Here is a 57,671-nt window from a genome sequence, read left to right on the forward strand (position 1 = left end):
GGTCGCCGACATACAACGTTCATCCATGAACCTGTCGGCATTAGTACGTCCTTGTACAGAATCGCTAGGCTCCTAATTAACGCAAAAAGCCCGAACCGAGGTCGTCGAAAATTGCTCCTCGATAACTGCTCCTGCGTTATTCTACCTGCATACATCCATGTATTTGTGCATTTTCGACATTCACTACATCCCTGTAGCTTTGCGACGTTTAACCATCCATGAAACGTCGCTTTACCGTCCATCCCTGGACATAATCGCTAGGCCGCGTAAATATTAAATATTAGTTGATGTATCATAGATATAGAAGCCTGCTCAGTTGAGCGGGCTTTTTACGTTTGAGGGAAGCTAGCGCAGATGGAGAAAATACTCCCCGCAGCAAATCATTAACCAGTACCGTCATTTCCAGACACTACTGGGGATCTAAAGCAAAAGCAGATCCCCACTTTCGTGAGGATGACGGAACAAAGTGCAAGCTAAAGCTCTAAAGGTGACAAACACAGCTAAAAACGCTGTGTTAGGGTGACAGCCGCAGCAAACAAGCCTGCGTCTGGTGACAAATCGAACTAAAGCTCTCCTAGGGTGACTACCCTTGCCGTCATTCCCAGACACTACTGGGAATCCAAAGCAAAGCAGATCCCCACTTTCGTGAGGATGACGGAACAAAGTGCAAGCTAAAGCTCTAAAGGTGACAAACACAGCTAAAAACGCTGTGTTAGGGTGACAGCCGCAGCAAACAAGCCTGCGTCTGGTGACAAATCGAACTAAAGTTCTCCTAGGGTGACTACCCTTGCCGTCATTCCCAGACACTACTGGGAATCTAAAGCAAAAGCAAATCCCCACTTTCGTGAGGATGACGAAGTTGAGTGTGAAGATGACGAAGTTGTCACCTAAAAACCTGCCGAGATTAAGGTTTTATCCACCCACGCAGTTGTCACCTAAAAACCTGCCGAGACTAAGGTTTTATCCACCTACTCAGTCGTCACCTAAAAACCTGCCGAGACTAGGGTTTTATCCACCTACGCAGTTGTCACCTAAAAACCTGCCGGAACTAAGGTTTTATCCACCCGCGAAGCCTCCACCTTCGAATCGTTTTTGATTCGACTCCACCCTCAAAATGTCTTTTATTTTGACTCCACCTTAAAACGCAGTTAACAACGCGTTTTACTACCTCCCTAAAATCTACCGAACCTATTCACAGAAAGGGAACCGCTCTAGGTCTCCCTTTTAATCGCATTTTCCAGTACACTTAGTTAACATTTGTATCACTTACCCTTCTTATGAGTAATCTTGGCTTAGCGATTGTATTTCTTACCGCTACGGTAATCGCCGTACCTTTTTTCACCCGCTTTAAACTAGGTTCAATTCTCGGCTATCTTGTTGCGGGAATTATCATTGGTCCATCGGTTTTAGGGCTTATCAATGACCCGGATCAAATTCTCCATTTTGCCGAATATGGCGTTGTATTTCTGTTGTTTATCATCGGTCTGGAGTTGGATCCGCAAAAGTTGTGGCGAATGCGCAACGACATTATCTTTATTGGTGGCGGACAGTTATTAATTACGACTTTAGTGATCTTTGGCGCGATTTTCTGGCTTCTTAATGATGGTCTAAAAGTGCCGCTTATCGTTGGTATGGCTTTAGCATTATCTTCAACGGCATTCGCGATTCAGTTAATGACCGAAAGGCGTGTACTTAATACCCCTCTGGGGCAAAAAGGCTTTTCGGTTTTATTAATGCAAGATATCGCGGTTATCCCGATTTTATTACTTGTGGAAGCTTTAGCCGGTCGCTCAAATCCAGATGCTCCAGCCTGGTGGGTATCCATTGCCGCCATTGTTTTCGTATTATTGTCAGGCCGATACTTTGTGAATCCATTTCTTCGAACGATGTCGCGCTATGGTAGCAGTGAGGTAATGACCGCCTCTGCATTATTAATTGTAATGGCGACGGCACTACTGATGCAGATGGTCGGTTTGTCGATGGGAATGGGGGCGTTTACTGCCGGTATTCTACTCGCCAATTCAAGCTTTCGTCACCAAATGGAAGTTGAGATATCACCATTTAAAGGCTTGTTATTGGGGCTATTCTTTATCGCGGTAGGCATGAAACTGGATTTAGGTTTACTACTCAAACAACCGACAACTATCGTTGGTGCAGCTGTGCTATTAATGGCGTTTAAAACATTAATCATTTATAGCTTGCTGCGTGCTAGTGGAGGCTTGAAAAGAGAGAAGTTTAAACTGGCGTTAATGCTATCTCAGGGTGGTGAATTTGCATTTGTCATTATGAGTTTTGCCCTTGGCCAGGGAATTATTTCCAGCGACATGAATAATTTGGTGACGATTGTGGTCAGCCTTTCGATGGCGTTAACCTCGCCATTAGTGCTCCTTGTCGATAAAGTCTTGAAAAGCAGTGGCAAAGATCAAAACTATGATCAGGAATCAGTAAGTCATGAGCCGGAAGTCATAATTGCCGGCTTTGGGCGATTTGGACAAATCACCGGGCGAATATTAACCGCCAACCGAATTCCGTTTACGGCGCTTGATTACAACGCCGAGCATATTGAATTTGTTAAACAGTTCGGGAACAAGGTTTTCTTTGGTGATGCCACAAACTTAAAACTGTTAAAAGCTGCGGGTCTAGAACATGCGAAAATTATGTTCATCGCCGCCGATAGTGATAAACATGGTTTTGCCATCGCGAAAACGGTACGCGAGCATTATCCAAATTTAAAAGTAATCGCCCGGGCGAAAAGCCGCTTAAGTGTTTTTAAATATCGCGAGATGGGCGTCGAAACCACCGTAAGAGAAATGTTTGAAAGTAGTTTGAAGGCGGCGCAAATTGTATTAGAAGAATATGGTATTGATGAAGGGCGAGCGGAGTTTATGGTTAAAGTGTTCCGCCGCCATGATGAAGAAATGTTAGAGCAAGCCTATCAAGCAAATGATAAGTATGATTTCGACGAGCTTCTCAAGGTTAATCGCAAGGGGCGCAAAGAGTTGGAGTCGCTATTTAATAACGACAAACTGGAATAGATGAATGGAAAAAATTCTGGTTAGCAGTTGCTTTCTTGGTAATCGAGTCCGATATGACGGTGAAGCCAAGGCATTAATGCATCCTCAATTGCAAACTTGGAAGCAGCAAGGTCGTCTTATCGTTCTTTGTCCTGAGGTGGCTGGTGGACTTTCAGTACCAAGAGCTCGTGCTGAGCAGCGTGATGGGGGTGTTATCGATGAATATGGTAACGATGTGAGTAAACAATTTTCTCTTGGGGCTCAGCAAGCATTAAGTTTATGTCAACATTATAAAATTAAATTCGCCCTATTAAAGGAGTACTCTCCATCCTGTGGCTCTACGTTAATTTACGATGGCACTTTCTCCGGCAAGAAAGTCGAGGGCAAGGGCGTAACCGCAGCATTGCTGCATCAACACAAGATAAAAGTATTTAGTGAAGAATCAGTGGAACAACTGGTCGCATTAATCAATAAACAAGAAGGCAACAATCAGTGAAGTTAATCAATTCTTTTATGGTATTGGCCATAACGCTCGGGCTTTTTGCTTGTAGTTCATCGACAAGCACATCAACACAAAAGCAATCTGCAAGTGATGCTCAACAATTGGCGCAAATCATTTCGGACGAGCAATCATTTCAGGACCGTCTCAATCCTTTTCGAAAAAACAGCGAAAATTTATACTACGACGTATCACCGCAAGCGCTCGAATCGCAGTATCAACAGCAACTGGCTCTGCGCGATAGATTGAACAATATTGATGTGACAAAACTATCCTCAGATAACCGGATAAATCATACCATTTTGCTTTATAAGCTGAATAACCAGATTGATAATTACCGCTATAAAGAACATTACATGCCTTTGACTGCCGAGGCGGGTTTTCATGCATATTTACCTTATATGGTGGATCGTTCGTCATTTAAAACGGTCGATGATTATGATACTTACCTCGCCAGGTTAAACCAAATACCGGAGTATTTTCAACAACAGGTCGCCTGGATGAAACTGGGTCTGGAAACCGGTCGCACTCAACCTAAGGTAGTATTGACAGGGTTTGAAGATAGTATCAGCGCGTTTATTGTAGAAGATGCGAAAAGCAGCCAGTTCTATCGTCCTTTTAAACAATTTCCTGAACATTTTGATCAGCAAACCCAGCAACGCCTCGCACAACAAGGGCAAAAGGCAGTAATGGAAATCATTAATCCTACCTATCAGGGGTTTTATGATTTTATGGTCCAGGACTATATTCCAAATGCGCGCACGAATATCGCCGCAACGTCTTTACCGGAAGGTAACGCTTTTTATCAAAACCGCATTGAATACTACACTACCTTAGATTTAACCGCAGAAGAAATCCATGAAATTGGACTTCAAGAAGTGGCTCGGATCCGTGCCGAGATGGAACAAATCATCGACTCTGTCGGCTTTCAGGGAACCTTTGCGGAATTTGTCGAGTTTCTACGTACGGATCCGCAGTTTTACGCAAAAACCGCAGAAGAGTTGTTAAAAGAAGCATCGTTTATCGCTAAAAAAATGGATGCACAACTTCCCAAATTATTTAAAACTTTACCTCGAACGCCTTACGGGGTTGTACCAGTACCAGCAAGCATTGCGCCTAAGTATACGACGGGCCGTTATTCCGGTCCGAGTCGTGATGATCAAGCTGGAGAATATTGGGTCAATACTTACGCCCTTGATCGACGCCCATTATATGTTTTAGAAGCTCTAACGCTACATGAAGCGGTTCCGGGCCATCATCTGCAAGGCTCTATTGCCAGAGAAATGAAAGATGTACCTAAATTCAGGCAGCGTACTTATATTTCTGCATTCGGTGAAGGCTGGGGGTTATATAGTGAGTATCTGGGGATAGAAGCGGGCTTTTATCAAGATCCATATTCTGACTTCGGCCGCTTAACTTACGAGATGTGGCGTGCAGCTCGATTGGTGGTAGATACAGGAATGCACAGTATGGATTGGTCTCGAGACAAGGCGATGGACTTCCTCGCAAGTAATACCGCTCTGTCGTTACACAACGTCAGAACCGAGATCGACCGCTATATCTCCTGGCCTGCTCAGGCACTGTCCTACAAGCTAGGTGAAATCAAAATTAAAGCTCTGCGGGCAAAAACGGAGCAGGCTCTGGGAGCGGATTTTGATATTCGTGAATTCCATGATGAGGTATTGAAAAATGGTTCCGTTCCCTTGTCTTTGTTAGAAGAGCTAATCGATGAATACATCAACAGCAAGAAATCTTAATTGTTGCTAATTGATTTTTATCGATTTTTGTATTCATTCATGACGTATTAACGCTCGCCTTTTCACGGGGGGCGTTATTACTATAAGTACAGGCTGATTGCACAATTCACTGTTATTCATAACCAGTCGGTTGCAACTTGTGTGGAGGTTTAAATGAACAAAGAAATCAATGGTGGCTGTTGTTGTGGAAGTGTCACTTTCAAGCTTGAAGATAACTTTGCTAAATTCTTTTTTTGCTATTGTGAACAGTGTCGAAAGTTAACGGGCTCTGCACACGCCGCCAACTTGTTTACTTCACCATCTAACATCGAATGGATAAAAGGCGAGGAAAAAATAAAACGCTATGATCACCCAACTCGCTCATTTGCTAGATCATTCTGCTCTGAGTGTGGCTCTGGCCTGCCATATTTGTCTCAAAGTGGTAAGTTTCTCATTGTCCCCGCAGGTTCTTTGAATGAAGAACCGAGCAAATCATTAGATGCTCAAATCTTCTGTGAAGAGCAAGCACAATGGCACAAGGTTGGTTTAAATGCGGTGAAGTTTGAAGGTTTTCCAAAATAAAAACACCGGGGATACATTCGAACAAATTATGCTCGCGACTATCTGGTACAAATAGTACAAAGGATTTGCTACAAAGAATTTCGTGTTAATGATGAATGCCAGGGAATACGTGCAAAGAGGCTAACACAACAATAATCCAGTTAAGTGAAAATGACGAAACTAACGGATTTATTTTAAATATATGGAATTTTAAACGAAACGTATGCGGGAATTTTTGTCGTAAATCTAATTGACAATACAAGACAATAGCAATTAATAGACAAGATAAAACAGAACGGGTCGATAGACCTAGAGATAAGACAAGGCGCGCAAAGTTACACAATCGATAGACAGGTTACGCTTTATAGGAAAAGCCCCCACTATTTCTTACTCGGCGGTCCCGCTGTCATAAGTTACTAATTTACACCATGAACGTATATAAATTAGTTACCCTTAGACCGGTAACTTTGCGTCCCTAGCTTTCACTAGGTTTGCCTTGGACGAGCTTGTCAGCTCTTGATTGTTATTATATGGATCGAATTCTTTCTGTAAACCCCTTTATGCAAATTAATTTTAACAAATCGCGCCATAATTATATAAGTGCTTGTTTATATTAAATAAAAAACTTTAAAAAAATGTGTGTTTTTTGATCTGTAAGTGAACGATGTTGATGGTTTGTTAAAATATGTAACCCAATTGTATGCATTAGTTCAGGTTTTGTTCGAGTTTTATATGAAATGCGCCAGTTCGAAGTGTTAGAATTTATCAGGTTCGTATAAATCACATTAGGAAGCGTGAATGAGTACAGTGTTAACCGAGTTATTAGGCCTGCTAAGCCTTGAAAAGCTCGATACTAATTTATTTCTAGGGCAAAGCCAGGATTTGGGGTTTAAGGCCGTATTCGGTGGCCAGGTTATTGGTCAGGCGCTATCGGCGGCAAAGCAAACTCTCAGTGACGAACGTAATCTTCACTCATTCCATTGCTATTTTTTACGGCCCGGGGATGCCACTAAACCGATTTCCTATCTGGTGGATATTACCCGTGACGGTAAGAGCTTTAGTACGCGTCGTGTACAGGCGATGCAAAACGGTAAAATCATTTACAATATGATGGCATCGTTTCAAATCGAAGAACAAGGGTTTGAGCATCAGGATATAATGCCTTCTGTCGCGCAACCAGAAGCGCTTAAAAGCCTGCATGAATTGCAGTTGAAGTATAAGCCACATATTCCCGAACATTTGCACAGTACTATTTTTGCAGAGCGCCCTATCGAATTTCGTCCGGTAAAAGAATACGACTGGTTAAATCCTCAAATATCCGAAGCTCGCAATCAGGTTTGGATGCGCGCCAAAGGCGATTTAGGTGATGACCCAAGAATCCATCGATATGTTTTGGGTTATGCATCCGATTATAATTTTCTACCCACTGCAGTGCATCCCCACGGAAAAAATATCTGGTCGAAAGATTTTCAGATAGCCACAATTGATCATGCGATGTGGTTTCACCGCGCTTTTCGATTTGATGACTGGCTGCTCTATGATATTGATAGTCCGTCCGCAAGTGGTGGCAGAGGGCTTGTACGCGGCAAAATATTTGACCGGCAGGGTCGTCTGGTCGCCTCGTCGATTCAGGAAGGGGTCATTCGCCAGTATTAGTACTGGCGGTGAACAGCACTGATGGGCATCAGTGGCGGATGGCGTTTTGCCAATCGTAGCCGGTAGGGTTTTGAAATAGTCGCAATTCAAATAGCGGTGCTATGGCAAATAGATGATCAAAGACATCTGCCTGAATCCCTTCATAATTTATCCAATTGGTATCATTACTGAAAAAATACAGTTCCAGGGATACGCCGGTTTCACTCGGTTTTAATTGCCTGACCATGCAGGTCATCTCAGGGTGTACTTTGGGATGACTCTGTAAGTATGCAGTGATATAGGCTCTAAACGTGCCGATATTGGTTAATTTTCTCAAATTTGGATTGCTGTCTTCCTGGTCAGGCTTTTGCGAATTATACGCCGCAACTTCCTGGTGTTTTTGCTTAAGGTAGGGCTCGAGCAATTCCAGTTTCAACAACTTTTCTAAAAGCTGTGCAGAGCAAAAATGCACACTGTTAAGATCAATCTGAATACAACGCTTGATTCTTCGACCACCAGAAGCTGTCATACCTCGCCAGTTTTTGAAAGACTCGCTAATTAACGCATAGGTTGGAATCGTTGTGACCGTATTGTCCCAGTTTTGCACTTTCACGGTGTTCAAAGCAATTTCCAATACATCGCCATCGGCGCCATATTGCGGCATCTCAATCCAGTCCCCCGGTGCCACCATTTTGTTGGCAGAAATTTGGACACTGGCAACCAGACCTTTAATCGTATCTTGAAAAACCAAAAGAAGGACTGCGGTTAATGCACCTAAACCGCTCAGTAGATAAATCGGTGATTTATCGACAACGGCCGCAATAGCCAAAATAATCGCGACAAGATAAACCGCTAGCTTAAGTACTTGAATGGTGGCATTTAAGGGTAAGTACTTTTCCTTGCTGGATTCTTGAAAGGCAGTATTGGTGACATTTAATAAGGAGCTGATGCTGCGAGCGACCTGAATCGCTAACGCAACTTTGGAAAAAACCTGAATAAAATTCAGTAATAATGGCTGCGTGTTGATAAATATCGGACTTAAGATCAACAAAATAGTGATTGGAACGAGCCAGGCTATACGGCTGAAAACGCTGTGCTGAATCAGTAAATCGTCCCATTTATTGGCAGACTTACTAACCAGTTTATGGACGAAATTAAGCACTTGATGCCTGGCAATATAAAAGCCGACCCAGCATAATGCGATAAGAATAATAATGCCAATACCCAGGGATACCGGGTCAATATAATTGGCAGGTAAGCCTTGTTCAACTAGCCAGTTTTGTACGTCAGTTATCAATTTTTTGCCCTTTCATTCAGCCTAAGTGAATTATCATATTGAATTTCATGTGGTTAAGCAAAGTTGAATGCTCGGCAAGCTAAATTTCGATACCCGCATCTTCAAGTCGTTTTTTCAAAGGTGCTAACTGCGATTCAAAGTGCCGCCACTTCTCTACGGAGTCGCGATACAACCCTTGTCGGACTTGACTTGCACTTGCCGTTGTACTTGCCTGACGGTTGTTTTGAAATTGCAGGCAGCTAGGTTCAAACTGTAAATCTAAATAGCTCAGCATCTCTTGAGTTTGGTGTTGAGGGTCACTGACCAGAGCTTCATAGCGAACCGTGTATAAATCGCTGCCTAAGGTATCCACCCAGTGCTGCATGAGCTGATGGTGGGCAACATAATATTGTCCAAGTTCGTCAAGAGAATAGGAGAAAGGATACCCCTGAGTGAATAAATGCTTATAAATGGCATAGCAGGTATCCATAGGGTTGCGCTGCACTAAAATCATTTTAGCATTCGGTATCGCCCCTTTAATAAGGCCGGCATTAAGAGAGTTTAAAGGTAACTTATCGATAAAATAGGGTTTTTGTTGCCAATACGAGCGCGTCGACTGCAAATAGGCCTGTCCCAGTTTTTCCGGTGCCAACTCACGGGAACTCCTGATGGATTGTAATTGGTCGCTTGGCTTTATATTAAGTTGTTCGGATATCTGTTGCATTAAATGCCAGGAAAAATAATTGAGCTCGCCGGCGCTGGTTACGTCTGAATGATTGCTGATAATACGTTCGACTAAGGTTGAGCCGGTCCGCGGTAAGCCAAAGATAAATATCGGTGTGGCGATTTGGGCCCGATCCTTGTCACTTGCACTTGCACTTTGACGCGACTGCTGTTTTAAACGGTCAAAGTATTGTTGATCAAATGCATTGCGTATCTCGGCTAAAGCGCGAATGTCGTTATTGACATCATAACGTATGCTTTGTCGTCTGCTATCGGCGCCAATTTTCAGCGACTTAAAGCTTGCAGAGTATTCTTGCAAATCTTCAAATTCTTTTGCCAGGCTGTAGCAAACCTGAGATTTTTGTAATGCGTTGAGCGCTTGCGTATTAAGCATGGATTGCAGTTGCTCAGTATGATTATTCTCAAGGGTTTGCTTTCTCAAACTCGAGCGCAATAAGAGGGCTTCGGTATCATTTGGGGATAATGCCAACGCTTCATCTAGGCTCTGTTCTGCTGCGCTGAGATCGCCGAGATAGCGTTGAACGGAGCCCAGATTAAAGTACAGTTGGGCCCTCGATTGCGGATTTTTTTCTGTGTTGAGCATGGCAAGATAACAATTTTGCGCAACATGATAGTCGGATAGTTTATTGCTGACCTCTGCGAGCTCGATAAGCTGATGCATTGTCTGGGGAAGTGTCTTTATGTGACTGAGTTCATTTCTGCCGTCGGTCAAGCGATTTAGTAACCACAACACATGCGCTTTATGAATTCGCCAATCGACCATTTGCGGGGAAATGTTTACGGCTTTTTCAATACAGTGTAATGCCTCACCTGCCTTTTTTAACTGAAACAATAAAAAACTGAACGCATACCAGCCATGGTCATAATCTTCATATTTCTGGGTAAATAATTTGCATTCGTGTAATGCTTTTTGCGCGGCTCGTTGATTAATCAAATGCCAGATATGATCTAACTGTTGCTCTCGTTGCTTGTGTGCAATCACTGTCGCTTGATTGTTAATTACTGTATCGGTAGAGGTCATGGTTTATTCGTTGGGTTTTTAATCTACTTTAACCAAGTTGTTCGCGCTTGGGAATAGCCCAATAAAAAGAGCCAGGCTAAGCTGGCTCTTTTATATTCGGTGTTATCGGCAACTAGAAACGATACGTTGCTGCGACCCCTATGGTACGCGGTAAGCTGATGTAATCCTTAGAAGAGTTTCCATAGAAATTCTCGCTTGGATCCGTACCCATATGTCCTTGAGTAACGGAACCGGTCACCCCTTCTTCATTGCCAATGTTCTTGATGTATAAACTCACATCCCAGTTTTCCGTACTTAAACGTGTACTGGCATTAAACAAGGCAAAGCTGTCGATTTCTGCCTGACGAGGATTTGCATCCGGGCCACTCACGTCTCCATACCAGTTTAAAGAATCCGATTGGTAATACATATTGGCATTGGTAATCCAGTACCAACCATTATCAAGACTGTAGGTGTAATCAAGGCTAAAACTTAGTGTATGTTCAGGTGCCAGAGGTAATTGTGCGCCGTCTTCGGCGGTCACTGACAGAGGATCTTCCACCCAAACCGGAGAAGGCGTTAAGAAATCGCCGGTAAGCTCAGCATTAACATAGGCATAACCAAGTACGTAGCGAAGATCTTCCCCTAGGTAACCCTGTAATTCCAATTCCAGACCGGATGTTTCCGCCGAATCACCATTAGCGACCGTAAAGAAACCCCAGGAAGACGCCGTATTTAGTTGCGGATCCTGCCAGTCCATAAGGAAGAGTGACGCCGTGTATCCGTGATTGTTGTCACCTAAAAACCCTTTTACACCCACTTCATAGTTGGTGGTTGAATCCGAAAAGTATTGTTGCCATTCCGGACGTTCTTCCAGGCTGCCATCGAGTGGCACCGCGTTCGCACCACCGCGACGATAACCCTCAGCAACCGTTGCATACAGCATGGTGTCTTCACCAATATCCCAGGAAACGTTCGCTTTGAACAGGGTGTCGCTGTCATCTTCACCAAAGCTTGGCTCGTCGCCTAGGTATGGCCAAATCGGTAGCGAAAGCGTGGTGTCATTATTCGATTCATTCTCAAACGTACGTAAACCAAAAGTGGCACGGAAATCATCGGTAAAGTGATAGGTCAATTCACCAAATATTGCGGTATCTTTAAAGCTTTCGTCACGTACATAATGGAAATCATTGTCGGTATAGACCATGCCAAAATCGGCCATGATACCCCACCAGTCAAAGGCGGCGTTTGCCCATTGCTGATAACCTGGCATAAAACTATCTTGATAAACTTTACGGTCCTGATCCATATAATACAAACCTACGACCCAGTCCATATTGGCAACGCGCTCATTTGATACCAGACGTAACTCCTGAACAAAGGCTTCTTCTTCATAGCCACGAGTCGCGATAGCAATGGGTCGAGGTGCACCATAGTACAAGCCGGTAAACCATTTTTGTTGTGCATAAAACCCGGAGTTATCACTTAATGCTTCACCATCGTTCTCATACATTGAAGAAGATGACGTTAAGGTAGCAAAGCCCAAATTCCATTCGATTTCCAATGCAGTGAGCGACACATCTCGCTCTGATGGTTCAAGCACAACGGCGCCATTTTCGTATTCGCCATATTCGGTCGCAACACGCTCGCCATCGACTTCTTCAGTCCAGTGAACACCACGAGTCACTTGTCTTCGGCCACCGATTTCATCACTTTGATACTGGTAAGACAGTAAGAAGTTGAGGTTGTCCGTCGCTTCGAAGCCAAGAGCCACGCGACCGTAGTCAATCTCGACCGTATCCGCGTCTTCTTTGCTTGTGAATACCGGGTCACCCGTTGCAATGTCGCCATTGCTTGGTACTGGGGTCATTTGTCCTTCATCACGCGAATAAACACTACCGCTACCATAATCTACGGGTTGCAGCTCATACAAGGTGGTGTAATCGATGACGCCATCATTATCGATTTTTCCGAAATTGCCTCGAAACGCGAATTTATCGCCAAGTGGGATATTAAGTACCACATCACCGGTTAGGTTGTTGCCTTCAGAGCCGTCGGTTTGGCTGTAGGTTAAGTTCACACTGCCGCTGAACTCGTCCGTGTCCGGGCGGTTCATCCGATACTTGACGGTACCCGCCAATGAGCCAGACCCATAAAGAGTCCCTTGTGGGCCCCTAAGTACCTCAACTTGCTCAATGTCTTTGAGAATAAAGTTAGCAAATATCGGTGTTTCATTGACATAGGTTGCGACGGTAGGAACCGCCGAAAGCGGCACATCGCCGTTCGCACCACTATCGACGTTGACACCGCGAATCACGATGGAGTTGACGGTACCTGAATTTCGATAGCCGCGATCAACAACCGTGATACCTGCAACATTACGCATCAACTCGCTGGCATCGACGATTTGATTGTTCTCCAGCTCTTCGCCAGATACTGCGGAAATATTGTATGGAACCTCTTTGATGTTTTGGGCGCGTCGGTTGGCGGTTACTTCAATGACTTCCATACCAGATTGTTGTGCGCTTTCTTCGGCAATTGCGACAGGCGAACCGGCGAGTAAGCCAGCAGAACTCAGTGCAATAGCAACTTGTGAAAGCTTGAAACTCAGGTTTTTATTGTTGATCTTCATGGATTTTTTCTCGCTTGCTTTTTTATTAATGTATTTGTTTAATCTTTTTAGGGTTAGTACCAGAATTAATTTTCTGATGAGTCCAGAATGCGACTTCCTGGTTTTTGCAACGGCCCAAGCTTGCTTAACGCACTGGCGCTCAGTTTTTCGTGGTATTGCGGAAATTCAATTTGCTTATCACGAAAACTTTTTAATGGTTGTCCCAGGCCTTGCCAGCCTTGTTCTCTCACGCGGCGCACGTAGTCAAAGTCGACTTCAAATAAAATTAATTCCTGATTGGTCTCCGCCTGATGAATCACTTCCCCTCCTGGGCCGACTATGATGGATTTACCAACCGCCATTTCACCGGCGCCATTGACATCCACCATATAACATTGATTTGTTGCGGCACTGGCTCGGCAAATGGATAATTCCACGTCGCGATCAATCGTATTGGTCAGGGTTGGGTGAAGAATGACTTCCGCCCCTTGGTAGCAAAGAGCACGAATGGTTTCCGGAAACCACATGTCATAACAAATTGAAATTCCAAAACAACCGACACCGGGAATATTAAACGTAGTGAATTCGTTACCGCTGGAGATGCCGCTTTCATAAGGCAAGAATGGGTAAATTTTCTGGTAACGACAAATGACCTCACCATTTGGATCAATCACTGAGCAAGTGTTATATACCTTGTCATCAATTCGCTGATAGAGTGAGCCGGTCACCAGATAGATGTTATTTTCCAATGCGAGCTGGCAATAGCGCTGCTCGGCGTCACCGGGCATGGTTTGCGCGAAACGAGGCGCGGCTCCAAATGTAGCAAGCTCCGAAAGAACCACCATATCCAGTTGTGCGAAACGTTTTTTCGCTGACACTACCTGCTGATGAATACGGTAGAAGTTATCTTCGTTGTTGACGAGATTAAGTTGTAACCCGGCAATCATAAATGTCGACATGTAGAAGCCTCTCCTTGTCCTACGGGGGAAAATTGGAAATCGCTTCTACGTTAAGAAATTTAGAGAAAAGTGGGTAGAGCCAGTTATTGTTTTTTGGTTAAGCCAAGCACCGGATTCGATGGTGCCAAAGGCGTTTTTTTGGTAAAAAATGCGGAATCGACGAGCTTATTATTCCGTAGCCAGAAAATTTGCTTGCCTTGAACGGCAATATTAAAACCCAGCACTTCGCCATACGACCAGTTCTTCCATTGCCGGTACCAGGTGTTGCCTTCCAACCACCACTGCCCTTCATCGGTTTTTTCATTGTGATGCCCTTCCCAACCGCGCATGCTGCCATCGGCGGAAAGTTTTATGCGATAAGGTTCACCAAAAACGGTTCGACCGATAAATTCGCAGTTGGCGAGAAAGTCAGCTAAACCGTCATGGCTGAGAAATTGCGCTTGTTGTGGCAAAGACTCCACCTCGGTATCATGATTTTTCCAGAAAATTTGTGCCAGTAACTCGACGCCCGAGCGGATTTTATCGACCTCGATACTGCTTACACCCAACCGAAAGTGATGCTCTGGTTTGTTTTCTTTACCGTAATAACGGGTAACGGATTCTATTAGTATTCCTTTCTTTGCGGCTTGCGTAGCAAACTGCTGACTGTTGAGGTGCTTAGGCCCTTTGATCCAGCAAGCACTGCCACCAACACTGTGTGAAGTGACAATTGCCGTTGGTAAGTAATGATTAAGCGCTTCGCGCAGTTCCTGCCAACGCAATTGCAGAGTCTGGTTAATTTTACGCATGACCGTGTCGTAATAGCCTAGGGAGATAAACAATGCCATGGTGCGTTGATTGTTTGCTGGCGGATGCCGAATCGATAATGATCTTAGATTTCTCGCCGCTTTGATAAACTCAGCACTGGCAACCATATAACCGATTCTCAGACCTGGTGCGACAACCTTAGAAAAACTGGAGAGATAGATGACACGGTTTTGTGAGTCCAGACTTTTAATCGCCGGGTGGGGATTGCTGACAAAATTGGCTTCGCACTCATAATCATCTTCAATAATGATGAAGTCATGCTCGTTCGCTTTGGCAATTAATTGTTCTCGCCGTGACTGAGATAAGGTAACAGCAGTCGGTACTTGATGACTTGGGGTCGTGTAGACGGCGTCAATGTGATTATTAATCTCCTCAACCATAATGCCTTTATTATCGACATCAACCAAATCAACCGCCGCGTCTCGATGTTCGGCTAATTTTCTCATCCCCGAATAGCCAGGTTCCTCCATTGCCAAAAGTGTTTGTTCGTTCAGTAATAACTCACTGAGCAAGTACAACCCTTGTTGCGATCCTATGGTGATTAAAATTTCTTCTGGCTGGGCAAAAATACCTCGCCTTGGCAGTACTTTGGTGCGAATTTCTTCAATCAGGAATAAATCGTCTTGGGAACCACTATCACTGGCCCAGGTTCCTATTTCATTGACGTTCATCGTTAACCGGGAGCATTCCCGCCAGGGGTTAACCGGGAACAGGGTTAAATCGAATTGACCGGCGATAAATGGATAGGGGTATTCTTGCCAGTTATCTGGATAGGGAGGGAGAGATTTATTGTTATTCAGGATTTTTATCCGATTCGACCAGTGACACTGTTCGCCGCTCGGTTGAATTTTTTCGGCTTGGTCAAAGCGTGAATCAGGACATTCGTTGACATAAATACCGCTACGCTCTTTCGATATCAAATAGCCTTCATCGGTAAGTTGTTGATAGGCGAAAACAACAGTATTGCGAGCGACATCCAATTGTTCGGCAAGTTTTCGCGACGATGGCATTTTACTGCCTGCGGGAAAATAGCCATGGTTAATCGCTTCGATTAGCTTTTGCTTTATTTGTTGTTGTAAGCTGATATTGGTATCAGCGTCTAGCGCGAAAAGATGCTGTAGCATAACCTAACATATAATTATTGTTTATAAATTAGACTACTCAACATCCGTCACTGATGCAACTTAAGAAAATTCAAGTATTTAACTCTTGCTTGTAACCCCTGTTTTTTATCGGATTTTAGGGGTTTTGTCCAACAAGCGAGATGGCCACCAGGCTGCGATCATCGACAGCACCAAAACCAGCGCAGCGATATTAATCAATACGGTATAGCTAAAGCCGGTAACCATTAAGGCGGCGACCAAAGGTCCGGAGGCAAGTCCCATTTTCGAGGCAAACCCCCCTAACGCCGCCATTTGACCTTGTTGATCAAACTCGGCACACAAACCAAGAATATAGGGGATCACAAAGGCCCAGGCAATGGCGATATTAATGTTGGCGAGCCAAAATGCCCATTCTTGTTCGGCATAATGTAAGCCTAAGGTGCTAATTGCAGTGAAGATGATGCCAATGGTTAAAGGCAAGCCTCTGCCAACGCGGGTCGATAGCCAAACGACTAACAATGAGCCGAGAATACCAAACCAGGCAGACACGCCGATAATGGTCGATATCAGTTCAGTTTCTAACCCCGCGACTTTACCTAACTCAATAATGAAGGCATACAGCCCCATATTTGCCGCCTGAAATAAAAATAGGGCAAGCAACGCAGCTGACAATGGTAATTTACGGATTGATTGTGGCTTTCCTTTTACTGGGTTTGCATTCTTATCGTATTGAGGAATGAAGGGCAGCATGCATAAGGTAATGAGTGAAAATGCAATCAGTGAAGAAAACAGCACCGCGGTGCCAAATTCTGGGACCAGCGGCGGAATAAAAATTACCCCGACCCCACCTAAACCAAACTGTACCAATAACAAAATACCAAACGTTTTATCGGCTTCTTTGGTGCGGGCAATAATAGAGAAGCCAACACCGACCAGTAAGCCGCCGATGGCGCCGTGGAGAAACCTCATTACCATCAGGAGCAGTGGTTCGGCGATGAAAATGGAGATTAAATCTGCAACGATTAGGGCAAAAAGTAGCACTACTGAGGTTTTCCGCCAGGACCAAATTTTGACAATAAATACGGCGGCAAAGGCTCCAAGCGCAGCACCATATACATTAAAAGCAGCAACCAGTCCGGCATCTTCTTTATTAAATCCCAGAGCTTCAATAAGCCCTGAAACTAAAGCGGGCATGATATTGACATAAAATAATCCTGCCGTTGCTAAAAAGGCTAACATGGTGCGCGCCAGCATGCCATTGCGATCGACATTGTTTCCCCAGGATAACCAGGAATTGTTACTCACGTCATTGTCGATTGGCACCGATTGCGATGGCTGCATATTACATCCCTATATAAGTTAGAGTTAGACAGGCTTTTCCCGTTGGATGTTTTCAGATTAACATTATCAAATTCGCTTGTTAGCTCCAGATCTGATTTTTTTTGAGTCCAGTTTTGTTTTGTATTCTGAAAAGCCAGTAAAAACAAGGGATTTACCGTAATTTACACTTGCTTAACAGCAGTGTTTTTTTTATGCTGATTTGGTTGGAATTTTCTACTCGCACAGATATTTATCGCCCCAGCGAGGACTCTCTTCAAATGACTAACTGGTGTGAAGCAATTAAACCTGGGTGGCAAAGTAATGCAGTACAAACGTATCGTAGTAAAAGTAGGCAGCGCACTGGTATCCCCAGACGGGCAAGGCTGTTCAGGAAAACATGTTCTGGCGATTGCCGGATTTATTAGTGCCTGTCATCAACGTGAAATCGAAGTGATTTTAGTCTCCTCTGGCAGTGTTGCTGCTGGTCGAAGTCATATCGCCCATGGTTCGAATAACCCTTCCATCGCCGCAAAACAGGCGATGGCAGCCGTTGGCCAAATGCAAATGATGGCGAACTGGCAACGCTTTTTCGATTTTTCCTGCTCACAACTTTTAATCACTCATGGTGACTTAAAAGATCGCAAGCGCTATCTCAATATTAAAAATACCGTGCGGGTGTTACTGGAAAACCGAGCCTTACCGATTATTAATGAAAACGATACTGTGGCAACTCAGGAATTGAAAGTGGGCGATAACGACAATCTGGCGGCATTGGTTGCCATGGTGGTTGATGCCGATGCTTTGCTAATTTTAAGCGATGTCGATGGCGTTTTTGATAAAGATCCGAGAAAATTTGGTGATGCCAAACTAATACCTGTAATCGATGAAATTACCCAGGAAATTTATGACTTGGCGGGTGGTACGAGTAATCACTTAGCCACGGGAGGCATGGCGACCAAGATCCAGGCTGCGGACAAAGCGTGCCAACAAGGCATTGATACCTATATTGTAAATGGCACTATGCCTTATGGGTTTGAACAGCTGTTAAAAAATGAAAACCCTGGCACCCATTTTATTGCCAAAGGCAACAACCTGACGGCAAAAAAACAGTGGCTGAAAAATACCTTAAAAAGTGCTGGCGCAGTCCATGTCGATAAAGGCGCAGTGAATGCGCTACAACAAAGCGGTGCGTCATTATTGCCTATCGGTGTGAAAGGATTGACCGGCGATTTTGCCAAGGGTGCGGCCATTGACATTATTTACCTGGATGGTGCGTTACCAAAAGTGATTGGTAAAGGCATTTGCCAATATTCCAGTGCGGACTTAGCGCGAATTCAAGGCAAAGGCAGTCAGCATATTGAGGACATTCTGGGGTATTGTCCCAGTCAAGAAGTGATTCATCGAGATGATTTTGTGCTGAGCAAAAAAGCTTGAATGAATCCGAATCAATAAGCAAATGACTCTGCAAATTCATTATGAATGTAACGATCAATTTAACGAACAATGTAACTTTCAATCTAATTTAATGGTCCATGAAGAAACATTATGAGTGACGTATCCCAATTTGATATCGCCAGCCTTGCCAAAAAGGCACGCCAGGCAAGCCCAGTTGTGGCGCAGTTAACCACAACTCAAAAAAATAACATCTTAATGGCTATGGCAGCGAAAGTCCGTGCGGAAAAATCCATGCTTATTGGTGAGAACAGTAAAGATATTGATGCAGGCAAGAGCAAAGGTCTCACTGATGCCATGCTAGACAGGTTGTTATTGACCGATGCTCGTATTGAAGGTATTGCTGGCGCTATCGAAGAAATCGTTGCACTAGCCGATCCCGTTGGCAGTGTTAGTGGTTTGAAAAAGCGTCCCAATGGTATTGAAGTTGGCAAGATGCGTATTCCATTGGGTGTGATTGCGATGATTTATGAAGCGCGTCCAAATGTGACTGCGGAAGCCGCTGCGCTTTGTTTGAAATCAGGCAATGCGGTGATTTTGCGGGGCGGCTCGGAGGCCGTGCATAGTAACCGGGCGATTTCCAATTTGTGGCACCAAGTATTGCAGGATTTTGCCATTCCGACAGAAATCATCACCATAGTGCCAAATACTGATCGCAATGTTATCACTGAGTTACTAACGCTCAATGAGTATATTGATCTGGTGATTCCTCGTGGTGGCGAAGCCCTGATCCGTTATGTCAGCGACAACTCACGAATTCCCGTCATTCAGCATTATAAAGGGGTTTGTCATCTGTATATCGATAATGACGCCGATTTAGGACAAGCCATTGAAATTCTGGTCAATGGTAAGACACAACGTCCAAGTGCCTGCAATGCTATCGAAACGTTATTGGTGCATAGTGATATTGCCGCTACGTTTTTACCGAATGCGGCTCAGGCATTGGCGCCATTTGCGGTGAAAGTTCATAGCTGTGAGCAAAGTTCTCAGTATTTTGATAATGCCGAGCTTGCCACCGAAGATGATTACCATGCTGAGTATCTGGCTCAGGAAGTGGCGGTTCGGGTGGTATCCGATTTTGATAGTGCGATTGCCCATATTCAGCAATACAGCTCCGATCATACTGAGGTCATTGTGACTCAAAACTATCAACGCTCCCGGGAATTTATTCGTCGAATCAATTCCTCAGTGGTAATGGTAAATGCATCCTCGCGATTCTCTGATGGTGGTGAGTTAGGTCTTGGCTCTGAAATCGGTATCTCTACCTCAAAACTTCATGCGTTTGGGCCTATGGGTTTGCAAGCACTTACCACCGAGAAATTCATCGTCTATGGTGACGGCCAGGTACGCAGTTAATACATCAGTATACCAAACAGAAAGTAGCCTCGACTTTTAGCGAGCATGAAGCCAGATTGGTAGATAGTCATAGGGATCTTTTTTACCATCACCACTCATGGTCTGGTTGTAAGAGATCCCGGCCCTATCTAACATCGGTGCCAGTGAGCCATCCTTCACTTTATCGAATATATCGGTGCAGCCACCGACAAATTCGCCATTAACGAATATCTGGGGGAAGGTATTCCAGCCGGTTTTATGACGCAGAGCGATACGCAGTTTGCCACCATGATTTTGCTCAGCAAAGGCGACACTATCGAGATCGACACTCTTAAACTCTATGTCATAGTGCTTCAGGGCATTACGAACCGAATCGCAAAACTCACACCATTGCAGGGCGAACATCACTACCTTTTGCTCAGAATCGTGAATATAGCCGTCGATTTCTTTCACCATTTCAGGCTCTGCTTCCGGCAGAGGCGCTTCAGCAGATGGGCTACCACCCTTGTTATCGAAGCGATAATTGTCGGTCGATGTAGATATCGCTACTTCTTCTTCGTTCATATCTGCATTGACATCAGCAAAGAGTTGGGTCGATAAATAGCGCTCGCCGGTATCCGGCAACATGCAAAGAATGTTACTGCCTTTGGCCACTAGTTTGGCCAGATTCAGAGCTCCTGATAAGGTAGCGCCTCCTGAAATACCGACAAAAATACCCTCTTGTTGCGCCAGTTCTTTGGCACATCGCAGCGAATCTTCGCCATCAATGGGCATGAAATTATCGATGTGCTTTGCTTGTAATGCTTGATTGGCGAGATCGGGGATAAAATCCGGTGACCAGCCCTGCATCATATGAGGTCGGAATTTTGGATGGCTTTCATTGTCTGGCTGGCGGATACCACTGGCGAGAATTTGTGAGTTATCCGGCTCACAAACAATAATGCGGGTATCAGGGTTGGCTTCTTTAAGTTTGCGGGATACGCCATTCAATGTACCGCCGGTGCCAAACCCACTGACCCAGTAATCAAGATTGATATCATTAAAATCTTTGAGGATCTCTTCTGCAGTAGTTCGATAATGCATCTCGGCATTCGCGGGGTTTTCAAATTGTCGCGCCAGAAACCAACCATGTTTTTTGGCAAGTTCGGCGGCTTTATTGACCATGCCAGTGCCCTTTAAATGAGCCGGTGTCAGCACCACTTTGGCGCCAAGAAAACGCATCATTTTACGCCGCTCAACACTAAAATTTTCTGCCATGGTAACCACAAGTGGATAGCCCTTTTGTGCGCAAACCATCGCAAGACCAATCCCGGTATTGCCACTCGTTGCCTCAACTACCGTTTGTCCAGGCTTGAGCAGACCACGATTTTCCGCATCTTCGATAACCCCCAGGGCCAGTCGGTCTTTCACCGAACCCATAGGATTAAAGGATTCCACTTTGACATAAACATTGACGCCAGGAGGGGGCATTTTATTGAGCTTAACAATCGGAGTGTTGCCAACGGTTTGCAGAATATTGTCGTAGATACCGGACATGGTTCTTCCATAAATTGATATTAGTAGCTTATGGAATTAATTGTAGACGGAAAAAAGGGGTTGAATCCTAATTGGATTTAACCCCTATTATTAATAAAAAGACGACAGATGATAGAGCGCCAAAAACGCTCTCGTCCTATTAAAGTGCGATTTTCTTCATATCTTTCATGTAGCCACGTAGGGTTTTGCCTACCTGCTCTACGCTGTGGCTGCGGATAGCTTCGTTCACTTCAATTAAGCGTACATTGTCTACTTGATTCGACTCATTTGCGATACCTTCACCTAATTCCTGTAAAGATAACTTGCTAGCGAAATCTTGTAATAGTGGTACTGCCGCATGAGAGAACAGGTAGTTACCATATTCCGCTGTATCGGAAATAACCACGTTCATCTCGTATAACTTTTTGCGAGCGATACAGTTGGCGATTAACGGCGTTTCATGCAAAGACTCGTAGTAGGCAGACTCTTCGATAATGCCTGCAGCCACCATGGTTTCAAATGCCAGTTCAACACCTGCTTTTACCATGGCAACGAGGAAAATACCTTTGTCATAAAATTCTTGTTCGGTAATTTCAACATCACATTCCGCCGCTTGCTCGAATGACGTTTGTGATGTTTGTTCGCGCCAGGTTAACAGGTTGTCATCGTTGTTCGCCCAATCAATCATCATGGTTTTTGAAAATTCACCTTCGATGATATCGTCCATATGCTTTTCAAATAATGGACGTAGCGTGACTTTTAATTCTTCGGCCATATCGAAGGCGCGAATTTTGGCCGGGTTAGACAATCTGTCCATCATGTTGGTGATACCGCCGTGCTTTAAGCCTTCGGTGACCGTTTCCCAACCATACTGGATCAATTTAGCCGCATAAGCACTGTTCATGCCGTTGGCAACCATTTGCTGGTGACCAAGAATGGCGCCAGTTTGCAACATGCCACAAAGAATGGTTTGCTCACCCATCAAATCGGATTTTACTTCGGCGATAAATGACGATTCCAATACACCGGCTCGATCACCACCGGTCGCACTGGCATAAGCTTTGGCAACCGCATGACCTTGACCTTTAGGGTCGTTTTCTGGATGTACCGCGATAAGTGTTGGTACACCAAAACCACGCTTGTATTCTTCGCGAACTTCCGTTCCCGGACACTTAGGCGCAACCATTACAACCGTGATGTCATCACGCACCTGCATCCCTTCTTCAACGATATTAAAGCCGTGTGAATAAGACAGCGTTGCGCCTTGCTTCATAAGTGGCATGACCGATTCCACTACATTGGTGTGTTGCTTGTCAGGCGTTAGGTTCAATACCATATCCGCTTGCGGGATCAACTCTTCGTAGGTACCAACGGTAAAGCCGTTTTCTGTGGCCCACTGCCATGACTGACGTTTTTCGGCAATTGCCGATTCACGTAACGCATAGGAAATATCCAACCCCGAATCACGCATGTTCAAACCTTGGTTTAGTCCTTGCGCACCACAACCAACAATGACGATTTTCCAGCCTTTGATCGCGTTACAGCCATCGCTGAATTCTTCGCGGTCCATAAAGCGACATTTGCCTAATTGCGTTAATTTGTCACGCAAACTTAAGGTATTAAAATAATTGGCCACGGTGAGACTACTCCTGTGTCTTAAAACGTTATAAAGGGATACAAATATACTTGCTGTGAATCATAGAGGAATAAGCTTGTTGCTTAAAATGATATATTTGCAATAATGTGTTGCATATATTGCAATGCACTTGTGGCAGCGCGAGTCATTATGTCATCAACTCAGTTAAGCCGATAAATACAATGGATATAAAATCACTGAAAGTATTCGCACATTTAGCCGAACACCTGCACTTTTCGCAAACCGCCAGTGCGTTTCATATGAGCCCGTCTACGTTAAGCCGATTGATTCAACGATTAGAAACTGAGGTGGAAAGTCAGTTGTTGTTTCGTGATAATCGCACAGCATCATTAACGCCGGCAGGTGAAGTGTTCCATCAATATTGCAAGGAACAAATCCTTGAGTGGCAAAATTTGCAAGCGCGCATTCAGCAGCAACAGGGTCAGCTGCGTGGCAAACTATCCCTGTATTGTTCCGTTACCGCAGCCTATTCTCATTTGCCTGCGATGTTAGATAAGTTTCGGGAAAAATATCCACAGGTTGAAATCAGTCTGGAAACCGGTAATGCCGCCGATGCGTTTCAAAAAGTCCAAAACAAAGACGTGGATCTCGCCATTGCCGCCAAAGAAGAGAGTCTGCCAGCCAGTTGCTTTTTCCATACGCTGGCCAGCATTCCCGTGGCGATTATTGGCCCAACGATAAATTGCCATGTATCGCAGTTATTAGATCAAGCGGAAATTGACTGGCAAAATTTGCCGGTAATTTTGGCGGATCACGGCCCGGTCCGAAGTCGCTTTGACACCTGGTTCCGCCAACAAACTGGCGACGACTTAACCATTAAACCCAATATATACGCCCGGGTTTCCGGCCATGAAGCCTTGGTATCTATGGTGGCATTAGGCTGCGGTATTGGCATTGCTCCCCAGGTAGTCATTGATAACAGCCCGGTGAAAGACCGGATCCGTACCTTATCTACAGATCACCCGATTTCCCAATTCACCCTTGGCGTATGCGGGTTAAACAATCGCGTCGAGCAACCCTTGCTGCAAGCCTTTTTGAGTTGCCAAGATTAAAGCAAGACGCTGCGGATTGGTGTCTTGTCTTCCTCGCTCGGGTTTAAACCCTCTTATTTAGACACCCATCACTAACATCTCTTAACTGGATGTTTATAAAGACACCCTTCACAAATTTAGTTGTTAATATTGCATCGATAGTGATTTACCAGGAGAACCGAAAAATCGATCCTCCTGCGGATGTTGACGACGAATTCTTGATACGTTGCTGTGGGTGTCTTAATAAAATAATCGAATGATTCTTTGAGTCTCACATGACTTATAGTGTTTATCCAGATGCCAACATATCGCTTATTAAGACACCCATGTTAATGGTTCTTTAACTTTTGCCTGACAGTTGCGAAATAGGAGAATGCATATTTTTGTTCTCCTTCTGTTTTGAGCAACCAAATATTTCTGCGTTGCGATGGGTGTCTTGTTAAGAGTCTTCTTGTTAAGAGCCTTATGAATGTCTGATTGAGAGTCTTCGATTATCGTTTGTACGCTGTTACGTTGATGTAGGTGTTTTGATATGAGTGCGATTGAATCGCAACATGTCACGGTTAATAATCGACCATTAAAAATGGGTGTCTAATTAGTGGCGTGTAATTAAGGGCGTCTTTCTAGAGGATTGAAAGGACGTTAAATTGTTCTAATGGGGTAATACATCAATTGGTTGAATGATTAATTCGGTAATATGTCAATAATGGCGGTGTGAAGTGAAGTGAAGTGCTGGGGTCTCGGCGCAGCTAAGCGGCGAGCAAGCTCTGTGTGTCCAAGCAGGATCAAAGCGGAATTACGAATGTAAACCCAATTTAGCGAGTCGAACTCGCTCAATCGAATGCTGACGCGCGAAGTGGGGGCTTTATTTCAATATTGGACGTTGTGTACCGGATGTAGATATTTAGCAGAATAGTAAGTCTGACGATACAATTCGACATTTTCGACCTGTATCACTTAACATTCAACGTGAGCTTGTCTTATCGCTGCAAATTACTGGCCAAGAAAGTCAGAATTCTATCCATCGCTCGATAAGAAAGAGCTTCAGTAAGATGGTGTTTGTCGATGCTTTTTGCATTTGCTAAATCAGCAATAGTGCGTGCGATTTTCAATAGATTGTGGTGCACTCGGGTCGAAAGTCCGAGTTTTTCCACGGCCAATTCAAAGAACTCTCTATCGTCATCACACAATCCACAATATTGATTTAACTCCGCTGGCGTTAATCTATGATTCGCCTTACCCTGACGACGAATCTGAATTTGCCGACTGGCGATAACTCTGGTGCGTACGGTTTCACTGCATTCTCCAGTTTGCTGGGCTTTATCCTGACGCCAGTAGCCTTTTGGCAATAGTGGCACTTCCAGTTGCATATCAATTCGTTCCAATAACGGACCGGACAAACGGTTCAGATAACGCATCACTTGTTCCGGTGTCGTGCGTTTATCGTTATAAAATCCAGTAGGGGATGGGTTCATTGCCGCGATTAATTGAAACTTGGCTGGATAGCTGGTTTTTTGCTTCACCCGCGAAATGGTAACTTCCCCTGATTCTAGTGGTTCTCGCAACAAATCCAGCACTTTCCTGTCGTATTCGGGCAGTTCATCGAGAAATAGAATGCCGTTGTGGGCCAGGGTGATTTCTCCAGGCTGAGGGTGACTGCCACCGCCAACTAAAGCGGCAGAGGACGCGTTGTGATGGGGCGCACGGAATGGTCTGAGTAACCAGTTATCACTGGTGATCTGTTGCCCACAAATCGATCGAATTGCTGCGGTTTGCAACGCTTCCGTTTGTTCCATATCCGGCAGCAGAGTTGCCAGCCTTGACGCCAACATGGTTTTTCCGGTTCCTGGAGGTCCGATTAACAACAGATTATGGCCACCGGCAGCGGCGATTTCCAAACCGCGTTTGGCACTGTTTTGGCCAATGATGTCGGATAAATCGATTTTATGTTCGGCACCGCTGGCTTGGGGTTTTGTTGTTGCCATTGGCGTTATGGGATTAATCTGTTGCAGGTGTGGAAATAGTTGCTTTAAATGTTTGAGTGGGAAAATCCTTACGCCATCAACCCAAGAGGCTTGAGCACTATTACCTTCCGGCAAAAATAGATCCCGGCCTTGCTGAGAGCAGGCCATGGCCATCGATATTTCCCCGAGTATTGGCCTTAACTCTCCGGATAATGAAAGTTCTCCGGCAAACTCCAACTGCTCGGTAGCAAATGCAGGAAGTTGTTCCGATGCTAATAGGATCCCAATTGCAATCGGCAGATCAAAGCGTCCCCCTTCTTTGGGCAAATCTGCGGGCGCGAGATTGACCGTGATCCGTCGTCCGGGGAAGTCATAACCACAATTGATCAGTGCTGAACGGACTCTGTCTTTGGATTCCTTTACCGTCGTTTCCGGCAAACCGACGATATTAAAGGCTGGCAAGCCATTGGCGATATGAACTTCTACAATGACGGTAGGAGCATCGAGTCCGATCCTCGCTCGAGAGTATATCTTTGCGATTGCCATGAAAATCCTTTATTCAAAATAAAAAACTTTTTTTTCAACCCGTTATAATTGAAAATTTGACCTTAGAACAAAAATTAGAGTAATTATTTTAGATTTATTGCAGAAAACGGTTGTGGGCGGTTAAACCCTGTGTTAAAAATACGTTACAAATTTCAAAGTCGCCTATAATTAATGCTTAGTTAAAGGCTTGACAGTAAGTTTACTATAAGTTTCAACAAGTAGATTTTAGTGATGAACAATTTATTTCTAATTCAAATTAACATACTCGTCGTGGTGATTATTAAATCATTGCGGGATTGTTGTTGAGTTAGAAAAACACTAACACCACCAACCCCCCGCTTCGAAAGAACCGGGGGGTTTTATTTTATTAAGGTGTTAAGAATTAAACGGCTGTTTAAGGTTTCTCCGGAGACTTCAGCGGCAACAAATGGTGAGCGATGACATTGCTCTTAATAACGACCTGCGGCACAAAGCTTGCGGCAAATTAACAAAGGTATCCCATGACAGGTGCAGAATTACTGTTAAAAACATTGGAACAACACGGCGTTGACAGCCTATTCGGTTATCCGGGTGGTGCCATTATGCCTGTTTACGATGCTTTGTATGACAGTCCAATTAAGCACTTTTTATGTCGCCATGAGCAAGGTGCCGGTTTTGCTGCTGTTGGGTATTCTCGTGCCAGTGACAAGCTTGGCGTATGTTTGGCAACTTCGGGGCCCGGCGCGACTAATTTGATTACGGCCATTGCTGATGGGTTTTCTGATTCAGTGCCTATGCTGGCGATCACCGGTCAAGTGGCGAAAAAAGCTATGGGTTCGGATGCGTTCCAGGAAGTCGACATTCTTGGGTTAAGTCTGGCTTGCACCAAACATTGCGAGCAAGTGCAATGTGCCAGTGAAATACCCAAAGCTATCGCTCAAGCAATTCAAATTGCTTATCAAGGCCGACCGGGACCGGTATTAATTGATATTCCTAAAGATGTGCAAATGCAATCATTGGGTGATGATCATGCCCAAGCGTTATTGACGGAATCGCTGCAAAAACAAGATGAGGAACCGGCGATAAATCCGGTCATCTCATTATCGGTTCAACAACAGCTTCAGGCGTTACTGGAAGCGTCACGTGCACCAATTTTCTATGTGGGCGGTGGGGTTGGCATGGCAGATGCGGTCGAGCATTTACGTGATTTGATGGCAACGGTAAAAATCCCGAGCGTGACGACATTAAAAGGTATCGGGGCAATAGAACCCGATGCAGATTACTTCCTGGGTATGTTAGGTATGCATGGTAGTAAACCGGCAAACCTTGCGGTACAGGAATGTGATTTATTGATTGTTTTAGGTGCTCGTTTTGATGACCGGGTAACGGGTAAGTTGGCGGAATTTGCGCCCAATGCGAAAGTGATTCAGCTGGATATCGATGCTTGTGAAGTGAATAAACGTCGTGGCGTTGATGTTGCCGTCGTAGCGGATTTACAACAATCCCTACCTGTATTTAAACAATTAGTCAGTGGCTTGCGTCCACATCTACAAATTGATGCATGGCAGCAGCGTTGTCAGCAATTGCTTACGGATTTTCCATGGCGTTACGACCACCCGGGAGACGGAATATACGCACCGGCGGTATTGGCTGAGCTTGGCAACCGTTTGTCATTGAACAGCGTTACGACCACTGATGTGGGGCAGCATCAGATGTGGGCAGCCCAACATATGACAATGCAATACCCGAGAAATTTTCTCTCCAGTGGCGGTCTTGGCACTATGGGTTTTGGCTTGCCGGCGGCAATCGGTGCACAAATATCGAGACCTAAGGATACAGTTGTTGCGGTTTGTGGTGATGGCTCCCTGATGATGAATATTCAGGAATTATCGACTTTAAAACGTTATCAAATCCCGGTAAAAATCGTGCTTATCGACAACGCAAAATTGGGCATGGTGCGGCAATGGCAAGAGCTGTTTTTCGACCAGCGCTATAGCGAAACCGACTTGAGCGACAACCCGGATTTTGTCGCCTTGGCCAGTGCTTTTGAAATAAAATCGAAACTGATCACAACCAAGCAGCAGGTCAATGCTGCACTAACTGAAATGCTCGCGCATCAGGGCCCTTATCTATTACAGGTACGGATAGATGAAATGGACAATGTCTGGCCCTTAGTACCACCTGAAACAGCCAATGATGGGATGTTGGAGGCAAGTAATAATGGTCAATAACAAACCGTTAATCAAATTTGCGAAACGCCAGGATCTGCATTGGAAATGTCAGGATTATTCAACCCAGGAGTGCTCCATATGACGTTACATCATTTGAAAATTACTGCATCTGATCACCCTGTGGTTCTCGAACGATTGCTGCAGGTTACTCGTTATCGAGGCTATCGTTTATGTGGGTTATCTATGTTGCCCGCAGAACAAAAAAACCTGCTCGACATTCAACTGTCAGTAGAAAGTGACAGATCGGTGGAAAATTTAACAAAGCAATTGTTAAAAATAATCGACATCGAGCAAATAAAAGTCGAAGATCAGGGCTTGCAGACATATCAAGTCAGTTAAGCATACAACTGACTTCTCAATGAATACTTAGGAATAATGAAATGGCAAAAGTTAACGCTGATCAAATTTGGTTTAATGGTGAGTTAATGCCTTGGGAAAACGCCACGGTTCATGTAATGAGCCACGGGTTGCACTACGGTACCTCAGTCTTTGAAGGGATCCGTGCATACAAAACTCATCGTGGTACGTGTATTTTCCGTTTGGAAGAACATGTCGAACGCTTATTTGATTCCGCGAAAATCTATCGTTTGAATATTCCATTTACCCGTGAAGAGGTCATGCAGGCCTGTAAAGATTCGGTCGCACAGAATAATCTCGATTCCGCTTACTTGCGTCCACTTGCCTTTCTTGGTGACGTGGGTATGGGACTTCGCCCACCGGTCGACGCGAACGCGGAATTAATGATTGCCGCATTTTCATGGGAAGCTTACTTAGGTGCCGATGCATTGGAAAACGGTGTTGATGTGGGCGTTTCGTCATGGAATCGCTTGGCGCCAAACACTATGCCTACCGGAGCAAAAGCAGGTGGCAATTACTTGTCATCACAACTGATTTCAAATGAAGCCGCACGTCACGGTTATACCGAAGGTATTGCGTTAGATGTGAATAACTACGTCAGTGAAGGGGCAGGTCAAAATCTGTTTTTGGTCCGTAATGGCATCCTTTATACGCCGCCTTCAACCTGCTCAATTTTGCCAGGTTTGACTCGTGATACCATTATTACTTTGGCCAAACAAATGGGCATGGAAGTACGAGAAGAGTTGATTGCGCGTGAAGCATTGTATCTCGCGGATGAATTCTTTATGTGTGGTACGGCAACGGAAATCGTGCCGGTGAGTACTGTCGATGGTATTAAAGTCGGCACGGGTAGTCGCGGCGAAGTGACTCGTAAGATCCAGGATGCATTCTTTGGAATCTTTACGGGTGAAACAGAAGATAAATGGGGCTGGTTAGCTCCGGTAAAATAACTGACGATATGACATCGTAATTACCATTGCGTTTACCGAACAATGGTAAGTAGATTGGCAACTCTGGCAGGCTCAATGCGCTGTCAGAGACGCCAGTCGAGGCATTAATACATTTTTATATAGTTTTTCTAGCGTTCTATATACGGATAAGCCAACGGTCAAAGCCGCCAGTTAAGGACTGCATTGACAATGGGTTTCACAGCCATTGCACAGTCCCCCCGAATAAAAATATTATGGTTTATTAAGGATGTACTATGCCTAAATTAAGGTCTGCAACTTCAACTCAAGGTCGTAACATGGCAGGTGCCCGCGCTCTATGGCGTGCCACCGGAATGACAGATAGCGACTTTGGAAAGCCGATCATTGCCGTCGTCAATTCTTTTACTCAATTTGTCCCCGGACATGTTCATCTTAAAGACATGGGGCAACTTGTTGCTGGCGCAATTGAAGAAGCGGGTGGTGTTGCCAAAGAATTTAATACCATTGCCGTTGATGACGGTATCGCCATGGGTCACTCCGGCATGCTCTACTCTTTACCATCAAGGGAACTTATTGCCGATTCCGTTGAGTATATGGTCAATGCCCACTGTGTCGATGCCATGGTTTGTATTTCAAACTGTGACAAAATCACCCCAGGCATGTTGATGGCCGCTTTGCGTTTAAACATTCCTGTTGTTTTTGTTTCCGGTGGACCGATGGAGGCAGGGAAAACCAAGCTTTCCGATCAAATCATTAAATTGGACCTGGTTGATGCCATGATTCAGGGCGCCGATCCAAAAGTTTCCGATGAGCAATCCGACCAAATTGAGCGTTCAGCCTGCCCTACCTGTGGTAGTTGTTCGGGGATGTTTACGGCCAACTCTATGAACTGCCTGGCAGAAGCGTTAGGTTTAGCCCAACCCGGTAATGGTTCGATGTTGGCGACCCACGCCGACCGCGAGCAATTATTTCTTAGTGCTGGCACACGTGTGGTGGAACTGGCGCGTCGTTACTATCAAGAAGATGATGCTACTGCGCTGCCTCGCTCGATTGCCACTAAAGCGGCATTCGAAAATGCCATGTGCCTGGATATCGCCATGGGCGGTTCGACCAACACCGTATTGCATTTGTTAGCCGCGGCTCAGGAAGGTGAAATTGATTTTACCATGGCGGATATCGACCGATTATCACGCCGTGTTCCCCACCTTTGTAAAGTCGCGCCATCGACGCAGAAATATCATATGGAAGATGTGCATCGCGCCGGTGGGGTGATGGCGATTCTTGGTGAACTTGCTCGCGCAGACCTGCTGGATGTTTCCGTTCCTAACGTATTGGGGATGTCTCTCGAAGAACAGCTCAAGCAGTACGATATAAAGCAAACCGATGATGAAGCAGTAAAAGAATTCTTCCGTGCCGGACCGGCTGGTATTCGCACCACTAAGGCATTTAGTCAGAGTTGTCGTTACCCTTCGTTGGACGATGATCGTGAACATGGCTGCATTCGTTCAAAAGAAAACGCCTTCTCTCAAGACGGCGGATTGGCAGTGTTGTTCGGTAACGTTGCGAAAAATGGCTGTATTGTTAAAACGGCTGGCGTTGCCGAAGAGAACCTGGTTTTTAAAGGTAAGGCGCGCATTTTTGAATCTCAGGATGCTGCGGTATCTGGGATTTTAGGCGGTAAAGTCGTTGAAGGCGACGTTGTCGTGATTCGTTATGAAGGGCCAAAAGGTGGTCCGGGTATGCAGGAAATGCTATACCCAACGACGTATCTCAAATCCATGGGGCTGGGCACTAAGTGTGCGTTGATCACCGATGGTCGTTTTTCTGGCGGCACTTCCGGTCTGTCGATTGGTCATGTTTCACCAGAGGCGGCATCCGGCGGCGTAATCGCCTTGATTGAAAATGATGATCGAATCGATATTGATATTCCCAATCGTAAAATTGATGTACTGATATCTGATGAGGAATTGGCTCAGCGCAAACAAGCCATGGAAAGTCGCGGTAAAGGCGCCTGGAAGCCGGTAAATCGTCAACGTCCGATCAGTTATGCATTGAAAACTTACGCAATGTTAGCAACCAGTGCTGATAAAGGCGCTATTCGCAATACTGAATTGCTCGACAAATTTCAATCCTAGGGTCTTTGACCTTGAAACATAAAGACACCCTTGAGGTCGCTATGGAAGCTCAGAAAACACCAACATCGACACAGCAAGATCAAGATTTGGCGCTAAGTTACCTGCGCCGGATTATGATGGCGCCTGTGTATGATATTGCCAAAGAAACGGAGTTGAGCTTTTTACCTAAAATATCGACCCAGCTTAATAATGACGTCTATTTAAAACGCGAGGATCAACAACCGGTCCACTCGTTTAAATTGCGCGGCGCCTACAACAAATTGCAAGGGCTGACGCCAGAACAGCGTCAGCATGGTGTGATTGCCGCATCTGCGGGTAATCACGCCCAAGGGTTGGCTTTGGCGGCAAAAAGCTTAGGAGTACAGGCAACGATTGTGATGCCAATCACCACGCCGGAAATCAAAGTGAACAATGTTCGTCATTTTGGTGCCGAGGTGCGGCTTATTGGTAAGAGTTTTAATGAAGCTCAGCAAGCCTGTCTGGAATTTGTTGAACAAGAGCAAAAAACCTTTGTGCCACCCTTTGACGATCCTGATGTGATTGTCGGTCAAGGTACGGTCGGTAAAGAAATCCTTCAGCAGTTGGCTGATGTGGATGCGATCTTTGTCCCCGTTGGCGGTGGTGGTCTGTTGGCAGGCATTGCGGTTTATGTCAAACAAATCGCCCCTCAAGTCAAAGTCATTGGCGTGGAAGCGGAAGATTCTGCCTGTTTAAAGGCGGCGTTTGATGCCGGAAAACCCGTGGATTTGGATAATGTCGGTTTATTCGCTGACGGTGTGGCGGTTAAGCGCATAGGCGAGCAGACGTTTGACTTAATTAATAAATATTGTGATGACGTTATTACAGTAACATCCGATGAAATTTGCGCCGCGATCAAAGAAACTTTTGAACAAACCCGAGTGATTGCAGAGCCTGCAGGCGCACTGTCGTTAGCGGGCATCAATAAATATTGTCAGAATTCTCCGGGGAATGAGAAGTTAGTGGCGATATTGTCCGGCGCCAATATGAATTTTCATAGTTTGCGGTATGTCTCTGAACGCTGCGAGCTGGGTGAGCAAAAAGAAGCGGTTTTCTCGGTGACCATCCCTGAGCAAAAAGGCAGTTTTCGTCGCTTTTGTCAGGCCCTTGGTGGTCGAGTGATCACCGAATTTAATTATCGTTTTTCTGACGCCAATCAAGCGAATATCTTTGTTGGTATCCGTTTGTCTGAAGGTGCGCAAGAGAGACGTGAACTGATCGCAACATTAGAAGCGAATGATTATCAGGTGCAGGATTTAACCGATAACGAGCTGGCGAAACTGCATGTTCGTTACATGATCGGTGGTACAAGCCAAAATACAACTCAAGAGCGACTGTTTAGCTTTGAGTTTCCTGAGTATCCTGGCGCATTGGAGAATTTCCTCAATACCTTAGGGGAGCTTTGGAACATCTCTTTATTTCACTACCGAAATCATGGTTCAGCATTTGGTCAGGTGTTGGCGGGATTTGAAGTTAATGACAATGAACAGCAAGAGTTTTTCGAGCATTTACAAGATCTTGGTTACGAATGGGCGGAAGAAACCGACAATCCAGCGTATCAGGCATTTTTAAATCACCGGTAGACCGGCTCATTGTCACTTTAAATAATTAAGGTAATGATAGGTCCCAAGGGTAAGGCTATTAGCCTTTTCTGAATGGCGATGGCCTGTAAACACAAACGCGGCTTGCTCCGCGCTTTGTCCTTCGACGCAGTTTATCTCGACAGCCAAGAGCAAAGCGTTAGCTTTGCTCTTTAAGTGCGTCTTCCAATTCCGCCAATTTCGCTTCCAACGCTTCAAGCTTGGCTCGTGTTTTCGCCAAAACCTGAGTTTGCACATCAAACTCTTCTCGCGTGACCACATCTAACTGCGCTAACTTACGCTGTAACACTTCTTTGGTTTTTGATTCCAGATCGGTGGCGACATTCTTCACTCCTGGCGGAATGGATTCGGTAATTTGCTTGGCGATTTCTTCAATTTTTTTCGGGTTTATCATAGTGTTCTCGCAACGAAGTGGCACGTTATTTGGCACCTATCCTAGCAGGTAAACCATAAGATTTTAAGTTTATCGGGGGCCGCTATAGTGTTTACGGACATATTTATTGCATCCGACCTTTCGACTCTGCACGTATTTCGGTAAAATTGCCAACATTCAACTCACTCATATCCGTTCAATCATTAATGAAATTAAACCCTGGTCAAAATGAAGCAAAAAACTACGTCAGTGGTCCATGCCTGGTATTAGCGGGCGCGGGCTCTGGAAAAACAGGGGTAATTTGCCAAAAAATTTCCTATTTGATCCAAGAGTGTGGTTACAAAGCTCGTAATATCGCGGCGGTTACTTTTACCAATAAAGCGGCACGGGAAATGAAAGAGCGGGTCAGTAAAATGCTCGGCCGTGATCTTACCCGGGGTCTTGTGGTATCGACGTTTCACTCTCTGGGATTAGATATTGTCAGACGAGAATTGAAAACCTTAGGCTTTAAACCTGGCTTTACTTTATTTGATGATCAGGACTCTCTGGCGCTACTTAAAGAGTTGACGGAAAAGCAGCTCGATGGTGATAAAGAGTTATTGTCACGTTTGCAAAACAGTATTTCGAATTGGAAAAACGAGTTGATGCTGCCGGATGCTGCTATCAAACATGCACAGGGTGAAGAAGCATCATTGTTTGCGCAATTTTATCAACAATATCATCAGCATATGAGGGCATTTAATGCTTTGGATTTTGATGATTTGATCCTCATACCAACCTTGTTATTGCGTAATTTTGAGGAAGTAAGGCTACGCTGGCAAAAGAAAATACAGTACCTTTTGGTCGATGAATATCAAGATACCAATGCCAGTCAATATGAATTGGTAAAACTGCTGGCGGGGGAACGGGCTCGTTTTACTGTGGTTGGTGATGACGACCAGTCAATATACTCCTGGCGTGGTGCCAAGCCGCAAAACCTGGTGTTATTGGGTAAAGATTTTCCTCAGCTTAAACTGATCAAATTGGAACAAAACTATCGTTCTTCCGGACGAATTCTCAAATGTGCCAATATCCTTATCGCCAACAACCCCCATGTTTATGATAAACAACTGTTTTCTGAATTGCAGTATGGCCCTGAGCTAAGAGTGATCCGCACCAAAAGCGAAGATCACGAAGCGGAGCGCATTGCCGGTGAGTTGTTAGGTCATCGTTTTTTAAATAAAAGCAAATTCAAGGATTATGCAATTTTGTATCGGGGCAATCATCAATCGCGGTTGATTGAAAAGGTACTGATGCAAAATCGTATCCCATACAAAATCAGTGGCGGCACCTCATTTTTTTCGCGCTCTGAAATCAAAGACATCATGGCTTACTTACGTTTGTTAGTGAATCCTGATGATGATAATGCGTTTTTACGCGTGGTGAATGTGCCGCGTCGTGAAATCGGCCCGGCGACATTAGAAAAGCTCGGTACCTACGCGAATATGCGTCAAATTAGTATGTTTGCGGCGAGTTTTGAATTGGGACTCGAACAACATCTTACGGGGCGTGGTCTTGCCAATGTGCAACGATTTGCACGAATGATGGTTGAGACCGAAGATAATGCCATGCGCGGTGATACGGCTGCGGTCTTACGAAAATTCATTCAACACATTAATTATGAAGACTGGCTTTACGATACTTCACCAAGTGCCAAAGCGGCGGAAATGCGGATGAAGAATGTGACGCAGTTATTCTCCTGGGTCACAGACATGCTAGAAGGTACGGACATGGATGAACCCATGACCTTACCACAGGTTGTCACGCGTCTGACATTGCGAGATATGATGGAACGCAATGAAGAAGAAGAAGAGTCTGATCAGGTGCAATTGATGACATTACATGCGTCGAAAGGGCTGGAATTTCCCTATGTCTACTTAATTGGCATGGAGGAAGGCATGTTGCCCCATCAAACCAGTATTGATGAGGACAATGTCGAGGAAGAGCGTCGCTTGGCGTATGTTGGCGTAACACGGGCACAGCGAGAACTTATCTTTACCTATGCAAAAGAGCGCCGCCAGTATGGTGAGTTGATCATTACTGAACCATCCCGCTTTTTATATGAAATGCCACAAGACGATCTCGTTTGGGAAACCGGGGGTGAAAAACGTCAATCGGCGGAAGAAAAACAAAAAACCGGCCAAGCTGGAGTGGCGGGGTTGCGAGCGATGCTAGCGGCGAAAAAAACTGACGCTGGCGCTAAATAGCTGGTGAATAACGTTTATATTCCCCCTGCCGTTCAACAAGGCTTCTATATTGCTATCAGTTAGGCACAATCGATGACATCGTCATCGCTGTCGCTATTCACTTCCTTTGGTAGGTCAGCCGCCTGCGGACGTGAAATGAAATACCCCTGAGCATAATCACAGCCCGCTTTTTTCACCAAATCTAATTGAGCCTGAGTCTCTACACCTTCGGCGACCAAGCGGAAGCCAAAGCTATCACCTAACTCATGCAAGCTTTTTGCGAGGGTAAGGTTCTTTTCGTTGTTGTTTAATGATTTGACAAAAGACTGGTGTAATTTAATAAACGCAAATGGATAGTTACTCAGGTAATTCAATGAAGAAATACCGTGGCCATAATCATCCAGTGCCAATTTCACGCCGGCGGTTTTCAGCGTTTTCAATGCTTGCAAAGATTGCTCAGGATTTTGCACAAACGCCCGTTCGTTAAATTCCAGGATCAGACGTTCTGGCGATGGGAAATGTTGATGAATGACTTCAATCAGTTGTTTTACCTGAGTCTTGTGGTGCAATTGTTTTGGTGAGAGATTGACGCTGACAAAGGTATTACTATGACTACCTTCATGATCCCAGCGTTGTAATTGCTCAGCAACACTAGCAAGCACCCAGCATTCAATATCGATAATTAATCCCGATTCTTCCGCAACTTCTAAAAATGCGCCGGGGCTGAGTAATCCCCGTTTCGGATGTTGCCAACGTAATAACGTTTCAAACCCCAAGGTCTGTGGATTTTCCTGATCATGACTTAAATCGGTGATTTTTTGAAAATGTAGGGTAAATTCCTGCTCTCTTAAGGCCTTTCGCAATTCATGTTCAAGATTTAAGTTGGCCATTAACTGTTCGCGCATGGAATCATCAAAGAAGATGAAACGGCCTTTGCCCAACGCCTTCGCCTGATACATGGCGGCATCAGCATCGCGCAAGACTTCCGCGGCATTTTGATAGCGGCGATCGCATACCGTAATGCCGATACTGGCGCTGGAATAAAGCTCCTGGTTATCGATGTCAAAGGGGTTTTCAATGGTTTCGATAATACGTTGGGCGATATCTTCGGCGTCTTCGTGCTGAACCAGGGTATCAAGCAAAATAACGAATTCATCGCCGCCAAGACGAGCCAGAATATCGTTTCCGCGTATGCAGTCGGCGATTCGTTCAGCGATTTCTATGAGCAATAAATCGCCGATATGATGCCCAAGGGTATCGTTAATTACTTTAAATCGGTCAAGGTCAATAAACAGCACAGCAAAACGATGATTCGGATGGCGTTTTACATGTTTTAGGGAGTGCTCCAATCGATCGGAAAACATCGCGCGATTGGGTAATTTGGTTAATGTGTCATGGTGAGCCGCAAAATACAGCTGCTCCTCTATGGCTCGCCGCTCTTCAACTTGCTTACGTAAACGTAGATTCGTTTGTTGCAAATCGGCGGTACGCTCGCCGACAAGCTCATTAATATCCTGAGAATAGCTTTGTAATTGATTTATCGCCTGAAATCGCTGAATACATGCGGAAATCTGCCGAGCGATAAAGCGGATCAGATGTAGCTCTTCGAGCGCGTCCTGGCTATCGTTGATAAAGCCTTTGATTGCGACCAGACCAAAGGCGTTTGTTCCTACCATTAATGGCGCCATTAACCAGACATCAACCAATTTGGTTTTATCATTTCGCACCGGAAATGGACGCTTTACGATTTCATCATCGGTTTCCAGAATAACAACCTGATCATGGTTCAGATAAACAGGTTTGGCGATGGCAGAGATAAAATCGATGATGTCTCTATGGAGTTGTGGTTTGATAGGTGCACAGAATAATTCATTGATGTAATAGGGGTCATTACCTTTGCCATCAAAGCGCTCGATATAAAGGTTTTCTGCAGGAAAGTATTCGCGAATGATTTTTTGCAGGTTACGATACAGACAAACCATATCCGTCTCGGTACTACAAAGTTCCGATAACTTCAACAAGCCGGTTTGCACCTTTTTCGTCTGTTTATACTTTTTCAAAAGCGACCGTAGCTTGGGTACTGTCGGGACGAGATCCTTGGCGGATCTCGCCTTGCCCTGTTGTTTTCCTTTCGAATCCATGAAAGGTACCTTAAAAAAATCACGTTAGATCAAATAGTTTAACAGAGTTTTTCGGCATTGCTATAGGTTTGTGTCGGTTTTTTATACACTCAATAAGCGCGGAAATTATACTAAAGCTGTCGTAGTTAGGGGCAAGGATCGTTTTGAGGATCATAACCTGCATTCGCATGGCTTAAATGTGCATTACCAAAAGGACAAAGGAGACGATAGCGTTCGATGTGGATTCGCGGCTAGACAGAATAGAATATTTTACAGATCGTCCGCATGACGGCTGATGCAAAGTCGTGTCAGCAGCAACATAAAGGAGTGTTGTCATTTGAATCCAGGATCAAAAAAGCCAGAGTCGACTCTGGCTTTTTTATTCTTAAATCCGGATTCAGGATTTAGATATCGGCGATGCCCAATTTGAGTTTGCCTAATGCATTTTTCTCTAATTGACGCACACGTTCTGCGGAAATCTGATAAGTCTGAGCCAAATCTTGCAATGTGGCTTTATCTTCGTCCAACCAACGGGCTTTGATAATGTGCTGGCTCCGCTCGTCAAGAGTCGAGAGTGCTTGCACTAGCTGGCCGTTTACATGGTTGTCCCAGTTTTCAGATTCAACCTGAGTTGAAAGTTCCGAAGATTTATCTTCGAGAAACTGTGCGGGTGCAAACTGTGCTGCACTGCCACTGTCGTCATCAGAATCTGTGATATCGAACGCCTGATCGCTATTGGCCATGCGCGATTCCATCTCCAGAACGTCTTTGGTGCTGACGCCTAGTGTTTCTGCAACCGTATCGACTTCTTCTTGATTAAACCAACCAAGACGTTTTTTATTCTTGCGAAGGTTGAAGAACAGTTTACGTTGCGCTTTTGTCGTCGCGATTTTTACAATACGCCAGTTACGCAGCACAAACTCATGAATTTCAGCTTTGATCCAATGAACCGCAAAAGATACCAGACGTACACCGACCTCAGGGTTAAAGCGTTTTACTGCTTTCATCAAGCCTACGTTACCTTCCTGAATCAGATCTGCTTGCGGCAGACCATAACCAGAGTAACCTTTGGCAATATGGATCACGAAACGTAAGTGAGACATGATCAAATCCTGAGCCGCGGTTAAATCATTATCATGATAAAGGCGCGACGCCAGTTCTTGCTCACGTTCGGCACTGAGCATAGGAATACTGTATGCGGACTGCACATAGGCTTCTATGCTTCCGCTTTGGGGAACTGTCAATGCCATTGATTGCATAGTATTACTCATTCAATACCTCGTTATTACTTGGATCTGGGATACTAGCACAGCTTTTTCAAGATCGCTAACCCAATAAGTGGGATAAATTGTTTCAAAATGAAAAGGTTTGCGAACCGATAATTAACTGGTTGATTAGTATAGCTTATATAAGATTGGAGAAAGGTTTTTTCAAGGGGTGTATAACTTCTCACCCAACCTTTGACCACTTAATCAGCGTTTGGTTCAATACTCCGGATATGCTTTCTCACAGAAATATAACTACCTAACAGCCCTAAAAATACCGCGATGGACAGCAAAACCCCGAGTTCCTGAAGATTCAAACCTTGCATGCTGAACTGATTCTCATAGAGTTCTGCCAAAGAGCTAATCGCTAAACCTAAATAACGCCCTAAAACACTGACTGTGGCACTTGCCAACAGACCCCCAAGGACACCATACCAAAAACCAGTAAACAAATACGGGCGTTGGATAAAACCGTCGGTAGCGCCGACAAGTTTCATTACGGCAATTGCGTCTTTTTGGTTCAATATGGCAAGACGAATGGTATTGCCGATGATTAACACGACGGAAAAGCTCAGTAAGGCGGCCAATGCAAAGACAATGTCTTTGATCAGTACCATAATCGCCTCTAAGCGGGTTAACCATTCAACGTCAAGCTTGCCTTGTTCGACTTCGCGCTCCCCTTGAATCTTTTCCAGCAATGCTTTTGCTGCCATTGGTTGGGAATGGCGTTGAGTTGGTGTAACAAGCAAGGTGATGGGTAATGGATTGGTATCGAGATAAGACAGCGCATTACCAAACCCAGATAATTTTTTGAATTGGTCCATTGCATCATCCGCTGAGATATAGCGAACCTGTTGAACCTGAGGATACAGCTTAATACGTTGCACCAAATTCTGCGCGCTGGCTTCAGTAACCGACATTTTCAGGAACACGGAAATTTCTGCCGCGGTTTGCCATTGAGCGCTTACGCGTTCGGCATTTTTACTGAATAAGTGCAAGGTTGCCGGTAGCGCCAAACTGATCCCCAACACTAAAATGGTCATTAACGATGCCATTGGCGTGCGCCACAAATCGTGAAACGAAGCGATAAGTTGTTGGCCTTGGTGAATTGGCGATAATAATCGAGCAATCAATGAAGGTGATGTTTTTTGGGTATTATTTTTCATTCATTCGCCTCCGTAACCGCTAAACCGTCGGTGATCATCTTGCCTTGTGTCAGGGTGAGGTTACGGTATTTCATGCGGGCAATCAGGCCAAGGTCGTGGGTGGCAATAAGCACACAAACACCGACCGCATTAAAATCTTCAAACAATTGAATGATATCAAGCGATAACTTGGGATCGAGATTACCCGTAGGTTCATCGGCAAGAATGATAGGTGGCTTATTGACGATGGCACGAGCAATACCTACTCGTTGTTGTTCGCCACCAGAGAGCATATACGGGTAACATTTTAACTTGCTGGAAAGTCCGACTTTATCTAAGGCGGCTTCCACCCGTTTGCGAATTTGGCGCGGAGTTAAGCCTTCAATGACGAGTGGCAATGCGACATTATCAAAAACCGTACGATCCATTAACAGGTTATGATTTTGGAAAATCATCCCGATATTGCGACGAATATAAGGCACTTGCGAGTAGCTGACTTTACTCAGGTCGCTATTGTTAATGATAACCTGCCCGGAAGTTGGCTTTTCCATCAGGGTGATGAGTTTTAGCAGCGTACTTTTACCCGCACCGGAGTGGCCAGTAAGAAACGCCATTTCTCCAGCTTGCAGGGAAAAATTGATATTTTTCAGGGCGTGGAAGCCACCTGGGTAAGTCTTATTAACGTTTTTAAAATCTATCATCGACGATTATTGTTTTTGTTGTCGGACTACTGAATATTGTCAGGGCCTGTTTATCTTTCAGTATTAATATTTGTGCTCTGAATGAACAAAACTTAATCTCGAAAGTCTGATAGACCCTAGACTAGCACGCTCGCTATTTTTCGAACAGTGCCTCAATAAAGTCTTTGGCATTAAATTGCCGCAGATCATCGATACCTTCGCCGACACCAAGGTACTTGATAGGGATTTTAAATTTATCGGCCACGGCAAAGATAACTCCACCTTTGGCGGTACCATCGAGTTTAGTTACGGCAAGTGACGTCAATCCGACAGCTTCATCAAATAACTGTGTTTGGCTCAATGCGTTCTGTCCGGTCCCCGCATCGATGGTTAACATAATTTCATGGGGAGCGTCGGCATCAATTTTCTTCATGACTCGCACGACTTTTTTCAGCTCTTCCATCAGATGAGCTTTGTTTTGCAAGCGACCCGCCGTATCGGCAATCAGGATATCGACTTTTTTGCTTTTCGCTGAATTAATCGCATCGAAGATAACCGAAGCACTATCGGCACCTGTGTGCTGGGCAACAACAGGAATGTCATTTCGCTCGCCCCAGACTTGCAATTGTTCCACGGCAGCGGCTCGGAATGTATCGCCTGCGGCGAGCATTACCGATTTACCTTCGGCCTGAAATTGCTTGGCAAGTTTACCTATTGTGGTGGTTTTCCCTACCCCATTAACGCCAACCATAAGGATCACTTTCGGTCCATCAATGGTTTTTTCTTGCGGGGTGTCTATACCAGCAAGAATCTGTTCCAATTCACGTTTTAACAACTCATATAAGGCTTCAGCATCTTTTAGCTGACTACGATTGGCCGCTTGGGTTAGTGAATCAATAATCTTGGTAGTGGTTTCGACACCCACATCCGCTAATAACAATTGCGTTTCTAACTCTTCGAATAACTCATCATCGATTTTCTTGTCACGGAACAGATCAAATAAGCCACTGCCAATGTTTTGCCGGGTTTTCGTCAGGCCGGATTTCAGGCGCTGGAAAAAACCAGGCTTGTGTGATTCACTCGTATCGGGCTGAGCGTCCGGTTGAGCGGCGCTTTGTATCGCATCGTTCGGCGTCGCATCGATGTCGGATGTATCTGCGGATACAGAGCCTTCAGCAGATAGAGAGCCTTCAGCAGATAGAGAGCTTTCAGCAGATAAAGAGCCTTCCTCAAATGAAGAATCTTGCGGGATTGATTTTTCGTCAGCATGAATTGACAACGTCTGCTCTGCATCGAGGTCCACGTCAGGGCCCTGAACGTCAGAAGTTTCTGTTTGAGCACCTGTCGCGGCAGAATTTTCTATTTCTGCAGGCTCATCTGTTACAACGTCATCAACACTTTCGGTTTCTGACGCAACATCTTGCTGCGTTGTATCAACCGATTCGTTTGCTTGCTCGTCTGGTGATTGCGTCGTCTCGTCGGACTTTTTAAACCAGGAAAATAATCCTTTCTTTTTAGCCATAATAATTAAGTTACACTTGATGATCTTCAATTAGATGGATGCAGGCATTGGTAAAGTGGCAAATCAAGGATAAAATTGGTGACCAATAAGGAACATTATATCCAGGAAAACCTGAGCCTGAAATTAAGGTCAGTATAGTAGCACCTCCGAGCATGTTTAAAAACCAGAGGAGGATAATAATCGCTCAGAAACGGTGGTTATGTCGCGATTTTTGGCTTTCTGGGGTTTTGACGCAAAAGATTAAGATTTAAAGGTTTAGACAAATATGGCATCAATAAAGCCGGCACGAAAAAATAGCAAGCAATCTGGAAAATCGACGGGGAAAAATGCTCAATCAGCAAGGGCAGGACAAGTCAGGATTATTGCGGGCAAATATCGAGGGCGGAAATTACCAGTGCTCGATGCGCAGGGATTGAGACCGACGACCGATAGAGTAAAAGAAACGGTGTTTAATTGGTTGATGCCTTATGTTGCAGAATCTGTTTGTCTGGACAGTTGCGCTGGCTCCGGCAGTCTCGGATTTGAAGCCTTATCCCGGGGCGCGAAACAGGTTGTTTTTGTTGAGCTGGAAAAATTAGCTGCGAAAAATATCAAAGAAAATATTCAACGATTACAGGACAACCAAAGTGAGGTTCTGTGTCAGAGTATATTTGCCTTTAACCCAACAAAACTATTTGATTTGGTGTTTATCGACCCACCATTTAATCAAGGATTAGCGAGTCAAATTGCCGACCATCTGGAACAGCAAAATTTACTCGCCGATGATGCGATCCTTTATGTGGAAACCGAACAACAGTTTGATACGGACAAGTTACCGAAAAATTGGCAACTACTGAAGGAAAAGTCTGCAGGGCAGGTGGTCTCTCGCTTGTATCAGCGCCAGCCAGACTAATCAGCTGTATTGGATCCTAAAACCGATTTTCACGGTCACCTGATAATGGGCGACCTTGCCATCGACAATGTGGCCCCGAGTTTCTATCACTTCAAACCAATTCAAATTGCGAATTGTTTTTGCTGCTTCATCGAGGGCATTTTGAATCGCCTCTTCGATACTATTTGGCGAGGAGCCAACCAATTCGACTTTCTTGTAGGTGTGATGTGAGGTCATAGGGCACCATTTAACAATCGGGATGTTGTTGCAAGTATAGACGTTGCAAGCCGTGCTGTTAGTGGAAAAGGAAGTGCCTAAACCGCCTGATGCTAAGAGATAGGAGGATCGGGTTAAAAAATCCGATTTAAAACTTGGGCGGTCAGTCGACGCTAACCGTCATTGTTCGCTTTATATGACGTAACGGTTAGCGAAAACTTAAATCTGAATGTCTTTTTTAAGACATAAGTTGTACTGGTTAGATTTCAATCCCTAAATTAGACATACCTTCACTCAGGGCCATGGATTTGAGTTGTTGACAGGTTTCTTTACTTTCTTTGGCGTTGAGCGCGAATTCTAGTAGCTCCTGCTGAGTTTCCATTTCCCATTGCATTAACGGATGAGCATCGACATCGGCTTGCTGAATAACGATTTCAGCCTCAGTATCTTGATTTTCCTCAGACTGCTCCTGTGCCAGCATTAGCTCCAGATAATAACTGACGCTGCCAGTAGACAATAACGCCACATTATTGAGAGTCTGTTCGTCTTTATCCTGCATGCCCTGCAATAGTGAGCCTAGCGCCATACACGTATCGAGTGCTGGGTAGACACCAAAAAAATCAAAATCTTCGACGTTTGGGATCACTTCTTCCAGTTTTTCCAGCTGCACGGCAAAATTCAGTTTAAATTGTGGTTGCGCCAGACGTTGCCAAACCAAATCCAATTGATTGCGAAGTAACTTGGTATCACCAAATTCAGATGCCTCACTAAACATTTGATAGTTGGGGAGCATACGTTCGATAAGAGCGGCACTGTAGGCGGTTAATTGCCACAGGGTTAATTGCGTTAATTTTTCAGGGTTTGGCACAGCAAGAGTCCGTTAACTTATTTGTTGGATATTATAACTTACCAAATCGCAATTAATAATAAGAAACTGGATCACTGAAAATAAAAAGAGCCAATTTAAAAGCATGTCAATGTGTATTTTTCTTTCAGATATTATGATTTAATGTCAGAGTTTTTTAATCTTTCTATATAAATCATGATTTTACATGACATCAATCGTCAATTAAGGATGAAGTATGATTCGCCGATTAGCCCTAGTTTGGGCGCTTTTCTTAATAGTGTCACCTTATCTATACGCTGTTCCAGTTTATGAAATACACGAAACTATTCACCCAATCAGTAAAAGCTTAGACAAAAGTTTTTACCATCAAGATAGTGAAACTTTATATCAAATTGAATCACTATCAGACGGAAATATTAAAGCCCAAGTATATAGCCTCAAGAATGGGGAAGAGTACGTACTTAAACAGGTATTAACTAAAAACCTGTTAATGGAGCAATCTCGCTATACATCACTTGGATTTGTACGAGTGTTTTTAATTGCAGATGCATTATATGTCATAGGAAAAGATTCCTATATGGTCTTTGCCGTTGAAGACGAAGGCTATTTAACCCATAAGACTACAAAGTCATTTGAAACTAAACCTTTTTGGAAAAATTGGGTAACCCTCAAGGAAAATGAAATCCTTTCACTAGATTCTGGTAGTGCACAACAACTTTGGCGATTTAACAATAACAGCTATGAATTTGAGCTGGTCGCCAATTTAGAAGGCAGGTTAGAAGGGCGCGATGAAGATTTAACTTTTGTATATGACGTAGATGATCAGCAGATCATAAATGTATCTAGTTTCGGTATAGCAATTTCTTATCAGTTAGATTTTGAGTTAAATACAATATCTGTCAATTACAAAGCAGAAAACGACCATCGATTTTCCGGTATTTTGGATTTTCAAACTTACCATTCCGATTTAAACGTTTTTTTCCGGAAAGATAGAAATGAAGCGACTTTCTTTCGCTTGGATGCACATGGAGAGTTGTCGATATTGGCTCAGCATGCCACTGAAGACGCCGACATTGAGTTTAATAGTGAGTTAAGCAGCTATATTGAGAAGGTTGATGGAGAAATTAGTAAAGTTAATATCGATTGGGCGACAAATTCTATTGTAAAAAACACTCTCAATTTCAATAATAATGAATTCTACTTATCAAAGTCCCAACCGTCTGTAATTTCGAAACCTATACTCGTTAATATTATAACTGAGAGCATGATTTCGATTATTCGTGAAGATCCTATTCATCGACATATGATTGCTATGATTGATAAGCCTTATAATGTATCTGAATATGCTTTGAACTTCGCTGAATTTGACAGGTTACCTGCTAACCTTTCCTTAAAAGATTTCGATCATAAAACTTCTCAATTATTGCTTGGCACGACGCGAACTGTTAATGGTGAGGCACAATATAGGGCTCCGAGATATGAAGATAGTATCTATCTTTGGGAGTACGATAGCAATTCAGAATCGTGGAAGTTCATTGATCAGTTTACCTTCAATTACGCGCCAATTTCAGGAACATTTCATTCTTATACCTATGCGGGCCGGATAAAAAATAACTTTTATTTTGTGTCATACAAATCAATGGAATCAACGATAGAGCTTGTTCAGGTTTCTTTGGAAAATGGTGCTTTTGTGCAACATCCAGGAAAGCCGATTAGCTCATTAAACGGAACCCGAAGTATGGCACAAAGTGTGATATTGTCGGACAATCATCTCGCATTGTTATTCTCATCACAGTTGCACCCCGAGATCAGTACTTGCACTATCGAAGACAATGGAACAATCAATGGCTGTCAAAGCAAAAACCTATTGGAAAAATTTGATTTTCAGCACCTAGCAGAGGGCTACAGGTTTTTTAAACTCGACAACCTAGGAAGTTTTCTATTTGCGGATACTGGAATTCATCTGTATTCAGAACCTGTCGGGAATTTTTTACTTAGTTTTAATGAACAAAAGCGAGAATTTGAGTTAGATCAGGTTTTTGATACTCGTGCGGTGTCTTCGCTCTCCTACAATCGAGTAGATAGTGTCGAATTTGCCTATGCGACTAAAACTAAAGATGATTTATATATTGCACATGACGATATTTACCATTATTCGTGGAATGATAATACGAGTCTATGGGAAAGTAGTGGGTTGGTTTTCGATAAATCTTTCTCGAGATTGCTAAAGTCTTCTCAATGGGATTACTCTTCTACAGAAAATGATGATTATCTATTACTTAGGTCTGGTGAGCGGGTTTATATAAATCATAACAATAAAAGATGGGTTCCATTTTTGCGCTCAGAGTTACCCAATAAGTATACGTCTGGTGAACAATATTTTTATCACCAAAGTGAGTCTTTAGGGTTTTATGTTACTTCTTATGGTGAATTTACTGCATTTGATATCAGCGGGTCATTCCCGAGTATTAATGCAAGTGGAACTCAACTTTTTAGGGCGGGCCCTGTAAACGTTTTACAAGATGAGCAATTTAAGTTCGATCTTTCTCATGACTTTATTAACCCTTCCAATTTACATTTTGAAGGTTTGCCAAATGGGTTTTCGTTTGACGGGACAAAAATTACAGGGCAGTTAACAAACGAACACATATTCCCTTATCCAGACTCTGCGACTCAGATTGCTTCCATTAACATATACTTTACATCTGATAGCCAAGATGATGGTGAACATAAAATCACGATCATACCCATTAACGTGAATGACACACCTGAACTTTATCAAACAATCGATACTATTTATCTATCAAACGGAGATAGTTTTACTCTTGATTTGCCTGAATATATTCGAGACCCTGATAGAGATGTAATATCTTACAGCTACCAAGGTCTTCCTACAGGTCTAAATGGAGATGGACAGGGATATATTTCGGGAACCATAGAAGAGTTTGGAGATTTCAACCTGACGGTGGTGGCTACCGATCCTAGCGGAGCCTCTTTGGAAGTTGAGATTCTAATGGTAAGTAACAAAAAGGGCAAAGAGAATACAGCCGATTCGAGCGGTAGCTTCAATGTGTATTTGATAGCCTTACTGGGGTTTTTGGTTTGTCGAAGAAATGGCTATTTATGCCGGCTTCGCGTTAACAGCTAAAACAGTGGATTAATTTATGAATTACTGGTTATTTAAAACCGAACCGGATGAATTCAGCATCGATGACTTAGCTAAGGTTGGCCCTGAAGGCGAGTGCTGGGAAGGTATTCGCAACTATCAAGCGCGAAACTTTATGCGAGATAAGGTACGTGTCGGCGACAAAGTCTTTATTTATCACTCCAGTTGCAAAGATGTCGGCATTGCCGGCATTGGTGAAATCGTTAAAGCGGCGTTTCCTGATCCGTTCCAGTTTAATCCCACCAGCAAGTATTTTGATGAAAAATCGACACAGGAAAATCCGCGCTGGGTGGCGGTTCAGGTGGCCTTTATCGAAAAATTCGACAAGCTTATTCCGTTATCCTTATTGAAACAACAGCCGCCACTTGAAGATATGGTGCTGGTAAATCGCGGCCGGTTATCGATTCAACCCGTTGAAGAAAAGCATTGGCAATTTATACTGGCACTTAAAGGGCAACAGTTATCATAAAGCAGGGATCACGAAACAGGGATCCAAGGCACCCAGTTTAATGATACTAGAAGCCCGGCCACAAGACTCGGCTTATGACTCGATGCCAGTCATAGGCATTTAATTGGCTGGACAGGCATCACTGATATTATTAAATACATCATTAATGGTGTTTAAAAAGCCCACACCGCCACCATCGGTTAATTGCGCAATGATCACGTCTGGTAGAATTATCGTTGTGTGACCGCCATAGCCTGACATAACCGGGATCTGAGTTAAATCGCCACAAGCACGTATCGCAGACGCCGCGCCAGCATGAAATCGCCAAAAGCCATTGTCGTAATGAAAATGCGTTAACTGGGCATAAAGACCGTGTTGTGATCCGCTTAGTACCTCTTTGACCATTGCAGGGTCGAGGAGCTTGCCATTGATGGCGTCATCTCTTAGGTATTTGGCAAATCTGAGGACATCATTCAGGGTCACGGACAACCCATATCCACCCCAGGCATCTTGAGTGTCACTGGTGCGCTGAATACCACGAGCGTAATGACTCAAACCTATCGCATCAAAGATAGGCACAATAACATCGTCAAAGGCCTCAGCGCCGGAGCCAAGTTTCATGTTGGCGAATGCTGCAGCGGCACAGCCAACCAATTCCGTATCTGTGGTGTGATAAACATGATAGGTGCCAGGAGCGACTTTCTTAGGCCAACCGGTGCAGGCAAATTCGGCTCTGGCACGGCGTGTTGTCGGGTTAAAAAATCCAGTGACAATGGCTGTGCTGTCTTCATCCGCGCCATAGTTTGCCGATGCGTAATTACCCGTTGCCATATCAAGCGCATGTTCCACAGTAACACCATCCCAGCGACTGTCATTGGCACACTCAGGGACTAAGTCTTTAATCAACTCCTGCTTAAATCCTGGATACCGATGCTCGAGAGCGGCAACAATCATAAAGGCATACATGGATTTGGTGAATGAGTACACCCCAATGGTTTTATCCTTACAATATGGGTGAGTGCCATAACGTGTGGTGCAGCCCTCGGTGTAGCTTGTGCCTTTCACTAAAATACCGTAACCATTCATATCGTCGGCATCTATGGCATACCCGTAATTGCGCAGATCCACGCGGGGGAATTCAATGGTTAAATCTGCCAATGGCTTGGCTGGCAGCCAATGGCTTTCTTCAATGTTACGATCACGGATCACCGTGGCGGCATTGGAAATTGCATGTGGCGTATACGTTGCGTTTAAATTGCCATAAAACTCAAACCCATAAAAGATACAGGTTTCTGCCACATTCTGGACATGCACCTTTGATATAGAACCGTCATTTTTAAACAAAAACGTGGCAAGGCCATTGTGTTCACAATTCGCATTGTTCTGTTTAATGGTGTAGGGGAACGCTGCCCGGGAATAACCATTGTCATCTGCTTCATCCCAAACCGCGCCAACGCCGGCGCTAACCGACCAGGCACCACTGCCAACAAAACCATGGCCCCGGTCAGTTGGAATTAACCGATTACCATCCTGAATAAACTCATAATCAAATGGCGGCCAGATTGCATAATCAATTGGTAAATCGTCTGTTTTTCCATAATTTTGGGAAAAAACAGGCGAGCCGCTAATACGCAAACTCCCCGAAAAACGGTTACCCGGCTGCAATGAATTTTTCTGAGCAAATGCCTGAGTTGAAAACGTTTGTGAGGCGTTGCCCATTAAATGTTCATAGGTAGCTTGTTGTCGATACGTACCTTGAGCACTGTGACTACTGAGATCCGCCATCGAGCAGGAAAAAATCAAGGTGGCCGTCAACATAATCAATATACGTTTTAGCTTTTTTGTAGGTGTCAATTTTAATCCTCTAACACATTGAAACTACAGTAAACATGCTGGCATTTATGCAATAAATTTGGGGCTAACATAGTGAAACCACCCCATATCAATATTCATTATCCTAAGGGTAGGGATACTAGAGGAATGACAAAAGAGCCAGTTGGCAAACTTTGTTAGTGCCAGAATGTTGCCGCAGGTTAGGAAAGGTAATTGCGCCTGGTGGCCAAAAAGTACATGCGCCACCAGATTTAACCGTGTTTTGATTACAGGATGTTGTTATAAGGGGACAGGTACCAGGCGAAAATTGCCACATTGGCAATAACCGTTAGCCAGTACACTACCCGAAATGAAGGTTTTTTGGTTTTGTGTCTTAAAATCTGTTGGGCAAATGCGGCGCCCGGCCATCCCCCGATCGTGGACAGTAAGTGTAACGAGCTTTCCTGGGTTCTTTTACCGCCGCGCTGAGAAGAATGCTTGTCAGTGGCATACGCGAGATAAGTAAACAAACTTACCCCTAAGTACCCCAAAAATAATTCTCTGGGAATAAAACCAGGCACATAAGCCAGTATCAGTATCATCATGAATATACTGGCGGGAAACAGTCGAATTAACGTTCCTTGGCGCATACGAATTACCTCTTCTGAAGTCCGAATGAATTAAGCTATTAATTTTCGAGTGACAGTTGGGGGAAGTTTAGCTCGACGCTGTGACTTGTTCTGACTCTGTATTTTCTTGAAATACCTGCCGATGAGCGCGGTTCATGATCTTGTCGGCTTGTTGTTTAGTAAAAATACCCAATTCAATACCCGCTTGCATGTAGCCTTCAAGACGATACTTCTGGCGGTCGGTATCCTTATTGAGTTTGGCTAATTCAAACATTTCCAGCAGCTGTTGATTGCAGGAGATAAGGTATCGATCTTTTTCCATGAACCGGCATTCCTTGAGATATATTTACGTAACTTCAATTACAAGATAACCAAAAATTTCGCCCTTGGATAGTGTTAATAACATGTTATTTCTAAATTAAAATATTGAAAACGTATTGACATTGATTGATTGCTCAAAAAATGTAATGTCAGCTCCTGACAGCGAAATCTACAATCTTGACTACACTTGTGAACACATTTGTTGAAGAGGTAGGGAACAATGATGAAGTTTTATTATTATCCCGTTTCAACGTATTCCCAAAAGGTTCTTCTGGCCTTATATGAAAAACAAGTCAGTTTCGAACCGTACTTGGTAAATATCCTCGATCAACAGGAAGTCGAGGAGTTTCGCCGTATTTACCCATTGGGTAAAATTCCGCTATTGATTGTCGATAATCAGCACCTGATCCCAGAGTCGAGCATTATTATTGAATACCTCGACCATCATTTTGATTCCGGCACGCGATTATTTCCTGCAGGCAATTACGATGAGATTCGGCAAATGCATTTTCTCGATCGTGTCGCCGATTTGTATTTAAACAATTCAATCGTCACCCTAATGTTTGCGAAAAACCGTCGGACGGCAGAGGTTGACGAGGCGAAACGTTGCCTACTCTATTGCTATGAGCAGTTAAATAGGCGTCTCCAAGGAAATAGCTGGATCATGGGGGAGAGGTTTACATACGTAGACTGTGCCATTATCCCACCGCTACTTTATGCTGAGCGGCATATGCCCTTTCAAGAATATGGTAATTTATTAGCTTACTTCCAACGGGCTCAGGCACGAGCGTCTTATCAAAAAGTTCTGGCAGACGCTTTGCCTTTGTTGACAGCAATGGGCGTATAGGTGTGGGCAACTACCCTTTTAACTTACGTTTTCTAATAACGTCAAGCATTAGACTAACCAGAGTGATCAAGCTATGGCTCGATGACAGACTGCCAGGGGAAAACAACTCTTTGGCCTGTTGTCCATCGGCCTGAATCTCGGAAACTGCCATATCTCTTGCCTGTTGCAAAATTTGCTGCTCTTTGGAAGGGGGCTTTTTGCGACCAAGCCAAAGCATCAATAGGGTGAGAAATAGGTTTACAGCGCCTAGAATAAACGCCGCTTGCCAAGATCCGAATGTGGTCGCAAGTAAATGATAACAGCCGATATTTAAAAAGATAAAGGTTAAAAGCAGCAGAAATAATGCGATACAGATAAAAACTAAGCGACCGAGCAGTTGTTGAAGTGACAACTCAAGCAATCCGGATTGCGCTTTGTAGAGTAATTTAAATTTTAGTTTGTGGGCGCTAAGCATAATTTACCTTATTAACCGGCCGAGTAAAAAGCCCAAAGCAAAGGCTCCGAGTACGCTGGCTCCCTGGTGTTCGCTCAACTCATGTTTTAAATCTTCCATTAACTGCTCTAATTGTTGCTGTTCATTTAAGGCGCCAATTGCGGGCCCAGTTGCGTGATTTGTTGAGGGTTCGGTCAAAGGTTCTGCAGTTTTGCTGGCGACCGTTGCAGTGTTTTGGGATGGCTCAAGCTTGGCAGAGCAGACGTCATCGCCTTGCTCCGTTGCGCTTGATGTTGTTTCAATATTGTCACGCTCAAGCTTGGCAAGTTGCTGTTGCAAACGTTTTATTTCTGCCAACGTCTGACTTGCCTTATCTGATTCAACCATAATCTGATCCGGCGCTTTAATTCACAGGTTTTTCGATAGACTGCGCCAGTTTCTTAGTCGCCATCGAGGTGAAAATAATGGAAAAACCAGAGAAAAGCAGGCGCACGCCGACTAAAATTCCCACCGCCCAGGCGCCGGAAACCGGCCAGCTTTTCCAAATCATCCAAGCCAGAACCAGAGTGACCACGCCGCTAAACAACATCCAACCCCAGCCTTGCTGTGGTTTATATTGGAATGCGATAATGATGGTGAAAATCCCTTCGATAATAAAATAGACAAGAAGCACGATCGTTAAGGTGATTAATCCCATGGCCGGCATAATCATCATAAATAATCCACCGAGAACTGAGATCCCTCCGAACAGGAACTTAAGCAAGCCACTACCAAAACTTTGTGCTTTTAAAGCGAATACAATTTGTACGATGCCCGCAAATAACAGGATAAGACCTACCATCACAGCGATACTCATGCCAGCGATCATCGGAGCGACCATGGCTAAGATGCCAAGGATGACAATTAGTATGCCAAAGGCCATGCCAATGCGTGATGTGTCTTGAATTGCATCGGATTCGATACTCATATTGGTTCTCCAGTGGGGTATATGAGTAATAATTGTAGTTCAATCAAATGACTAGGGTTTAAAATGAAAAAAAAGGCAGAAACGAAGTGTTTCTGCCTTGATCATAACCGTATACTTTTCTGATGCTAGCCTAATGGAATTGCAACGCCATTAATTAACGCCTGGCCATCACTAAAAGAAAACTTAAAGGTCAGTTGTTCAGCATCCTGGACAACCATTCCTTGTTGCTTTAACGCATCAATATTTTCCTGCATGCCCAGTTTTTCAAAAAATGCTGATGGTGCAGAGCCTTTCGCATCCGCTTGTAAGGCAAACATCATACTCATCGGGTTTGCCGCATCGAATTTTTGCGGGTCGATCGTGATTAGCAAATCGGAAACAATATCGCCTTCGCTCGTAGTAACCCCTAAATTATCGATGGCGATGCGCGGGTTATCCGCCAGAAGTTTCGGCAATTGTTGTTGGATTTCCATCATCAGCATTTGCTGCTGTTGCGGATCATCACTTTGAACATTTACCAACAATTTCTGTAACTCACTGAGCACATTTACATTCAGTTTATCCATGCTCATTGAGTAGTTAAAATCGGAAAACTCCTGCATCGCAATGCTCAGGCTTTTCGCTTTCACCGTTACAGTTGCGGCTAACAAATTTTCTTCAACGTATGAATCGCTGACCAGGGAAATATCTTGAATATTCATGCTGGCATCGGGAGTTTCACCATTAACGCGGATATGTGAGATTGAAAAATTTCCGGTGCCAACACCCAATGAGGTTGGAGAGAATACATCCCCGAGGATATAGGTTTGATCGACATCGAGTTTGGTTGCGCCAATGACGAACACCTCAACTCCGCTTTCAATGATTTTCATGCCCTGCCACTGACCGGTTCCAGTGACTTTACCTTCCGGAGTAATCGTCGAATGAAGTTCACCCGCAAGTAACTCCAGATTCGAATCTTGCAATTCCAAGGTGGTGGGTTTGATCGTGATCGTTGAATAAGTACTACCACCAAACGATGTTCTGGCAAAACTCGTCAGGCTATCGCTAGCGATGTCATCAATATTTATTATCTCTTGTTTAAAATCGGTTGGTAAACCCACAATCATTTGTGAATCGGCTAAACCAAATCCAAGGCCATCCGCTGTCCACAATATTGGGCCATGCTGTACTTGATGTTCCGATTCAAACGTTAATGTTTCTATCACTCCTGCTTCAACTTCAACCGGCATGGTAAAGGCTATGTGGGCGGTAGAATTTAAATAGCCACGATCATAACGGGTAATCTCTATATCGAACGCTGGGTTGGAGGATACCTTTGCATAGGAGTCTTTGATGTGCTCTTCGGCTTTAAAACCGATCAGGTACGGGCTTGCTAATGCAACGCCAAGCGCAACGGCGAGGATGACTTTTTTCATTGTTTTTCCTTGGATATATTCCATCGTGTTTTTGTTTTTTTAAAGCGGCTAAGTCTATCACAACTGCACAAATTAAATTCATTCAGCCAATAAATATTGCTTATATTCGGGCACACCAAAATAGCGGATACTTTTCTTATGGATGATTTTTTTGGCGATTAGCTTTTCGTCGCAATAAATCTTTACAACCTGCTTATCGCCGTTGCGATCTGTATCGTAAGCGTGATTCGGGTTGAGGCGCAAATTGTCAAATTCGCTGCGCATAATTAATTTCATAAAGCTCCCTGAACGATCATAGACGCTTTTAAGAATATCGAGAATTGACGCTGCAGTGCAACTCAAAATACAACTTAACGCACAAGTTAAAACCCAACGCAAAGTTCATCTGAAACCGTTAGCGAAACAGCATCTGTTTTCCCCTACGTTTACAGTAGGTTTTTCATTCGTTAAAGTGAGTGTCTGATATTTAACAAAATAATTCGTGTTTTAGGGGTGTTGCGAGTTACGCGCTGCCCGCAAAGTGACGGTTTATTGTTTCAATTTCACCACAAGGAATTCCAACCATGGGTAATTCGAACAGGATTAAAGCCTGGATATCTCGAAGTGTTTTAATGCTCTCGCTTAGTATCCTCGCGCTTTCTTCTGCGAATGCGGAAAAACAAGACTCTAAGGCAAATGTGCTGACTTTAAGTGATGTATTTGATATCGAATATGTTGGTGCGATGGCGGTCCACCCAAAAAATGATTATGTCGTCTACGAGCGTCGCGCTTTGGATATTATGGCGGATAGCACTCGCATTAATTTGTGGCAGCTAAATAGTGATGGCAGTAATCATCGTCCAATTTTGTCGGGAAAGACGAATTATCGGTTACCGGTATTTTCCCCTGATGGCAGTCGCTTGGCCTATGTTTCAAGTTCTGAAGGCGACAATCAGCTGTATATGCGCTGGTTAGATACCGGGCAGACCGCTCGCATTAGTAATTTGGCGCATTCGCCATCAAGCATCAGCTTTTCCCCGGATGGTAAATGGCTGGCGTTCGTAATGTTTACCCCAGGAAAACCGTCCAGTTTAGCGATCGATATGCCGAAAAAGCCTAAGGGCGCAAAATGGGCGGGTAATGCGACATATATCGACAATCTTGCGTATCGCAGCGATGGCGCCGGTTTTTTACCAGCAGGTTACAGCCAGATTTATGTCGTTCCGAGTGAAGGTGGTAGTGCCAGACAAATTACCCAAGGGGATTATCATCATGATGGTCAGCTATCGTGGAGCCAAGATAGCCAACATATTATCTTTAGCTCGGACAGGCACCCAGACTGGCAGCGTCGGCCATTAGAATCTGATATCTATCAGGTCAATGTCAAAACCGGTGATATTCGTGCCTTATTAGAGCGAGCAGGCCCAGAGTTCGCGCCTGTAGTGAGCCCTGACGGCGACAAAATTGCCTTCTTACAAGTCGATGATCGCAAGCTGGCAAGCCAAAATGCCCAGATTTATGTAATGAACTCTGATGGTAGCCAGGTAAAAGGTCTGGCAACGAAACAGGATCGTCCTATCAGTAATATTCAATGGGATAATGCCGGAAAGGGTGTCTATTTTAGCTATGATGACCATGGCAAAAAGAAGCTGGCTTATGTCGATCTTAATGGCAAAATTAACCGCTTGAACGCCAGCTTGGGTGGCCAATCATTAGGTAGGCCTTATACCTCCGGCAGCTATATCGTCGGCAATAAAGGGGAAATTTTCTATACCCAGGCCAATAGTCAGCGACCGGCAGAACTCGCATTGCTAGCCAGCAATGGTGAGACAAAACGGTTAACCCGTTTGAATCAAGATGTACTGGGCCCTAAAGATTTAGCAAAAGTCCGTTCATTGACGGTGAAATCGTCTGTGGACAAACGATCCATTGAAGCCTGGTTGGCCTTACCTCCTAATTTTGATCCAGAAAAGAAATATCCATTAATATTGGAAATTCATGGCGGACCGCACGCAGCTTATGGCCCGCAGTTTAGTCTCGAAGTGCAACTGATGGCGGCGAAAGGTTATGTGGTTGTTTGGGCAAACCCGCGCGGCAGTACGTCCTACGGCGAGGAATTTGCGAACTTGATCCATCATAATTATCCGTCCGAGGACTATAACGATCTAATCGATGTTGTTGATGGCGTGATTGAAGAAGGTTATGTCGACGAAGAGCAACTATTCGTGACGGGGGGCAGTGGTGGTGGAACCCTTACCGCCTGGATTATTGGTAAAACCGACCGATTTAAAGCGGCGGTAGTGGCAAAACCTGTCATTAACTGGTTAAGCTTTAGTTTAACCGCCGATGGTTATGCCTATTTCACTCAATAT

At 44.3% G+C, this 57,671-nt stretch carries 44 protein-coding genes and 1 riboswitch (1 of these 45 running past the window's edge); of the genes, 19 read left to right on the forward strand and 25 right to left on the reverse strand.

Annotation, left to right across the window (positions count from 1 at the left end):
• Window positions 1-1,277 precede the first annotated feature (1,277 nt).
• The 5 genes from FE810_RS10675 to tesB all read left to right on the forward strand — a co-directional run bounded on the left by FE810_RS10675 (window position 1,278) and on the right by tesB (window position 7,466).
• Window positions 1,278-3,035 carry a monovalent cation:proton antiporter-2 (CPA2) family protein gene (locus FE810_RS10675; protein ID WP_138320051.1) on the forward strand — a complete coding sequence of 586 codons (1,758 nt, stop codon included), beginning with the start codon at window positions 1,278-1,280 and terminating at the stop codon, window positions 3,033-3,035.
• A 4-nt stretch (window positions 3,036-3,039) separates the two neighbouring features.
• The gene (locus FE810_RS10680; protein ID WP_138320052.1) at window positions 3,040-3,510 is read left to right on the forward strand and encodes a 2-thiouracil desulfurase family protein; all 471 of its coding nucleotides are present in this window, start codon (window positions 3,040-3,042) and stop codon (window positions 3,508-3,510) included.
• Window positions 3,511-3,527: 17 nt separating this feature from the next.
• Window positions 3,528-5,270 (forward strand): DUF885 domain-containing protein, encoded by a 1,743-nt coding sequence (locus FE810_RS10685; RefSeq protein ID WP_138320203.1) that lies wholly within the window; start codon window positions 3,528-3,530, stop codon window positions 5,268-5,270.
• A 153-nt stretch (window positions 5,271-5,423) separates the two neighbouring features.
• Entirely contained in the window at window positions 5,424-5,831 is a 408-nt protein-coding gene (locus tag FE810_RS10690; RefSeq protein WP_138320053.1) for a GFA family protein, read from the forward strand.
• A gap of 369 nt (window positions 5,832-6,200) precedes the next feature.
• Window positions 6,201-6,316: riboswitch (cyclic di-GMP riboswitch) on the reverse strand.
• A gap of 292 nt (window positions 6,317-6,608) precedes the next feature.
• Window positions 6,609-7,466: an acyl-CoA thioesterase II gene (tesB, locus tag FE810_RS10695; protein ID WP_138320054.1), complete on the forward strand. Its 858-nt coding sequence runs from the start codon at window positions 6,609-6,611 to the stop codon at window positions 7,464-7,466.
• 28 nt (window positions 7,467-7,494) lie between these two features.
• Here tesB and FE810_RS10700 read toward each other — a convergent pair whose 3' ends face one another.
• The 6 genes from FE810_RS10700 to FE810_RS10725 form a co-directional block, all read right to left on the reverse strand.
• Window positions 7,495-8,742 carry a mechanosensitive ion channel family protein gene (locus FE810_RS10700; RefSeq protein WP_246037023.1) on the reverse strand — a complete coding sequence of 416 codons (1,248 nt, stop codon included), beginning with the start codon at window positions 8,740-8,742 and terminating at the stop codon, window positions 7,495-7,497.
• A gap of 79 nt (window positions 8,743-8,821) precedes the next feature.
• Complete coding sequence (locus FE810_RS10705) at window positions 8,822-10,486, reverse strand: tetratricopeptide repeat-containing sulfotransferase family protein (protein WP_138320055.1); 1,665 nt, start codon at window positions 10,484-10,486, stop codon at window positions 8,822-8,824.
• 112 nt (window positions 10,487-10,598) lie between these two features.
• Window positions 10,599-13,097 carry a TonB-dependent receptor gene (locus tag FE810_RS10710; protein ID WP_138320056.1) on the reverse strand — a complete coding sequence of 833 codons (2,499 nt, stop codon included), beginning with the start codon at window positions 13,095-13,097 and terminating at the stop codon, window positions 10,599-10,601.
• A gap of 65 nt (window positions 13,098-13,162) precedes the next feature.
• The gene (locus FE810_RS10715) at window positions 13,163-14,035 is read right to left on the reverse strand and encodes a carbon-nitrogen hydrolase family protein (protein ID WP_138320057.1); all 873 of its coding nucleotides are present in this window, start codon (window positions 14,033-14,035) and stop codon (window positions 13,163-13,165) included.
• A gap of 83 nt (window positions 14,036-14,118) precedes the next feature.
• Window positions 14,119-15,966 (reverse strand): MocR-like pyridoxine biosynthesis transcription factor PdxR, encoded by a 1,848-nt coding sequence (gene pdxR / locus FE810_RS10720; protein ID WP_138320058.1) that lies wholly within the window; start codon window positions 15,964-15,966, stop codon window positions 14,119-14,121.
• Window positions 15,967-16,071: 105 nt separating this feature from the next.
• Entirely contained in the window at window positions 16,072-17,286 is a 1,215-nt protein-coding gene (locus tag FE810_RS10725) for an MFS transporter (protein WP_212744499.1), read from the reverse strand.
• 300 nt (window positions 17,287-17,586) lie between these two features.
• Here FE810_RS10725 and proB point away from each other — a divergent pair, with 300 nt between their 5' ends.
• Both proB and FE810_RS10735 read left to right on the forward strand, forming a co-directional pair.
• On the forward strand, window positions 17,587-18,699 hold the full coding sequence (proB, locus tag FE810_RS10730; protein ID WP_138320059.1) for a glutamate 5-kinase: 1,113 nt from the start codon (window positions 17,587-17,589) through the stop codon (window positions 18,697-18,699).
• 111 nt (window positions 18,700-18,810) lie between these two features.
• Window positions 18,811-20,073 carry a glutamate-5-semialdehyde dehydrogenase gene (locus FE810_RS10735; RefSeq protein ID WP_138320060.1) on the forward strand — a complete coding sequence of 421 codons (1,263 nt, stop codon included), beginning with the start codon at window positions 18,811-18,813 and terminating at the stop codon, window positions 20,071-20,073.
• A gap of 36 nt (window positions 20,074-20,109) precedes the next feature.
• Here the strand turns inward: FE810_RS10735 and cysK are convergent, their stop codons facing one another.
• On the reverse strand, window positions 20,110-21,588 hold the full coding sequence (gene cysK / locus FE810_RS10740) for a cysteine synthase A (protein ID WP_138320061.1): 1,479 nt from the start codon (window positions 21,586-21,588) through the stop codon (window positions 20,110-20,112).
• Between the two features lie 139 nt (window positions 21,589-21,727).
• The gene (ilvC, locus tag FE810_RS10745) at window positions 21,728-23,203 is read right to left on the reverse strand and encodes a ketol-acid reductoisomerase (RefSeq protein ID WP_138320062.1); all 1,476 of its coding nucleotides are present in this window, start codon (window positions 23,201-23,203) and stop codon (window positions 21,728-21,730) included.
• A 182-nt stretch (window positions 23,204-23,385) separates the two neighbouring features.
• On the opposite strand from ilvC, the gene ilvY reads away from it, so the two are divergent.
• The gene (gene ilvY, locus FE810_RS10750) at window positions 23,386-24,276 is read left to right on the forward strand and encodes an HTH-type transcriptional activator IlvY (RefSeq protein ID WP_138320063.1); all 891 of its coding nucleotides are present in this window, start codon (window positions 23,386-23,388) and stop codon (window positions 24,274-24,276) included.
• Between the two features lie 959 nt (window positions 24,277-25,235).
• On the opposite strand, the gene FE810_RS10755 is transcribed toward ilvY, so the two are convergent.
• Window positions 25,236-26,765: a YifB family Mg chelatase-like AAA ATPase gene (locus FE810_RS10755; protein WP_138320064.1), complete on the reverse strand. Its 1,530-nt coding sequence runs from the start codon at window positions 26,763-26,765 to the stop codon at window positions 25,236-25,238.
• A gap of 500 nt (window positions 26,766-27,265) precedes the next feature.
• Between FE810_RS10755 and ilvG the strand changes: the two genes are divergently transcribed.
• From ilvG to ilvA, 5 genes are all read left to right on the forward strand, one after another.
• Entirely contained in the window at window positions 27,266-28,975 is a 1,710-nt protein-coding gene (ilvG, locus tag FE810_RS10760) for an acetolactate synthase 2 catalytic subunit (RefSeq protein ID WP_138320065.1), read from the forward strand.
• 78 nt (window positions 28,976-29,053) lie between these two features.
• Window positions 29,054-29,314 carry an acetolactate synthase 2 small subunit gene (gene ilvM / locus FE810_RS10765; RefSeq protein WP_138320066.1) on the forward strand — a complete coding sequence of 87 codons (261 nt, stop codon included), beginning with the start codon at window positions 29,054-29,056 and terminating at the stop codon, window positions 29,312-29,314.
• A 41-nt stretch (window positions 29,315-29,355) separates the two neighbouring features.
• A complete protein-coding gene (locus FE810_RS10770; RefSeq protein ID WP_138320067.1) occupies window positions 29,356-30,282 on the forward strand; it encodes a branched-chain amino acid transaminase in 927 nt (308 codons plus the stop codon).
• Between the two features lie 254 nt (window positions 30,283-30,536).
• Window positions 30,537-32,396 carry a dihydroxy-acid dehydratase gene (ilvD, locus tag FE810_RS10775; protein WP_138320068.1) on the forward strand — a complete coding sequence of 620 codons (1,860 nt, stop codon included), beginning with the start codon at window positions 30,537-30,539 and terminating at the stop codon, window positions 32,394-32,396.
• 41 nt (window positions 32,397-32,437) lie between these two features.
• Window positions 32,438-33,997 carry a threonine ammonia-lyase, biosynthetic gene (gene ilvA / locus FE810_RS10780; RefSeq protein ID WP_138320206.1) on the forward strand — a complete coding sequence of 520 codons (1,560 nt, stop codon included), beginning with the start codon at window positions 32,438-32,440 and terminating at the stop codon, window positions 33,995-33,997.
• Between the two features lie 157 nt (window positions 33,998-34,154).
• Here the strand turns inward: ilvA and ubiK are convergent, their stop codons facing one another.
• Window positions 34,155-34,409 (reverse strand): ubiquinone biosynthesis accessory factor UbiK, encoded by a 255-nt coding sequence (gene ubiK / locus FE810_RS10785; protein ID WP_138320069.1) that lies wholly within the window; start codon window positions 34,407-34,409, stop codon window positions 34,155-34,157.
• Between the two features lie 185 nt (window positions 34,410-34,594).
• On the opposite strand from ubiK, the gene rep reads away from it, so the two are divergent.
• On the forward strand, window positions 34,595-36,634 hold the full coding sequence (gene rep, locus FE810_RS10790; RefSeq protein ID WP_138320070.1) for a DNA helicase Rep: 2,040 nt from the start codon (window positions 34,595-34,597) through the stop codon (window positions 36,632-36,634).
• 59 nt (window positions 36,635-36,693) lie between these two features.
• Here the strand turns inward: rep and FE810_RS10795 are convergent, their stop codons facing one another.
• The 5 genes from FE810_RS10795 to ftsY form a co-directional block, all read right to left on the reverse strand.
• Complete coding sequence (locus FE810_RS10795) at window positions 36,694-38,754, reverse strand: putative bifunctional diguanylate cyclase/phosphodiesterase (protein WP_138320071.1); 2,061 nt, start codon at window positions 38,752-38,754, stop codon at window positions 36,694-36,696.
• Window positions 38,755-39,137: 383 nt separating this feature from the next.
• A complete protein-coding gene (gene rpoH / locus FE810_RS10800) occupies window positions 39,138-40,004 on the reverse strand; it encodes an RNA polymerase sigma factor RpoH (protein ID WP_138320072.1) in 867 nt (288 codons plus the stop codon).
• 197 nt (window positions 40,005-40,201) lie between these two features.
• On the reverse strand, window positions 40,202-41,164 hold the full coding sequence (gene ftsX, locus FE810_RS10805) for a permease-like cell division protein FtsX (protein ID WP_138320073.1): 963 nt from the start codon (window positions 41,162-41,164) through the stop codon (window positions 40,202-40,204).
• Complete coding sequence (gene ftsE / locus FE810_RS10810; RefSeq protein WP_138320074.1) at window positions 41,161-41,844, reverse strand: cell division ATP-binding protein FtsE; 684 nt, start codon at window positions 41,842-41,844, stop codon at window positions 41,161-41,163. The genes ftsX and ftsE overlap by 4 nt, the downstream gene beginning before the upstream one ends.
• Before the next feature lie 133 nt (window positions 41,845-41,977).
• Entirely contained in the window at window positions 41,978-43,345 is a 1,368-nt protein-coding gene (ftsY, locus tag FE810_RS10815; RefSeq protein ID WP_138320075.1) for a signal recognition particle-docking protein FtsY, read from the reverse strand.
• A 265-nt stretch (window positions 43,346-43,610) separates the two neighbouring features.
• Here ftsY and rsmD point away from each other — a divergent pair, with 265 nt between their 5' ends.
• Window positions 43,611-44,237 carry a 16S rRNA (guanine(966)-N(2))-methyltransferase RsmD gene (rsmD, locus tag FE810_RS10820; protein WP_138320076.1) on the forward strand — a complete coding sequence of 209 codons (627 nt, stop codon included), beginning with the start codon at window positions 43,611-43,613 and terminating at the stop codon, window positions 44,235-44,237.
• Here the strand turns inward: rsmD and FE810_RS10825 are convergent, their stop codons facing one another.
• Together FE810_RS10825 and FE810_RS10830 are read right to left on the reverse strand one after the other, a co-directional pair.
• The gene (locus tag FE810_RS10825) at window positions 44,238-44,453 is read right to left on the reverse strand and encodes a dodecin (protein ID WP_138320077.1); all 216 of its coding nucleotides are present in this window, start codon (window positions 44,451-44,453) and stop codon (window positions 44,238-44,240) included.
• Between the two features lie 238 nt (window positions 44,454-44,691).
• On the reverse strand, window positions 44,692-45,300 hold the full coding sequence (locus tag FE810_RS10830) for a YjaG family protein (RefSeq protein WP_138320078.1): 609 nt from the start codon (window positions 45,298-45,300) through the stop codon (window positions 44,692-44,694).
• A gap of 214 nt (window positions 45,301-45,514) precedes the next feature.
• Between FE810_RS10830 and FE810_RS10835 the strand changes: the two genes are divergently transcribed.
• Complete coding sequence (locus FE810_RS10835) at window positions 45,515-48,427, forward strand: putative Ig domain-containing protein (protein ID WP_138320079.1); 2,913 nt, start codon at window positions 45,515-45,517, stop codon at window positions 48,425-48,427.
• A gap of 16 nt (window positions 48,428-48,443) precedes the next feature.
• Window positions 48,444-48,914 (forward strand): EVE domain-containing protein, encoded by a 471-nt coding sequence (locus FE810_RS10840; RefSeq protein WP_138320080.1) that lies wholly within the window; start codon window positions 48,444-48,446, stop codon window positions 48,912-48,914.
• 99 nt (window positions 48,915-49,013) lie between these two features.
• Here FE810_RS10840 and FE810_RS10845 read toward each other — a convergent pair whose 3' ends face one another.
• From FE810_RS10845 to FE810_RS10855, 3 genes are all read right to left on the reverse strand, one after another.
• The gene (locus tag FE810_RS10845; RefSeq protein ID WP_138320081.1) at window positions 49,014-50,747 is read right to left on the reverse strand and encodes a serine hydrolase; all 1,734 of its coding nucleotides are present in this window, start codon (window positions 50,745-50,747) and stop codon (window positions 49,014-49,016) included.
• A 245-nt stretch (window positions 50,748-50,992) separates the two neighbouring features.
• Window positions 50,993-51,355 (reverse strand): DUF1294 domain-containing protein, encoded by a 363-nt coding sequence (locus FE810_RS10850; RefSeq protein ID WP_138320082.1) that lies wholly within the window; start codon window positions 51,353-51,355, stop codon window positions 50,993-50,995.
• Between the two features lie 67 nt (window positions 51,356-51,422).
• A complete protein-coding gene (locus FE810_RS10855; protein WP_138320083.1) occupies window positions 51,423-51,656 on the reverse strand; it encodes a hypothetical protein in 234 nt (77 codons plus the stop codon).
• A gap of 219 nt (window positions 51,657-51,875) precedes the next feature.
• Between FE810_RS10855 and FE810_RS10860 the strand changes: the two genes are divergently transcribed.
• Window positions 51,876-52,502 (forward strand): glutathione S-transferase family protein, encoded by a 627-nt coding sequence (locus FE810_RS10860; protein WP_138320084.1) that lies wholly within the window; start codon window positions 51,876-51,878, stop codon window positions 52,500-52,502.
• 10 nt (window positions 52,503-52,512) lie between these two features.
• Here FE810_RS10860 and FE810_RS10865 read toward each other — a convergent pair whose 3' ends face one another.
• From FE810_RS10865 to FE810_RS10885, 5 genes are all read right to left on the reverse strand, one after another.
• Window positions 52,513-52,956 (reverse strand): phage holin family protein, encoded by a 444-nt coding sequence (locus FE810_RS10865; protein ID WP_138320085.1) that lies wholly within the window; start codon window positions 52,954-52,956, stop codon window positions 52,513-52,515.
• A 3-nt stretch (window positions 52,957-52,959) separates the two neighbouring features.
• Window positions 52,960-53,322 carry a hypothetical protein gene (locus tag FE810_RS10870; protein ID WP_138320086.1) on the reverse strand — a complete coding sequence of 121 codons (363 nt, stop codon included), beginning with the start codon at window positions 53,320-53,322 and terminating at the stop codon, window positions 52,960-52,962.
• Between the two features lie 16 nt (window positions 53,323-53,338).
• Complete coding sequence (locus tag FE810_RS10875; RefSeq protein WP_138320087.1) at window positions 53,339-53,902, reverse strand: HdeD family acid-resistance protein; 564 nt, start codon at window positions 53,900-53,902, stop codon at window positions 53,339-53,341.
• 125 nt (window positions 53,903-54,027) lie between these two features.
• A complete protein-coding gene (locus FE810_RS10880) occupies window positions 54,028-55,320 on the reverse strand; it encodes a YdgA family protein (RefSeq protein ID WP_171022339.1) in 1,293 nt (430 codons plus the stop codon).
• Between the two features lie 78 nt (window positions 55,321-55,398).
• The gene (locus FE810_RS10885) at window positions 55,399-55,596 is read right to left on the reverse strand and encodes a hypothetical protein (protein WP_138320089.1); all 198 of its coding nucleotides are present in this window, start codon (window positions 55,594-55,596) and stop codon (window positions 55,399-55,401) included.
• A gap of 287 nt (window positions 55,597-55,883) precedes the next feature.
• Here FE810_RS10885 and FE810_RS10890 point away from each other — a divergent pair, with 287 nt between their 5' ends.
• Window positions 55,884-57,671 carry the 5' portion of a S9 family peptidase gene (locus FE810_RS10890; protein ID WP_246037024.1) on the forward strand. The gene runs 297 nt beyond the window's last position, so only the first 1,788 of its 2,085 coding nucleotides appear in the window; the start codon lies at window positions 55,884-55,886; its stop codon lies off the right edge, out of view.

The sequence above is a fragment of the Thalassotalea litorea genome (assembly GCF_005843925.1).
Lineage (GTDB): Bacteria > Pseudomonadota > Gammaproteobacteria > Enterobacterales > Alteromonadaceae > Thalassotalea_A > Thalassotalea_A litorea_A.

Coding starts and splice junctions, on each gene's coding strand:
- FE810_RS10675 (WP_138320051.1), top strand. CDS start 1,278: ATGAGTAATCTTGGCTTAGCGATTGTATTTCTTACCGCTACGGTAATC.
- FE810_RS10680 (WP_138320052.1), top strand. CDS start 3,040: ATGGAAAAAATTCTGGTTAGCAGTTGCTTTCTTGGTAATCGAGTCCGA.
- FE810_RS10685 (WP_138320203.1), top strand. CDS start 3,528: ATGGTATTGGCCATAACGCTCGGGCTTTTTGCTTGTAGTTCATCGACA.
- FE810_RS10690 (WP_138320053.1), top strand. CDS start 5,424: ATGAACAAAGAAATCAATGGTGGCTGTTGTTGTGGAAGTGTCACTTTC.
- tesB (WP_138320054.1), top strand. CDS start 6,609: ATGAGTACAGTGTTAACCGAGTTATTAGGCCTGCTAAGCCTTGAAAAG.
- FE810_RS10705 (WP_138320055.1), bottom strand. CDS start 10,486: ATGACCTCTACCGATACAGTAATTAACAATCAAGCGACAGTGATTGCA.
- FE810_RS10710 (WP_138320056.1), bottom strand. CDS start 13,097: ATGAAGATCAACAATAAAAACCTGAGTTTCAAGCTTTCACAAGTTGCT.
- FE810_RS10715 (WP_138320057.1), bottom strand. CDS start 14,035: ATGTCGACATTTATGATTGCCGGGTTACAACTTAATCTCGTCAACAAC.
- pdxR (WP_138320058.1), bottom strand. CDS start 15,966: ATGCTACAGCATCTTTTCGCGCTAGACGCTGATACCAATATCAGCTTA.
- FE810_RS10725 (WP_212744499.1), bottom strand. CDS start 17,286: ATGCAGCCATCGCAATCGGTGCCAATCGACAATGACGTGAGTAACAAT.
- proB (WP_138320059.1), top strand. CDS start 17,587: ATGCAGTACAAACGTATCGTAGTAAAAGTAGGCAGCGCACTGGTATCC.
- FE810_RS10735 (WP_138320060.1), top strand. CDS start 18,811: ATGAGTGACGTATCCCAATTTGATATCGCCAGCCTTGCCAAAAAGGCA.
- cysK (WP_138320061.1), bottom strand. CDS start 21,588: ATGTCCGGTATCTACGACAATATTCTGCAAACCGTTGGCAACACTCCG.
- ilvY (WP_138320063.1), top strand. CDS start 23,386: ATGGATATAAAATCACTGAAAGTATTCGCACATTTAGCCGAACACCTG.
- FE810_RS10755 (WP_138320064.1), bottom strand. CDS start 26,765: ATGGCAATCGCAAAGATATACTCTCGAGCGAGGATCGGACTCGATGCT.
- ilvG (WP_138320065.1), top strand. CDS start 27,266: ATGACAGGTGCAGAATTACTGTTAAAAACATTGGAACAACACGGCGTT.
- ilvM (WP_138320066.1), top strand. CDS start 29,054: ATGACGTTACATCATTTGAAAATTACTGCATCTGATCACCCTGTGGTT.
- FE810_RS10770 (WP_138320067.1), top strand. CDS start 29,356: ATGGCAAAAGTTAACGCTGATCAAATTTGGTTTAATGGTGAGTTAATG.
- ilvD (WP_138320068.1), top strand. CDS start 30,537: ATGCCTAAATTAAGGTCTGCAACTTCAACTCAAGGTCGTAACATGGCA.
- ilvA (WP_138320206.1), top strand. CDS start 32,438: ATGGAAGCTCAGAAAACACCAACATCGACACAGCAAGATCAAGATTTG.
- ubiK (WP_138320069.1), bottom strand. CDS start 34,409: ATGATAAACCCGAAAAAAATTGAAGAAATCGCCAAGCAAATTACCGAA.
- rep (WP_138320070.1), top strand. CDS start 34,595: ATGAAATTAAACCCTGGTCAAAATGAAGCAAAAAACTACGTCAGTGGT.
- FE810_RS10795 (WP_138320071.1), bottom strand. CDS start 38,754: ATGGATTCGAAAGGAAAACAACAGGGCAAGGCGAGATCCGCCAAGGAT.
- rpoH (WP_138320072.1), bottom strand. CDS start 40,004: ATGAGTAATACTATGCAATCAATGGCATTGACAGTTCCCCAAAGCGGA.
- ftsX (WP_138320073.1), bottom strand. CDS start 41,164: ATGAAAAATAATACCCAAAAAACATCACCTTCATTGATTGCTCGATTA.
- ftsE (WP_138320074.1), bottom strand. CDS start 41,844: ATGATAGATTTTAAAAACGTTAATAAGACTTACCCAGGTGGCTTCCAC.
- ftsY (WP_138320075.1), bottom strand. CDS start 43,345: ATGGCTAAAAAGAAAGGATTATTTTCCTGGTTTAAAAAGTCCGACGAG.
- rsmD (WP_138320076.1), top strand. CDS start 43,611: ATGGCATCAATAAAGCCGGCACGAAAAAATAGCAAGCAATCTGGAAAA.
- FE810_RS10825 (WP_138320077.1), bottom strand. CDS start 44,453: ATGACCTCACATCACACCTACAAGAAAGTCGAATTGGTTGGCTCCTCG.
- FE810_RS10835 (WP_138320079.1), top strand. CDS start 45,515: ATGATTCGCCGATTAGCCCTAGTTTGGGCGCTTTTCTTAATAGTGTCA.
- FE810_RS10840 (WP_138320080.1), top strand. CDS start 48,444: ATGAATTACTGGTTATTTAAAACCGAACCGGATGAATTCAGCATCGAT.
- FE810_RS10850 (WP_138320082.1), bottom strand. CDS start 51,355: ATGCGCCAAGGAACGTTAATTCGACTGTTTCCCGCCAGTATATTCATG.
- FE810_RS10855 (WP_138320083.1), bottom strand. CDS start 51,656: ATGGAAAAAGATCGATACCTTATCTCCTGCAATCAACAGCTGCTGGAA.
- FE810_RS10860 (WP_138320084.1), top strand. CDS start 51,876: ATGATGAAGTTTTATTATTATCCCGTTTCAACGTATTCCCAAAAGGTT.
- FE810_RS10865 (WP_138320085.1), bottom strand. CDS start 52,956: ATGCTTAGCGCCCACAAACTAAAATTTAAATTACTCTACAAAGCGCAA.
- FE810_RS10870 (WP_138320086.1), bottom strand. CDS start 53,322: ATGGTTGAATCAGATAAGGCAAGTCAGACGTTGGCAGAAATAAAACGT.
- FE810_RS10875 (WP_138320087.1), bottom strand. CDS start 53,902: ATGAGTATCGAATCCGATGCAATTCAAGACACATCACGCATTGGCATG.
- FE810_RS10880 (WP_171022339.1), bottom strand. CDS start 55,320: ATGAAAAAAGTCATCCTCGCCGTTGCGCTTGGCGTTGCATTAGCAAGC.
- FE810_RS10885 (WP_138320089.1), bottom strand. CDS start 55,596: ATGAAATTAATTATGCGCAGCGAATTTGACAATTTGCGCCTCAACCCG.